The organism is Streptomyces sp. NPDC002784 (assembly GCF_053592135.1).
In genome coordinates, this window is the sequence record NZ_JBSFVD010000020.1 from 54,553 (window position 1) to 111,128 (window position 56,576).

Below are 56,576 nucleotides of genomic sequence, written 5' to 3' on the forward strand. Positions count from 1 at the left end.
GTGCTGTACGCGGACGCGAAGGCGGGCGTCCGGCAGCTCACGGAAGCGCTCGGCTTCACCGAGCTGACGATGTACGAGGGCGAGGACGGCACGGTGCTGCACGCCGAGCTGACCCAGGGCAACGGCGCGGTCATGGTCGGTTCGAAGGGCGGCGGCGGTGTCTTCGACGCGGCGATGAAGGGCGCGGGCCCGGCCGGGGTGTACGTCGTGGTGGACGACGTCGACGCCCACCACCGGCGCGCCGTGGAGCACGGCGTGGAGATCCTGATGCCCCCGACGGACCAGGACTACGGCTCCCGGGACTACATCGCCCGGGACGCCGAGGGCAACATCTGGAGCTTCGGCACGTACGCGCCGGAGATCGGGGGCTAGGTCCTGTCGTTCGGATCGGCCCGGCGAAACGCCAGGGCCTAGTTCCCGCCGGTGTGGACCTGGAAGGCGGCGCGGCGGACTGCCTTGGCCAGGGCCGGGTCGGGGTGGGCGGCCGCGAGGGCGACCAGGACCTGGACCGTGCGCGGGTGGCCGACGGCGCGTACCTCGTCCAGCAGGGCGGGGACCGTCGGCTGCAGCGCGGACTCCAGGTGGCGCACGAGCATGGGGGCCTCGCCGTGGTCGGCGACCGCGGCGGCGGTGTCGACCCAGAGCCAGGTGGCCTCCTCGCGGGTGAGGACCTCGTGGGCGTCCTCGGGGTCCACCCCGTCGTGCTCGGCCAGCCACAGCAGCGCGTACGGCCGGAGGGCCGGCTCCTCGGCCACGGACCGTACGTCGGGCTCGGCGGGGGCGCCCACCACGCGCAGCGCCTCGAAGGCGAGGCCGCGCAGCAGGGCGTCCTCGCCGCGGGCGGCGTCGATCAGCTCGGTGACCGCGCTGCCGACCGGGCGGGCCGCCAGCCAGGCGCGGTACTCGGCGCGGGCGGCGTTGGGGCGGAGCTGGGCGCAGCCGCGGAGCATGTCCTCGGCCGCCTGCTCGATGTTCCCGGCGGGGCTCTGCGCGGCGACGCAGATCTGCTCCAGCTTGACCCAGACCGCCCAGCTGCCGAGCGGGGTCAGGGTGGCCTGGCCGTCGCCGTAGGTGAGGGCGCCGACCGAGGCGAGGGCGTGCAGGGCCCAGTCCAGGAGCGGGGCGAGCGGGGTGTCCTCGGCGGGGGCGGCGCGGTCCGGCTCGGGCTGCGGGCCGTAGGGGATCTCGCAGCGCTCGGTGCGCAGTTCGGTGACGCGCTGTGCCAGCAGGTCGAGGAGTTGCGCCACCGGCACCGGGCCGGCGGACAGCTGGAGGAAGGAGAGCACCTGGGGCATGGCCGAGACGACCTCGGCGACGGCGGCGGGCTCGTGGCCGGCGGGCTCCGGGTGGGCGAGCGACCAGGCGTCGAAGAGGGCCACCCAGCCGCGCAGTACGGCGCTGTCGTCGCGGTGCCATGCGCGCAGCCGCCAGCCGGGGCGCGCGCTGTCGCCGTGCACCTCGATCAGCCCGGCGAGGCGGGCGGTGTCCCAGTCCGCGCGGACTTGAGCGACGGTCAGGTCGAGTTCGGCCGCGGCCCGTTCGGCGCTCGCGTCGGAGAGGGTGCCCTTGCTGTCGGGGTGGGCGCCGTCGCGGCCGGGGCGCAGGGCGACGTCGGCCCAGTGCGCGACCCGGGCCGCCGCGGCCAGGCCGGAGCGCGCCATTCTGGCCAGCTCCGCGGGGGCCGGGGTGCCCTCGGGAGGGCGGGGCGCGGGGCGGCGTGGGCGCCGTTGGTTCACAGCTCTGGGGGCGGCGGCCAGGGGTCGCGGGCGGACGAGTCGGAGCCTGGAGTCGCGCGGGATACGGGACGTCACGGGTGCAGTCTTCCGGTTGACGGTCCGAAAACCCAAACGGAATGTCACGAGGGGCGACGGGGATGGCCAACGCACGGGGCCCGGCGGGCGACGGAGGACCGATAACAGGCCAGTTGTACCGGGTTAAACGGAACCCGTGGGACCGGTCCGGGGGTGGCCGTCGTCCGGGGCGCTCACATGAGAGGGGTCAGGAAGCGGCGCAGGGTTTCCTCGTAGGCCCTGGGGTCCGCGTTCCACATGGCTCCGTGGGGGGCGCGCTTGACGGTGTGGAGGGTCACCAGGCCGGGGTGGGCGTCGGCCAGGCGGCGGGAGTGGGTCCAGGGGGCGACGATGTCGTCGGGGCCGTGGAAGATCAGGGTCGGCACGCTGAGCCGGTAGCTGATCTCGTCGGGGGCGGCGCGGTCGCCGTACAGGCCCGTGCGGCCCTGGGCGGCGCGGACCGCGAGGGGGAGCAGGGCGTCCGGGGTGCGGCGGGCGGCGGCGAGGGCGCGCAGGGTCGCCTCCCAGCTGAGCACCGGGGAGTCCAGGACGAGTCCCGAGATCCGGTCGCGCAGCCCGGAGCGGGCGGCGGCGCGCAGGGCCATCGTGGCGCCGGTGGACCAGCCGAGCAGGACGAACTGCCGGGCTCCGTAGCGCACGGCGTAGCGGAGTGCCGCGTCCAGGTCGCGCCACTCGGTCTCGCCGAGGTGGTTCAGGCCGTCCGGGGAGCGGGGCGCCCCCAGGTCGCCGCGGTAGCCGAGGGCGAGGACCGGGAAGTGGCGGGCGGTGAGGGACTCCATGACGTTCATGGCGAGTTCGCGGGTGGTGCCGAGGCCGTGCACCGCGATGATCCAGGTGGGGCGGGCGCCGGGCACGAACCAGGCGGGCAGCGGGCCGAGTTCGCCGGGGATGTCGACGTCGGCGTGGTCGAGGCCGAGTGCGGCGCGGGGGTCGCCGACGTGGAGGTTGGGGGTGAGCCAGACCCGGTCGCCGGGGCTGAGGGTGCCGTGGGTGACGCGTTCCAGGCGGCGGACGACCGTGTCGGCGGCGTGGGTCGCGGTGCCGAGGACGGGGCCCACGACCGCGTGCGAGCCGTCACCGCCGAGGCCGTAGACGCCGGGGCGCAGGGAGGCCAGGTCGCGGGTGAGCGAGATCTGGCCGGCCGCCGTGCCGTGCACCGTGAGCCGGGGCTCGGTGGGCAGGGGCCTGCCGGGGGGCGCCTTGAGCGCGGCGTCGCTGGCGAGTCGCCCGGCGGCCACGCTTGCCGCGCCGGCGGCCAGGGCCATGGTGACGGCAGCGGCCGTCGCGGTGACAGTGCGCACGCATCCAGTGTCCCGGCGGACCCCGCGTACGGCCAGTGGGAGGGGGAGGCGGGGGGTCGGTTAGGGGGCTGGCTAGGGGGCGGAGGCGGGGGCGTTAAGGGGTGGGCGGACGCGGGTCGCGGCCAGCGGGAGAGCAGACGCGGGCGCCGGTCAGCGGGAGAGCAGAGGCGGGCGCCGGTCAGCGGGAGAGCAGAGGCGGGCGCCGGTCAGCGGAACGGCGGACCCGCGTCACACCAACGAGGCGGCGGGCGCGCGTCACCGCCAGCGGGAGAGCCGACGCGGGCGACGCCAGCGGGACGACGGACACGCGTCACGGCCAACGGGACAGCGGGCGCAAGCTACGGTCGTCGGAACGGCAGACACGCATCGCGGCCAACGGCACAGCGGACCCGCGTCACACCAGCGAGGCGACGGACGCGCATCACCGCCAGCGGACGGAGACGCAGGCGCCAGTCAGCGGGACGGCGGACGCAGGCGCCGGTCAGCGGAACGGTCGGCAATGCCTCACGGAGGACGGAACAGCGGACGCGCGTGACGGTCAGTGGGACGGCGGGCGCGCGTCACCGGTAGCGGGACGGCGGGCCCCGTCATCGGCAGCGGGGCGGCGGGCGTGGGGCCGTAGGGTCAGGACTGTTGGCCGTAGCCCCGTAGCTTCTCCGTCACCTCCGTCAGTTGTTCGGCGGACAGCAGGGAGGGGGACAGGCCCGGTATCGAGGACGCCGTGAGCCAGACTCGGCACATCCATTCCAGCTGGGCCGTGCGGTCGTAGGCCTGGGTCAGGGTGGCGCCGTAGGCGAGCGTGCCGTGGTTCTGCAGGAGGCAGGCGGTGCGGTCGGTCAGGGCCCGGAGCATGTTCCGGGCCAACTCCTCGGTGCCGTACGTCGCATACGGGGCAACCCGGACGGGGCCGCCGAGGTCCGCGGTGATGTAGTGGATCGCCGGGACCTCCTGGACCAGGGTCGAGACGGCCGTGGCGTGCACGGCGTGCGTGTGGACGATCGCGCGGGCGCCGGTGGCGCCGTAGACGGCGAGATGCATGGGCAGCTCGCTCGTGGGCCGCAGCTTTCCGAGGACCTGGCGCCCGGACAGGTCGACGCCCGTCACGTCCTCGGGGGTGAGCCGGTCGTACGGCACCCCCGTGGGGGTGACCAGGACCGTGTCCCCGACGCATACCGAGACGTTCCCGGACGTGCCCACGACCAGACCGTCGGACACGGTCCGGCGGGCTGTCGCGACCAGTTCCTCCCAGGCGCGCGCCTCCTCGGGGCGTACGCCCTCCGGCCATGACTCCCCCGCGCCCCGCCCGTTCTCCCGCTGCTCAGCCATGCGGCGATCCTGCCAGCCGACGGGCCCGGCTTCAGGGTGACCAGGATCTCTTCCCCGGTCCCTGAGCCCGCTCCGGAAGGTCGCCCAGGGCTCCCGACCCTTGGGGCGCCTGAAGCCCGCGGAACCACGTGGAACCGACGCAAGACGGAACGCCTGGTTCAGACACCCCGTAGCTCACCCCAGTTCACCTTCCGTTCACTCAGGTTACTTACGTTCGTCCAGCCAATGACCTCGAACGATTGCCTGGGTAAATGGAAAACTTCTCGCTGATCCTCGCGATTGTGGTAATAACCGCACTCGCGTTCGATTTCACGAACGGTTTTCATGACACCGCCAATGCGATGGCCACGACCATCTCGACCGGTGCGCTCAAGCCCAAGGTCGCGGTGGCCATGTCCGCCGTACTGAACCTTGTCGGCGCGTTCCTCTCCGTGGAGGTCGCCAACACGATCTCCAAAGGTCTCGTCGACGAGACCGGCATCCGTCCCGAGGTCATCTTCGCCGCGCTGGTCGGGGCGATCCTCTGGAATCTGCTGACCTGGCTGGTCGGTCTGCCCTCCAGCTCCTCGCACGCCCTCATGGGCGGCCTGATCGGCGCGACCATCGCCTCGGCGGGCGTCGGCGCGGTCCACGGCGACGTGCTCGTCACCAAGGTCCTCATCCCGGCGATCGCCGCCCCGCTGGTCGCGGGCCTCGCGGCGATGCTCGCCACGAAGCTGATGTACTCCCTGGGCAAGAAGGCCGACGGCAGCAAGTCCTCCGAGAAGGGCTACCGCGCCGGCCAGATCGCCTCCGCCGGCCTGGTCTCCCTCGCCCACGGCACCAACGACGCGCAGAAGACGATGGGCATCATCACCCTCGCCCTCGTCGCCGGCGGCACCCTGGCGCCCGACTCGGACCCGCCGATGTGGGTCATCCTCTCCGCGGGCGTGGCCATCGCGCTCGGCACCTACCTCGGTGGCTGGCGGATCATCCGCACCATGGGCAAGGGCCTGACCGACCTCCAGCCGCAGCAGGGCTTCGCCGCCCAGACCAGCGCGGCGACGGTCATCCTGGCCTCCTCCCACCTCGGTTTCTCCCTCTCCACCACGCACTCCGTCTCCGGTGCGGTGATGGGCGCGGGCCTCGGCCGCAAGGGCGGCGTCGTCCGCTGGTCCACGGCGACGCGGATGTTCGTCGCGTGGGGCCTGACGCTGCCGGCCGCGGCGCTCGTCGGCGCGCTGGCCGAGTGGGTCACGAACTTCGGCTCCTGGGGCACGGCGGTCGTGGCGGTGTTCCTGGTCGGCTCCAGCGCGGCCATCTGGAAGCTGTCCCGGCGCGAGATCGTCGACCACACCAACGTCAACGAGACCGAGGAGCCCGCGGGTGTCGTGACCACGGCGATGGCGGCCGTCACGCCGCCGCCGCCCGCCGGCCCGGCGACCGAGGAGCTCGCGGCGACGATCCCGGCCCCGGCCGGGGAGCCGACGCCGTCGGCCCGCGTCTGACCCCCGACCGGATACTCAAGGAAGCGGCATCATGAAGATCGACTGGGCGGCTCTCGGCTCCGTCTTCGGCGTCAGCCTCGTGGTCACCGTGGCCCTGGTGGCCCTGTTCACCCTCGGCATCGCGGGTCTGACGCGGCGCGAGCGGGCCGTGGAGCAGGGGGGCTCCGCGGGACTGGCGGTCACCGGCGCGTACGCGTGTTTCGCGGCGTGCGCGGCGGCTGTGGCGTACGGGATCTATCTGATCGTGGTCTGACGCGCCTCGCGCGACGGGCTCGCGCCCTGTTCCGGTGCCCCTGACGGGGGTGTTCGGGGCAGGGCGCTTTCGCGTACGACGCGGACGGGGGCGACGCGCCCGGCCCTCCCCAACCCCGCCCCACCGGACCCGGTGTGGGCCTCAGCACACTCTCCTCTCGCAGGTCAACAGCAAGTTGACGGCTGTTCCGGGCCCGTGGTGGACTGCCGGAGCCATTTACGGCGGCAGGAGAGGAAGCCGGTGCGATTCCGGCGCGGTCCCGCCACTGTCACCGGGGTAGGAAGCCCCGGGAGCCAGGAACTCTCACCGCCGGTCTCGTCGAACCAGGGCGTGGACACCCTGAGTGAGGACATATCGCCATGCGCGGCTGCCGTTTGACACAGGCTCTGAGATGCACGGCCCCCGACGCCGGGGTTCCGGCCGACCCGTCGGCCGGCTGAGCCGATGCGGGCCGATCGCGTCTTCGCGTACGGCGCCGCCGCCGGCCTCCTCGGTGACCTGATCCTCGGCGATCCCCGCCGCGGGCATCCGGTCGCCGTGTTCGGGCGGGCCGCGAGCGCCGTGGAACGGCGGCTGTGGCGGGACGACCGCGGCCGGGGCGCGCTGCACACCGCCGTGTGCGCCGGTGGCGCCGTCGCCGTGGGTGCCCTCGCCTCCCGTGCGGTACGCCGCTCCCCCGCCGCTCGTGTCGCGCTGACCGCTGCCGCCACCTGGGCGGTGGTCGGGGGGACTTCGCTCGGGCGGGAGGCCCGGACCGTCGGGCGGGCGCTGCGGGCGGGGGACGTCGAGGCGGCGCGGGCGCGGCTGCCGCATCTGTGCGGGCGGGATCCGCACGCGCTGGACGCCGACGGGATCGCGCGGGCGGTGGTGGAGTCCGTCGCCGAGAACACCTCCGACGCCGTCGTGGGAGCACTGGTGTGGGGCGCTGTGGGCTCGGTCCCGGGCCTCCTCGGGTTCCGGGCCGTGAACACCCTCGACGCCATGGTCGGCCACAAGTCGCCCCGCTACCGGCGCTACGGCTGGGCCTCCGCGCGCCTCGACGACGTCGCCGGGTGGCCGGGGGCGCGGCTGACCGCCGTACTCGCCGCCGTCGCCGGAGGCGATCCGCGGGGTGCGGTGCGGGCCTGGCGCGCCGACGCGGCGCAGCATCCGAGCCCCAACGCGGGGCCCGTGGAGGCGTCGTTCGCGGGGGCGCTGGGGGTGCGGCTCGGGGGGACCTTGTCGTACGGCGGACGGATCGAGCACCGGCCGGTGCTGAACGGGGAAGGGCGTGCTGTGGAGGTCGGGGACATCGAGCGGGCCGTACGGCTGTCCCGGCGGGTGAGCTGGCTGGCGCTGGCGGTCAGCGCCGCCGCGCGCCGCGTCGTGGCGGGGAGGCGGTCATGAGCAGCGGAGGTCTCCTGGTCGCCGGTACCACCTCCGACGCCGGAAAGAGTGTCGTCACCGCCGGAATCTGTCGCTGGCTGGTCCGGCAGGGGGTGAAGGTCGCGCCCTTCAAGGCGCAGAACATGTCGCTGAACTCCTTCGTCACCCGCGAGGGCGCCGAGATCGGCCGGGCGCAGGCCATGCAGGCGCAGGCCTGCCGCGTCGAACCGACCGCGCTGATGAACCCGGTGCTGCTCAAGCCGGGCGGCGAGCAGAGCAGTCAGGTCGTGCTCATGGGCAAGCCTATGGGCGAGTTGAGCGCGCGCGGCTATCACGGCGGGCGGCAGCAGCAGCTCCTCGGGACCGTGCTCGACTGCCTCGCCGAGCTGCGGGACACGTACGACGCCGTGATCTGCGAGGGGGCCGGTTCGCCGGCCGAGATCAATCTGCGGCGCACCGACATCGTCAACATGGGCGTCGCGCGCCGCGCCCGGCTGCCCGTGCTGGTGGTGGGTGACATCGACCGCGGGGGCGTCTTCGCCTCCTTCTTCGGGACGGTGGCGCTCCTCTCCCGCGAGGACCAGGAACTCGTCGCCGGGTTCCTGGTCAACAAGTTCCGCGGCGACGTCTCGCTGCTGGAACCCGGCCTCGACATGCTGCACGACCTCACCGGGCGCCGCACCTACGGCGTCCTGCCCTTCCGGCACGGGCTCGGCATCGACGAGGAGGACGGACTGCGCGTCTCCCTGCGCGGGACCGTGCGGGAGTCCGTGGTTGCCCCGCCCGTCGGCGCGGACGTGCTGCGGGTGGCCGTCTGCGCGGTCCCGCTCATGTCCAACTTCACCGACGTCGACGCGCTGGCCGCCGAGCCGGGTGTCGTCGTGCGGTTCGTGGACCGGCCGGAGGAACTCACCGACGCCGACCTCGTCGTGGTGCCCGGGACCCGGGGCACGGTGAAGGCGCTGGAGTGGCTGCGCGCGCGGGGGCTCGCCGACGCCCTCGTCCGCAGGGCCGCCGAACAGCGGCCCGTGCTCGGCATCTGCGGCGGCTTCCAGGTGCTCGGCGAGCACATCGAGGACGACGTGGAGAGCCGCAGGGGCCGGGTCGACGGGCTCGGCGTCCTGCCCGTACGGGTGCGGTTCGCGCGCGAGAAGACCCTCACCCGGCCGGTGGGGGAAGCCCTCGGCGAGCGGGTCGAGGGGTACGAGATCCACCACGGGGTCGCCTCCGTGGCGGGCGGCGAGGCGTTCATCTGCGATGACGAGGGAAACAGCCTCGACGGCTGCCGGGTCGGGCAGACCTGGGGCACGCACTGGCACGGCTCGCTGGAGTCGGACGGTTTCCGCCGGGCGTTCCTGCGGGAGGTGGCGGCCGCCGCGGGCCGCCGCTTCGTACCGGCCCCCGACACCTCCTTCGCCGCCCTGCGCGAGGAACAGCTGGACCGGCTGGGCGATCTGATCGAACAGCACGCGGACACCGACGCGCTCTGGCGGCTCATCGAGTCGGGCGCGCCGCAAGGACTGCCTTTCATTCCACCGGGAGCGCCCGCATGAGCACAGTGTTGTTGTTGTCGACCGCCGACACGGATCTGCTGGCGGCCAGGGCCGCGTCCGGCGCCTCCTACCGGATCGGCAACCCGACCCGCGTGGACGTCGCCGAGGAACTGCCCGCGCTCCTCGCGGGCGCCGACATCGCCGTCGTCCGGCTGCTCGGCGGCAAGCGCGCCTGGGAGGACGGGCTCGCCGCGCTGAAGGCGTCCGGCATCCCGACGGTGCTGCTGGGCGGGGAGAGCGTCCCGGACGCCGAGTTGATGGCCGAGTCGTCGGTGCCCGCCGGGGTGGTCGCCGAGGCGCTGCGCTACCTCGTCGAGGGCGGGTCCGCCAACCTCACCGAACTCGCCCGGTTCCTCTCCGACACCGTGCTGCTGACCGGCGAGGGGTTCCTGGAACCGCAGCAGATGCCGGAGTACGGCGTCCATGGCTCCCGCGCACAGGAGAGCGGCCGCCCGACCGTCGGCGTGCTCTTCTACCGGGCCCATGAGCTCAGCGGCAACACCGCGTTCGTGGACACGCTCTGCGACGCCATCGAGGCCCGCGGCGCCAACGCCCTTCCGGTGTACTGCGGTTCACTGCGCGGCGCGGACATGGGGCTGTACGAGATCCTCGGCCGGGCCGACGCCCTCGTCGCCACGGTCCTCGCCGCCGGCGGTACGCACGCCTCCCAGGCGTCGGCCGGCGGCGACGAGGAGGCGTGGGACATCGGAGCCCTCGCCGACCTCGACATCCCCGTGCTGCAAGGGCTCTGCCTGACCTCCTCGCGCCGGGCCTGGGACGAGTCCGACGCCGCCCTCTCCCCCATGGACGCGGCCATGCAGGTCGCGATCCCGGAGTTCGACGGCCGGCTGATCACCGTGCCGTTCTCCTTCAAGGAGCAGGGCCCCGACGACGTCCCGGTGTACGCCGCCGACCCCGAGCGGGCCGCGCGCGTCGCCGGAATCGCCGTACGGCACGCGCGGTTGCGCCACAAGCCGAACGCCGAGAAGAAGCTGGCGCTCGTCTTCACCGCCTACCCGACCAAGCACTCCCGGGTCGGCAACGCGGTCGGTCTCGACACGCCCGTCTCGGCGGTGCGGGTGCTGGACGCGCTGAAGGAAGCCGGGTACGGGGTCACGGAATACCCCTCCGACGGCGACGAGTTGATCCACCGGCTCATCGAGGCCGGCGGCCACGACGTCGAGTGGCTGACCGAGGAGCAGCTGGCCTCCGCGCCCGCGCGGGTGCCGCTGGCGGACTACCAGGCGTGGTTCGACCGGCTCGACCCGCAGCTCAGGGACGCCATGCTGGAAGCCTGGGGTGAACCGCCGGGCTCGCTGTACGTCGACGGGGACGACATCGTGCTCGCCTCCCTGCAGTTCGGGAACGTCGTGGTCATGATCCAGCCGCCGCGCGGCTTCGGGGAGAACCCGATCGCGATCTACCACGACCCGGACATGCCGCCGTCCCACCACTACATGGCGGCCTACCGCTGGCTGGACAACTCCTTCGGCGCCGACGCGATCGTCCACATGGGCAAGCACGGCACGATGGAGTGGCTGCCGGGGAAGGGGCTCGGGCTGAGCGGGGGCTGCGCGCCGGACGCCGTACTCGGTGAACTCCCCCTCATCTACCCCTTCATCGTCAACGACCCCGGCGAGGGCACCCAGGCCAAGCGGCGCGGCCACGCCACGGTCGTCGACCACCTCGTACCGCCGATGGCGCGCGCGGACACCTACGGTGACCTGGCGAAGCTGGAGCAGCTGCTCGACGAGTACGCGCTCGTCTCCGACCTGGACCCGACGAAGGCGCCGGCCGTGCGCGCGCAGATCTGGACGCTGGTGAAGGCGGCCGAGCTCCATCACGACCTGCATGTCGACGAGCAGCCGGACGACACCGAGTTCGACGAGTTCGTCATGCACATCGACGGCTATCTGTGCGAGATCAAGGACGTGCAGATCCGGGACGGCCTGCACATCCTCGGCGGCGGCCCGGTCGGTGAGCCGCGGGTGAACCTGGTGCTCGCCGTGTTGCGCGCCGCGCAGGTGTGGGGCGGGAAGGCGAACGCGCTGCCCGGCCTCAGGGCGTCCATCGCGGCCCATTTCGGGCTCAGCGAGAAGGAGTTGCTGGCCGAGCCGGGCGCGCCGCTGAAGGTGCCGGTGGAGCTGTCGGACCTGGTGGAGGGGCCCGCGCGTACGGCCGCCGACGCGATCGATCTGCTGGAGCAGCTGTGCCGCCGGGTGGCGGAGGGCATGGAGGAGCGGGACTGGCAGGCCGCCGGGGTCCCCGCTCTGGTGCGGGAGGTGCTCGGCACCGAACTGCCCGACGCCGTCGCCGTGCTGGAGTTCGCCTGCGACGAGGTCGTGCCGCGGCTCGCGCGGACGACCGACGAGATCGGGCACATTCTGCGGGCCCTGGACGGCGGTTACGTCCCGGCGGGCCCGTCCGGGTCGCCGACCCGCGGTCTGGTGAACGTCCTGCCGACCGGCCGCAACTTCTACTCGGTCGACCCCAAGGCCATTCCGTCCCGGCTCAGTTGGGAGGTCGGCCAGTCCCTCGCCGACTCGCTGGTGGCCCGCTACCTCCAGGACACCGGGGAGTACCCGAAGTCCGTCGGGCTCACGGTGTGGGGCACGTCGGCGATGCGCACCCAGGGTGACGACATCGCGGAGATCCTGGCGCTGCTGGGCTGCCGCCCGGTGTGGGACGACGCCTCGCGCCGGGTGACCGGGTTCGAGGTGGTGCCGCTGCCGGAGCTGGGACGGCCGCGCATCGACGTCACCGTCCGGATCTCCGGGTTCTTCCGGGACGCGTTCCCGCATGTGGTCGCGCTGATCGACGACGCGGTACGGGCGGTGGCCGAGCTGGCGGAGCCCGCCGAGTCCAACTTCGTCCGCAAGCACGTGGAGGAGGACACCGCCGAGCACGGTGACCGGCGGCGGGCGACGGCACGCGTCTTCGGCTCCAAGCCGGGCGCGTACGGCGCCGGTCTGCTGCCGCTGATCGACGCCCGCAACTGGCGCTCCGACGCCGACCTCGCCGAGGTGTACGCCGTGTGGGGCGGCTACGCCTACGGGCGCGGGCTCGACGGGCGGGCGGCGCGCGGGGACATGGAGACGGCGTTCAGGCGGATCGCGGTCGCGGCGAAGAACGTCGACACCCGTGAGCACGATCTCGTCGACGCGGACGACTACTTCCAGTACCACGGCGGCATGGTGGCCATGGTCCGCCATCTGACGGGCGCGTCCCCCGAGGCGTACGTCGGCGACTCCGCCACCCCCGACCAGGTGAAGACCCGCACGCTGGGCGAGGAGACGCACCGGGTCTTCCGGGCCCGCGTGGTCAACCCGCGCTGGATGGCGGCGATGCGGCGGCACGGCTACAAGGGCGCCTTCGAGATGGCGGCGACCGTGGACTACCTCTTCGGCTACGACGCCACGGCGGGCGTGGTGGACGACTGGATGTACGAGAAGCTCAGCGCCGAGTACGTCTTCGACCCGGAGAACCGGGACTTCATGAAGAAGTCCAACCCCTGGGCGCTGCGCGGCATCACCGAGCGGCTGCTGGAGGCCGCGGACCGCGGGCTGTGGGCGGAGCCGGACGCGGAGACGCTGGAGCGGCTGCGGGCCACGTATCTGGAGCTGGAAGGCGACTTGGAGGGCGACCAGTGACCACCCCCTTCCCGTTCACGGCCGTGGTCGGCCAGGACGACCTGCGGCTCGCGCTGCTGCTGAACGCCGTGTCCCCGGCCGTCGGCGGTGTGCTGGTGCGCGGCGAGAAAGGCACCGCCAAGTCGACGGCGGTACGCGCGCTTTCGGCGCTGCTGCCCGAGGTGGCCGTCGTGCCCGGGTGCCGGTTCTCCTGTGATCCGGCGCGGCCCGACCCGGCCTGCCCGGACGGGCCGCACGAGGACGGGCCCGGTACCGCCCGGCCCGCCCGCATGGTCGAACTGCCCGTCGGGGCCTCCGAGGACCGGCTGGTGGGCGCCCTGGACATCGAGCGGGCGCTCGCCGAGGGCGTGAAGGCCTTCGAGCCGGGCCTGCTGGCCGACGCGCACCGCGGGATCCTCTACGTCGACGAGGTCAACCTCCTCCACGACCACCTGGTCGACCTGCTCCTCGACGCGGCGGCGATGGGCGCGTCGTACGTGGAGCGGGAGGGTGTCTCCGTACGGCACGCCTCGAAGTTCCTGCTCGTCGGCACCATGAACCCCGAGGAGGGCGAGCTGCGGCCGCAGCTCCTCGACCGGTTCGGGCTGACCGTCGAGGTCGCCGCCTCCCGGGAGCCCGACCAGCGGGTGGAGGTGGTCCGGCGGCGGCTCGCCTACGACGACGATCCGGGCGGCTTCGCGGCCCGTTGGGCGGACGAGGAGGCGTCGGTACGGCAACGGATCGTCGCCGCGCGGGAGGTGCTGCCGTCGGTGCGGCTCGGGGACGGGGCGCTCCGGCAGATCGCGGCGACCTGTGCCGCCTTCGAGGTGGACGGGATGCGCGCCGACATCGTGATGGCGCGCACCGCCACCGCGCTGGCCGCGTGGGCCGGGCGGACGGAGGTGCTGGCCGAGGACGTACGGCAGGCCGCGCTGCTCGCGCTGCCGCACCGCCGGCGGCGCAACCCCTTCGACGCGCCGGGACTCGACGAGGACAAGCTCGACCAGACGCTGGAGGAGTTCGCCGGGGAGGACGACGACCCCGATCCCGGTCCGGACGGCCCCGGCGGAGGCGGCGGTGGCGCGCCCGAGCCCGACGAGGGCCCGGAGGGCGGGGACGCGGGCGCGCCCCCCGAGGCCGGGGAGGGCGGCGAGCCGCAGCCCTCGGGCGCGGGCGAGCAGCCCGCCGTACGCGCCTGCGAACCGTTCCGCACCAAGGTGCTGAACGTGCCCGGCCTCGGCGAGGGTGCCGCCGGGCGGCGGTCGCGGGCGCGTACCGAGCAGGGGCGGACGACGGGTGCGCGGCGGCCCCGGGGCGCGCTGACCAAGCTGCACCTGGCGGCCACCGTGCAGGCCGCCGCGCCGCATCAGAGGGCGCGGGGGCGCACGGGAGCCGGGCTCGTGGTGCGGCGGGACGATCTGCGGCAGGCGGTGCGGGAGGGCCACGAGTCCAATCTCGTGCTGTTCGTGGTCGACGCGTCCGGGTCGATGGCGGCCCGGCAGCGGATGGCCGCGGTGAAGGGGGCCGTGCTGTCGCTGCTGCTGGACGCCTACCAGCGGCGGGACAAGGTGGGGCTGGTGACCTTCCGGGGCTCGGCCGCGGAGGTGGCGCTGCCGCCGACCTCGTCCGTGGACGCGGCGGCGGGCCGGCTGGAGTCGTTGCCCACGGGCGGGCGTACGCCGCTCGCCGCCGGGCTGCTGAAGGCGCATGACGTGCTGCGGGTGGAGCGGCTGCGGGATCCCGCCCGGCGGGCGCTGCTCGTGGTCGTGACCGACGGACGCGCCACCGGTGGGCCGGAGCCGGTCGCGCTGGCCGGACGGGCGGCCCGGCTGTTCGCGGCCGAGGGGATCGCGTCGGTCGTCGTGGACTGCGAGTCCGGGCCCGTACGGCTCGGTCTCGCCGGGCAGTTGGCCGGGGAGCTGGGGGGTACGGCCGTGACGCTGGACGAGTTGCGGGCCGACTCGATCGCCGGGCTGGTCAAGGACGTACAGAGGAGGGCCGCGTAATGCCTCAGGGGCAGCCGAGTGTGATTCCGGACGACGGGCTGACGACGCGTCAGCGGCGTAACCGGCCGTTGGTCGTGGTCCACACGGGCATCGGGAAGGGCAAGTCGACCGCCGCTTTCGGGCTCGCGCTGCGCGCCTGGAACCAGGGGTGGCCGATCGGGGTGTTCCAGTTCGTGAAGTCGGCCAAGTGGAAGGTCGGCGAGGAGAACGCGCTGCGGGTGCTCGGTGCCAGTGGTGAGGGCGGGTCCGTCGACTGGCACAAGATGGGCGAGGGCTGGTCGTGGGTGCAGCGCGACGCCCAGATGGACAACGAGGAGAAGGCCCGGGAGGGCTGGGAGCAGGTCAAGCGCGACCTGGCGGCCGAGACGTACCGGCTGTACGTGCTCGACGAGTTCGCCTACCCGATGCACTGGGGGTGGGTCGACACCGATGAGGTCGTCGAGGTGCTGCGCGACCGGCCCGGGACCCAGCATGTGGTGATCACCGGGCGGAACGCCCCCGAAAAGCTCGTCGACCTCGCCGATCTCGTGACCGACATGTCCAAGGTGAAGCATCCGATGGACGCCGGGCAGAAGGGGCAGAGGGGCATCGAGTGGTGATGTCCGCGGTCCCCCGTCTGGTCATCGCCGCGCCGGCCTCCGGCAGCGGCAAGACCACCGTCGCCACCGGGCTGATGGCCGCGTTCGCCGCGCGCGGGCTTGCCGTGTCCGCGCACAAGGTGGGGCCCGACTACATCGATCCCGGGTATCACGCGCTCGCGACCGGGCGGACGGGGCGCAATCTCGACGCGTATCTGTGCGGGCCCGAGCTGGTCGGGCCGCTGTTCCTGCACGGGGCGCGCGGATGCGACCTCGCCGTGGTCGAGGGCGTGATGGGGCTGTACGACGGGGCCGCGGGCGAGGGTGAACTGGCGTCCACCGCCCAGGTGGCGAAGGTGTTGCGGGCGCCGGTGGTGCTGGTGGTGGACGCGTCCTCGCAGTCGCGGTCCGTCGCGGCGCTGGTGCACGGGTTCGTGTCGTGGGATCCGGAGGTCCGGGTCGGGGGCGTGATCCTGAACAAGGTCGCGTCGGATCGGCACGAGGGGTTGCTGCGGGAGGCGCTGGAGTCGGTCGGGGTGCCCGTGCTGGGGGTGCTGCGGCGGGTCGCGCGGGTCGACACGCCTTCTCGGCATCTGGGTTTGGTGCCGGTTGCCGAGCGGCGTTCGGCGGCGGTGGAGGCCGTCGCCGCGATGGGGGCGCAGGTGGCCGCGGGGTGTGATCTGGAGGGGTTGCTGGCGCTGGCGCGGGCTGCGGGGGCGGTGCCGGGTGCCGCCTGGTCTCCGGATGAGGGGGCCGGACGGACTGAACGGGTGACCGTCGCCCTCGCCGGCGGGCCCGCGTTCACCTTCTCCTACGCCGAACACGCGGAACTGCTCACCGCCGCCGGTGCCGATGTCGTCCCCTTCGATCCGCTGCGGGACGAGGAGCTGCCCGACGGGACCCGGGGTCTGGTCATCGGGGGTGGGTTCCCGGAGGTGTACGCGGCCGAGCTGTCCGCCAACGAGCCCCTGCGCAAGGCCGTCACCGAGCTCGCCCTGAGCGGCGCTCCCGTCGCCGCCGAATGTGCCGGGCTGCTCTATCTGTGCCGGGAGCTCGACGGGCTGCCGATGTGCGGGGTCCTCGATGCCGAGGCGCGGATGTCGGAGCGGCTCACCCTCGGCTACCGGGATGCCGTGGCGGTGAGTGACAGTTCGCTCGCCGTCGCCGGGACCCGGATGCGGGGGCACGAGTTCCACCGGACCGTCGTGGAGCCGGGGGCGGGGGCGGACCCCGCGTGGGGCGTGCGCGCCCCTGAGCGTCGCGTCGAAGGTTTTGTACAGCGCGGTGTGCACGCCAGTTATCTGCACACGCACTGGGCGTCCCGGCCCGGTGTCGCCCGTCGGTTCGTGGAGAGGTGCCGGACGTCATGAGCAGCAGCAGGCTGATCGGAGTCGGGGTGGGTCCCGGCGATCCCGAGCTGGTGACCGTCAAGGGGGTCAACGCTCTGCGGGCCGCCGATGTCGTCGTGGTGCCCGTCCTGGACACCGGGGAGCGGGGGCGCGCCGAGGCGACGGTGCTGCACTACGTGCCCGAGGACAAGGTCGTACGGGTGGTGTTCGCGCTCAACGAGCGCAGTGACCGCAAGCGGCGGGAGGACGCCTGGGACGCCGCCGGGGAGCGCGTGGCGCGGCTGCTGCGCGAGCACTCCGTCGTCGCCTTCGCCACCATCGGCGATCCCAACGTGTACTCCACCTTCACGTATCTCGCCCTGACCATCGGGGAGCTGCTGCCGGACACCGCCGTGGAGACCGTGCCGGGCATCACGGCGATGCAGGATCTCGCCGCCCGCTCCGGTGCCGTGCTCACCGAGGGCACCGAGCCGCTGACCCTCGTTCCGGTCACCGCCGGTGCCGGCGTGCTCAAGGACGCCCTGGCCGGGCCCGGCACGGTCGTCGCCTACAAGTTCGGGCGGCAGGCCGCCGAGGTCGCCGAGGCGCTGCGGGAGACCGGGCGGATCGGCGACGCCGTGTGGGGTGCCGCGCTCGGGCTGCCCGAGGAGTCCATCCGGCCCGCCGCCGAACTCGACGGGGCGCCGCTGCCGTACCTCTCCACGCTCATCGCGCCCGCCCGGCGCGACGGCGGGCGGGGCGGGAAGCTGTGAGCGGTCCCGGGCCGCGGTCAGCCGGCCACGCCGACCACCAGCCAGATGAACGCCACCCCCGCGATCGTGCACAGCACCGTCGAGCCGGCCGGGTGCTCGTGGTGGGCCTCGGGCAGGATCTCCGCCGCCGCGAGGTAGAGCAGGGCGCCGCCGAACAGGCCGAGATAGGCGCCGAGCAGGCCCTCGGGGATGTCGACGAAGAGCGTGGACGCTGCGCCCGCCACGGGCGCGACCGCGTCGGCGAACAGCATCGCGAGGGCTCTGCGGCGGGCGTTGCCGTACAGGCTGGTGATCGTGTACGTGTTGAAGCCGTCCGCGAAGTCGTGGGCGATGACGGCGAGGGCGACCGCCGCGCCCATGCCGTCGCCGATCTGGAAGGCCGCGCCGATGGCCACGCCGTCCATGGCGCTGTGGCCGACCATCGCCGCGGCCGCCGTGAGGCCCACCTCGGGGGCGCGCCCGTCCTTCTCCTCGGCGCCGTGCGCGGCCTGACGGGCGGCCAGCAGCCGTTCCACCAGGTGGGCGAGGAGGAAGCCGGCCACGAAGAGGAGCAGGGCGGCCGGTACGCCGTGGATCTCCTGGCCGGCCGCGTCCAGTGCCTCCGGGAGCAGGTCCAGGCCGACCACGCCCAGCATCAGGCCGCCGGCCAGGCCCAGCACGAGGTGGCGGCGGTCGGTGACGCGTTGCGCCGTCCAGCCGCCGGCCAGCGTCATCAGGAACGCGCCGAGCGCTACGAAGACCGCCATAGGGCCTTGCTATCCGATCGGCACGCCTCCGTGCGGGTCCGACGCCCGCTTGCCCGCTGACTTTTCCGTCCCACCCCGTAAACCGCCCCACCCGTGAACCGCTCCACCCCGTGAACCGCTCCACCCCGTGAACCGCTCCACCCGAGAGGACCGATCCCCATGGCCGATGCCCCCGCCGGCAAGGTGACCTTCGTCGGTGCCGGCCCCGGCGCCGCCGATCTGCTGACGTTCCGTGCCGCGCGTGCCATCGCCGAGGCCGACGTGGTGATCTGGGCCGCCAGCCTGGTCCAGGCGGAGGTCCTGCAGCACGCGCGTGCGGACGCGGAGATCCTCGACTCGGCGGCCATGTCCCTGGAGGACGTCGTCGCGGTGTACGAGCGGGCCCGGGACGAGGGGCTGCGGGTCGCCCGGATCCACTCCGGGGACCCGGCCCTGTGGGGCGGTACGCAGGAGCAGCTCGACCGGTGTGCCCGGATCGGGATCGCGACCGAGGTGATTCCCGGTGTCTCCGCGTTCTCCGCGGTCGCCGCGCTCGCCCAGCGCGAGCTGACCATCCCGGAGGTGGCGCAGTCCGTCGTGCTGACCCGGCTCGGCGGCGGCAAGACGCCGATGCCGCCCGGTGAGGAGGTGCGGGAGTTCGCCAAGCACGGCACCACCATGGCGATCTTCCTGTCCGCGGCCCGCAGCGGGCAGCTGGTGCGGGAGCTGCTGGAGGGCGGCTATCCGACCGAGACCCCGGTCGTGGTCGCCTACCAGGTCACCTGGCCGGAGGAGCTGATCGTGCGGTGCACGGTGGGCACGCTGGAGGAGACCGTGAAGGAGCACAAGCTCTGGAAGCACACCCTCTTCCTGGTCGGCCCGGCACTCTCCGCGCACGGCACCCGCTCGCACCTCTACCACCCCGGTCACTTCCACGGCTTCCGCAAGGCGGACCCGGAGGCGCGTCGTGCGCTGCGCGAGCGGGGGGCCAGTACGTGATCACGGTCGTCGGTACGGGGACGGGGGCGCCGGTTCCCGCCGGGGTGCTGGCCGGGGCGCGGCTCGTCGTCGGCGGGCGGCGGCACCTCGATGCCGCCGCCGTCCCGGCCGATGCCGAGCGGGTCGTCCTCGGTCCGCTGGCACCGGCGCTGGACGTCATCGAGCGGCATCTGGAGAAGTCGGACCGGGTGGTCGTGCTGGCCTCCGGCGACCCGGGGTTCTTCGGGATCGTGCGGGTGCTGGCCGAGCGGTTCGGGTCCGGTGCGCTGGAGGTGCGGCCCGGGGTCTCGTCCGTGGCCGCGGCGTTCGCGCGGGCCGGGGTGCCGTGGGACGACGCCGTCGTGGTCAGCGCGCACGGGCGGGAGCTGCGGACGGCCGTCAACGTGTGCCGGGCGCGGCCGAAGGTGGCCGTGCTGACCGGTCCCGGGTCCGGCCCCGCCGAACTGGGCGCGGCCCTCAGGTGCGAGGCGCGGGTCCTGCTCGTCGCCTGCGCGCTGGGCACCGCCGAGGAGCGCGTCGAGCGGGTCACGCCGGCCGAGGCCGCGGCCCGCGACTGGGGTACGGCGGTGAGTGTCGTCCTGTGCCTGGACGAGACGCGGCTGCTGGGGCCGGTGCGGACGGTCGCCGGGCCGCCGGTCGGGCCCGCCGGATGGGCGCTGGACGAGACGGAGTTCGCCCACCGGGACTCCATGATCACCAAGTTCGAGGTGCGGGCGCTGGCGCTGGCCAGGCTCGGGCCCCGGCTCGGCGATCTGGTCTGGGACATCGGCGCGGGCTCGGGTTCGGTGGCCGTGGAGTGCGCACGGCTCGGCGCCGCCGTCACCGCGGTGGAGAAGACCCGGGACGGCATCGAGCGGATCCGCGCCAACGCGGCCGCGCACGGGGTCGACGTACGGGCCGTGCACGGGGCCGCGCCGACGGTGCTGTCCGATCTCGACGATCCGGACGCCGTGTTCATCGGGGGCGGGGGGCGGGAGCTGCCCGCCATCGTGACCGCCTGTGCGCGGCGGGCCCGGCGGGCCGTGGTCGTCGCCATGGCGGCGCTGGACCGGGTGCCGGCCGCGCGGGCGGCGCTGGCCGGGGCGGGGTTCGACTGCGACGGGGTGCTGCTGCAGTCCTCGCGGCTCGCGCCGCTGCCGGGGGATGTGTCCCGGCTGGCGGCGACCAATCCCGTATTTCTGCTCTGGGGTGTGCGAACGCCCCTTTCTCGTGAAGGAGTTGCTCAGTGATCGGCCTGATTTCCGCCACCGCGGCGGGGGCGGCTGCGCGGGACCGGCTGGCCGCGGCCTGGCCGGACCGGACGCGCGTGTACGAGGGTTCCGTGGCGGACGCCGTACGGGCCGCGTTCGCGGAGTGCGAGCAGCTCGTGTGCTTCCTGGCCACGGGGGCGGTGGTGCGTCTGGTCGCGCCGCTGCTCGGTGACAAGCGGACCGACCCGGGCGTGGTCTGCGTCGACGAGGGCGGGCGGTTCGCCGTGTCGCTGGTCGGCGGCCACGGGGGCGGCGCCAACGACCTCGCCGGCGAGGTCGCCGAGGTGCTGGGGGCGCGGCCGGTGGTGACGACGGCGACCGATGCCGTCGGTCTGCCCGGTCTCGACACGCTCGGCTTCCCGGTGGAGGGCGATGTCGCCGCGGTCTCGCGGGCCCTGCTGGACGGTGAACCGGTGGCTCTGAAGGCGGAGCTGGCGTGGCCGCTGCCCGCGCTGAGGGTCTCCGGCGAGGGCGCGTACACGGTCCGGGTGACCGACCGTGCCGTCGACCCCGCCGAGCGCGAGGCCGTCCTGCGCCCGCCGTCCCTCGTCGTCGGCGTCGGCGCCTCGAAGGGGGCACCGGTGGAGGAGATCCTGGAGCTGATCCACGGCTCCCTGGAGGGCCTGTCGGTCCGTTCGGTCGCCCGGCTCGCCACCGTGGACGCCAAGGCCGGGGAGCCCGGCATCGTCGCGGCGGCCGAGCGGCTCGGCGTGCCGCTGGTCACCTACCCGGCGGCGGAACTGGCGGCCGTCGAGGTGCCCAACCCCTCGGCCGCGCCCTTGGCCGCCGTGGGCACGCCGTCCGTCGCCGAGGCCGCGGCGCTGCGGGAGGGCGGTGAACTCCTCGTCCCCAAGCGGAAGTCGGCGATGGCCACCTGCGCGGTCGTACGGCGTCCCGCGCGCGGCCGGCTCGCGGTCGTCGGGCTCGGACCCGGCGCCCGGGACCTGCTCACCCCGCGCGCGACGGCCGAACTGCGGCGCGCCGCGGTGCTCGTCGGGCTCGACCAGTACGTCGACCAGATCCGCGATCTGCTGCGCCCCGGCACCCGGGTGCTGGAGTCGGGGCTCGGGGCCGAGGAGGAGCGGGCCCGCACGGCGGTGGCCGAGGCCCGGCAGGGGCATGCCGTGGCGCTGATCGGCAGCGGGGACGCCGGGGTGTACGCGATGGCCTCGCCCGCGCTGGCGGAGGCGAGCGACGACATCGAGGTGGTCGGCGTGCCCGGGGTCACCGCCGCGCTGGCGGCCGGGGCGATCCTCGGGGCTCCGCTCGGCCACGACCATGTCTCGATCAGCCTGTCCGACCTGCACACACCGTGGGAGATCATCGAGCGGCGGGTGCGGGCGGCGGCCGAGTCGGACCTCGTGGTCACCTTCTACAACCCCCGCTCGCGCGGCCGGGACTGGCAGCTGCCGAAGGCGCTGGCGATCCTCGCCGGGCACCGGGAGCCGACGACGCCCGTCGGTGTCGTACGCAACGCCTCCCGCCCCGACGAGGCGGCCCGGGTGACCACGCTCGGGGAACTGGACCCGGCGACGGTCGACATGATGACGGTGGTGACCGTGGGCAACACCGCGACCCGGACCATCGCCGGGCGCATGGTGACGCCGCGCGGCTACCGCTGGCAGGCCGCGCAGGAGGACCCGAAGTGAACCGAGTCGTCCATCCGATCGAGGAGGAGTCCTACCGGCGGCTGCGCGCCCGGCTGGACACCTCACACTTCCCGCCGCTGACCCGGGCGGTCGTGGAGCGGGTCATCCACTCCGCGGCCGACCTGGAGTACGCGACCGACCTCGTCATGGACGAGGGCCACCTCGCGCGGGCCCACGCCGCGCTGCACGCGGGTGCGCCCGTGGTCGTGGACGTGGAGATGGTCGGGGCCGGGATCACCCGGCGCGAGACCGTCTGCCGGCTGCGGGACGGGGTGGCCGGGCCGGGTCTGACCCGTTCGGCCCACGGCATCCGGCTGGCGTACGAGCAGGTCGGGCCCGGCGCCCTCTGGGTGATCGGCAACGCGCCGACCGCCCTGGAGGAGCTGCTGACCCAGGACGCCGCCCCCGCACTCGTCATCGGCCTGCCCGTCGGTTTCGTCGGCGCGGTCGAGTCCAAGGCCGCGTTGCGCGCCAGCGGGCTGCCCGCGGTCAGCAACGTGTCCGAGAAGGGCGGTTCGGCGGTCGCGTCCGCGGCGCTGAACGCCCTGCTGTACCACCCCACTTCACCCGAGGAGAAACCGTGACCACCCCCCCGCCCGCGCTGCTCATCGCCGGCCATGGCACCCGGGACGATGCCGGGGCCGAGGCGTTCCGCGACTTCGTACGGGAGCTGGGCCGCCGCCACCCCGAACTGCCCGTCGCGGGCGGTTTCATCGAGCTGTCCCCGCCGCCGCTGGGCGACGCCGTCGCCGAGCTGGTGGAGCGGGGCGTGCGCCGGTTCGCCGCGGTGCCGCTGATGCTGGTGTCCGCCGGACACGCCAAGGGCGACATCCCGGCGGCGCTGGCCCGCGAGAAGGAGCGTCACCCCGGCATCTCCTACACCTACGGCCGCCCGCTGGGCCCGCACCCCGCGCTGCTGAACGTGCTGGAGCGGCGGCTCGACGAGGCGCTCGGCGGGCGCGATCCGCAGGGCCGGGAGGACGTCACGGTGCTGCTGGTGGGGCGCGGTTCGACGGACCCGGACGCCAACGCCGAGGTGCACAAGGCGGCCCGGCTGCTGTGGGAGGGGCGCGGGTACGCGGGCGTGGAGACGGCGTTCGTGTCGCTGGCGGCGCCGGACGTGCCGAGCGGCCTGGACCGGTGCGCGAAGCTCGGCGCGCGGCGGATCGTGGTGCTGCCGTACTTCCTGTTCACCGGGATCCTGCCGGACCGGGTGAAGCAGCAGACCGAGGGGTGGGCGGCGGCGCACCCGGAGGTCGAGGTGCGCTCGGCCGAGGTGATCGGCCCGGAGCCGGAGCTGCTGGATCTGGTCATGGAGCGGTACGCCGAGGCCGTCAAGGGTGATCTGCGGATGAACTGCGACTCCTGCGTGTACCGGATCGCGCTGCCCGGGTTCGAGGACAAGGTGGGGCTGCCGCAGCAGCCGCACTTCCACCCGGACGACGACGGCCACCATCACCACCACGGCCACCACCACGGGGCCCACTCCCATGCGCACTGAGGGCCACGATCTGCGGCACCACGGGGACGCCGAGGTCCGGGACGACGGCTCGGCGCTGGTCGACCTGGCGGTGAACGTCCGCGCCGACACCCCGCCGCCCTGGCTGCGGGAGCGGATCGCCGGCTCGCTCGCCTCGCTGGCGGCCTACCCGGACGGGCGGGCCGCGCGGGCGGCGGTGGCGGCGCGGCACGGGCTGCCGGTGGAGCGGGTGCTGCTGACGGCGGGCGCCGCCGAGGCGTTCGTGCTGCTGGCGCGCGCCCTGAAGGTCCGCCGGCCGGTGGTGGTGCATCCGCAGTTCACCGAGCCGGAGGCGGCGCTGCGGGACGCCGGGCACACCGTGGACCGGGTGCTGCTGCGGGCGGAGGACGGTTTCCGGCTCGACCCGGCGGCCGTCCCCGGGGACGCCGATCTGGTGGTCGTCGGCAACCCGACGAACCCGACGTCGGTGCTGCACCCGGCCGCGTCCCTCGCCGAACTGGCCCGCCCCGGGCGGACGTTGGTCGTGGACGAGGCGTTCATGGACGCGGTCCCGGGCGAGCGGGAGGCCCTCGCCGGACGCACGGACGTGCCGGGTCTGGTCGTCCTGCGCAGCCTGACCAAGACCTGGGGCCTGGCCGGGCTGCGCATCGGCTACGTCCTCGCCGCCCCGGAGACGATCGCGGAACTGGAGCGGGCGCAGCCGCTGTGGCCGGTGTCCACCCCGGCGCTGGCCGCGGCGGAGGCGTGCATGGAGCCGCGCGCCCTGGCCGAGGCCGCCCACGCCGCCCACCGCATCACCGCCGACCGCGCCCATCTCGTCGCCGGCCTGCGGGAGTTCACCGCCGCGGGCCTGCGCGTGGCGGAACCGGCGGAGGGCCCCTTCGTCCTCGTACGGCTGCCCGGGGCGGCGGCCGTACGGGGACGGCTGCGCGAGCTGGGCTTCGCGGTGCGCCGCGGGGACACCTTCCCGGGCCTGGACGAGGAGTGGCTGCGCCTGGCGGTGCGCGACCGGGCGACGGTGAACTCCTTCCTCCGGGCGCTGGAGCGGGCGCTGGTGCCAAACCAGCGGTAAAGGCGCGGTTCAGCCCTTGCCGCGGCGGGACAGGGCCACCGCTCCCCCGCCCGCGGTGAGCAGGACGAGCGCGCCGCCCGCGAGGTACGGGGTCATGGAGTTGCCGCCGGTCTCGGCGAGGCCCGCCTCCTCGGCCGGGGCGCCCTGCGGTTCGATCCCGGGTTCCTCGCTGCGGACCGGGGGTGTCTCACAGGTGGCCTTCGCCAGGGTGACCGTGCCGGTCACCTCGGCCACGTTCAGCTTCAACGGGTTGACGGACACGGTGAGTTCGAGGGCGGTGGCGGCGGCCGTGCGGGAGGTCGTCTGCGTCCTGGACAGGTCCAGGCGGACCTCGCCGACGCCGGGCACCTGGACGTCGGTGGTGCCGCCGGTGGTCACGGTGACCTTCTTGCCGAGGACGGTCACCGCGCCGAGCAGGTTGGAGGTCGCGGCCGGGGCCTTCCCGGCCTCGCAGGTCGCCTCGGAGGTGACGCCCTCCAGCTCGATCAGGGAGAGCAGGGGCAGCCCCGGGACGTGGATCCCGGCCTGCGCGAGGTGGGTGCGGCCCTCGGCCTTCGTGTCGGTGACCGTGGCCTTCGCCGAGGCCACGTCGGCGCGCAGCACGCTGAACGGCTGTCCGCCGTTCACGCCGTCCAACCGGGCGGTGAGCGTGGTCCGTTCGTCGCTGTGCGGTGCCTGGACCTCGTTGAGGGAGACCGCGAGCGGGACGTTCACGGTCTTGTTGAGCAGGGACACGTCGAGCCCGGTGCGCAGCACGACGGCGCTCGCCCGGCCCTGGTCCTCGGTCGCGTGCGCGGAGCCCGCGCCGGCCAGTGCCGCTGGTCCGGCGGCGAGGGCCGTGGCCGCCGCGACGGTCGCGAAACGGCGTGCGGGCATGCGGAAATTGTTGCCGTTCAAGGTGGTGGGACCCCCAGAGAGACATGCTTGGGACCCCGTAAGGATTACGCGCGCACGGGTGGCCGTCAGCGAGCTGACGAGGGTTCACTCCAACGTGAGTGTCCCGCGCACATCTTCGAATCCCTGGGCACGCACGTTCTCCACCGTCACCCGGTCATCCCACGACCCGGCCGTTCAGCACGATCCGCCGCGGCGCGGCCAGCACCCGTACATCGGCCCTCGGGTCCGTCTCGTACACCACCAGGTCCGCCGGCGCTCCTTCGTCGAGTCCGGGGCGCCCGAGCCAGCGCCGTGCGCCCCATGTGGTCGCCGAGAGCGCCTGGAGGGGCGGGATGCCGGCGGTGACCAGTTCCTCGACCTCGGCGGCGACCAGGCCGTGCGGCAGGGTGCCCCCGGCGTCGGTGCCGACGAAGACCGGAATGCCGGCGTCGTAGGCGCCGCGGACGGTGTCGTAGCGGCGTTCGTGGAGCCGGCGCATATGGGCCGACCAGCGGGGGAACTTGCTCTCGCCGCCCTTGGCGAGCTTGGGGAAGGTCGCGATGTTGACCAGGGTCGGCACGATGGCGACACCGCGCTCGGCGAACAGCGGGATCAGCTCGTCGGTCAGCCCGGTGGCGTGCTCGATGCAGTCGATGCCCGCCTCCACCAGGTCCCGCAGGGAGTTCTCGGCGAAGCAGTGCGCGGTGACGCGGGCGCCGAGGCGGTGGGCCTCGGCGATGGCCGCCTCGGCCGCCTCGCGCGGCCAGCTGGGGGCGAGGTCGCCGAGGTCGCGGTCGATCCAGTCGCCGACCAGCTTCACCCAGCCGTCGCCGCGGCGGGCCTCCTGGGCCACGTGGGCGACCAGGTCGTGCGGCTCGATCTCGTGGGCGTAGCCGCGGATGTAGCGGCGGGTGCGGGCGATGTGCCGGCCCGCCCGGATGATCTTCGGGAGGTCCGCGCGGTCGTCGGTCCAGCGGGTGTCGGAGGGGGAGCCCGCGTCCCGGATCAGCAGGGTGCCGGTCCCGCGGTCGGTCAGCGCCTGCTGCTCGGCGGTGTCCCGGTCCACGGGGCCGTGCGCGCCGAGCCCGACATGGCAGTGCGCGTCGACGAGGCCGGGCAGGGCCCAGCCGTCGACGGTACGGATGTCCTGGGCGGCCGTGGGGCGGTCGTAGGAGATCCGGCCGTCGATGACCCACAGCTCGTCCCGGACGTCGTCGGGCCCGGCCAGGACCCGGCCTCGCACGTGCAGCACCGCGTGATCGCTCATGCACCGCACACTAGTCAGCCGCTACTCGGACTTCCCCACCTGGTCCGAGGTCTCCTCCTCCACCTCGGCCATCGCCGGGTCCAGCAGACGGGACAGGAAGTGGCGGGTGCGTTCGTGGCGGGGGCTGCCGATGACCTGGTCCGGGGTGCCGTCCTCGACGATCACTCCGCCGTCCATGAAGACGACCCGGTCGGCGACCTCGCGGGCGAAGGTCATCTCGTGGGTGACGACCATCATCGTCATGCCCTCGTCGGCCAGCATGCGCATGACCGCGAGGACATCGCCGACCAGCTCCGGGTCGAGCGCCGAGGTCGGCTCGTCGAAGAGCATCACCTCGGGGCCCATGGCCAGCGAACGGGCGATGGCCACCCGCTGCTGCTGGCCGCCGGAGAGGGAGGACGGGTAGGCGTCCGCCTTCTCCGCGAGGCCGACCCGCGCCAGGTTCTCGGCGGCGACCTCGGCGGCCTGCGCCTTGCCGCGCCGGAGCACCCGGCGCTGCGGCAGCGTGAGGTTCTCGGTCACCGTCAGATGCGGGAAGAGGTTGAACTGCTGGAAGACCATGCCGATACGGCGGCGGACGGCGTCGATGTCGACGTCCGGGTCGGTGAGTTCGGTACCGCCGACGAAGACCTGGCCCCGGGTCGGCTCCTCCAGCAGGTTGACGCACCGCAGCAGCGTCGACTTGCCGGAGCCGGACGGGCCGATGACACAGACGACCTCGCCCTGCCGGATCTCCAGGTCGATGCCGCGCAGCACCTCGTTGTCGCCGAAGGACTTGTGCAGGCCCTTGACGCGGATCTCGGGACGACTCACTTCACGGCCTCCTGGGCCTTGGCCTCCATGCGGCGCACGACGAAGCCGAGCGGGATCGTGACCAGCAGGTAGCACAGGCCCGCGACCAGGATCGGCGTGGAGTTGGCGGTGGTGCTGGCCAGGTCACGGCCGTACTTGGACAGCTCGCGCTCCTCCAGGGTGACACCGAGGAACAGCACCAGCGAGGAGTCCTTGAAGAGCAGGACCAGCTCGTTGGTCAGCGGCGGCAGGATGATCCGGAACGCCTGCGGGAGGACGATCGAGACCATCGCGCGGGCGGGCGAGAAGCCCAGCGAGCGGGCCGCCTCCAGCTGTCCCTTGGGCACCGCCTGGATGCCCGCGCGGATCGTCTCGGCCATGTACGCGGCCGCCACCAGGCCGAGCGCGAGCGCGACCTTGCCGTAGGTGCCGCCGGGGATCTCCGTGCCCGGGAAGGCCAGCGGCACGGCCACCCCGATGAAGATGAAGATCAGCAGGGCGGGCAGGCCCCGGAAGATCTCGATGTACACCCCGGCGAACCAGCGGTACGGGCCCACGGACGACAGCCGCATCAGCGCGATCACCATGCCGAGGACCAGTCCGAAGGCGAACCCGGACAGGGTGTACAGCACGGTGTTCTTCAGCGCCAGCGTGATGATCTCCGGGAACATCTGCTCGGCGATGTCCGCCTGCGCGAACTGGTTCCGCAGACGGTCCCAGTCGGCCGCGAGCGCGAAGGCGATCACGGCCGCGACGAAGACGAGGTACTGGATGCCCTGGGACAGCTTGCGCTTCTGACGCCGGGTCAGTCCCTTTTTCTTGGGCTGCAGTTGTACGTCCGAATCGGCCATGGGGGTCAGGACGCCGACGCGGACGGCGAGGCGGCGGACTCGTCGTACGGGCCGATCCACTTCTCGTAGATCTCCTTGTACGTGCCGTCGGCCTTGGCGTCGGCGAGCGCCTTGTTGATCGCGGCGAGGAGCTTGGCGTTGCCCTTCTTCACCGTGAAGCCGTACTGCTCACCAGTGTTGATCTGCTCGGCGACCTCGAAGGCGTCGGCGTTGGCCTTGTCCTTCAGCCAGCCCCGCACGACCGGGTAGTCGATGACGACGGCGTCGACCTGGCCGGTGCGCAGGCCGTTGAGGACGGCGTCGGAGGACTCGAAGGAGACCGGGTCCAGGCCCTGGCTCTTGGCGTAGTCCTCACCCGTGGTCTGCGCCTGGGCGCCGACCTTCTTGCCCTTGAGGTCCGCGAAGGACGCGACGCCGCTGTCCTTGTCGGCGAGGACGGCCTGGGTGGCCTCGAAGTACGGGTCCGAGAAGTCGACGTTCTTCTTGCGCTCCTCGGTGATGGTCATGCCGGCGGCGGCGAGGTCGCACTGGCCGGCGTTGAGGGATCCACCGGTCTTGAAGTTCTCGAAGGGCTGGTCGACGATGTCCTGCTGCACGCCCAGGTCCTCGGCGACGAGGTCGATGAGCGAGACGTCGAAGCCCTGCACCTTGCCGTCGATCTCCGACTGGAAGGGCGGGTACGGCAGGTGGGTGCAGGTGGTGAGCCGGCCCGCCTTGACGAGCTCGACGCCGCCGGCGGCGGTCTTGCTGCCGCTGCCGCCGTCGTCGTCCGAGGAGCAGCCGGCCACGAGCACCAGCCCGGCCGTCGCGGTGGTGGCGGCCAGAATGCGGGTCCGGCGCCCGAAGGTCGTCTTCACGGGGGAGCCTCCTGTACGGGAACTGTGCGTTCCGATTATAAGGAGAAGTTTGAGTCTCTCAAAACAAACCCATGGCTGTCGGGGCGTTCGGCCTAAGAAGTCGGGAGCGGAGCCCCCTCGGGGCGGGCACTACGCTCGACTCCATCCAGCCCCATGACCGAGAAGAGAGCACCGCCGTGACCCACCCCTTCCTGGATCTCGCCCCGCTGAGCGCAGCGCAGTTCGCCTCGATCGAGGACCGGGTGGCGCGGCTGCTGGACACCCGGCAGGACGTCGTGATCATGCAGGGCGAGGCGCTGCTCCCGCTGGAGGGCGCGATCCGCGGCGCCGCGGGCCCCGGCACGACCGCCCTCAACGTGATCACCGGCCCCTACGGGCAGACCTTCGGCGACTGGCTGCGGGACTGCGGCGCCACGGTCATCGATCTGGCGGTGCCCTTCCACACGGCGGTCACGGCCGCGCAGATCTCCGAGGCCCTCACCGAGCACCCGGAGATCGACTTCGTCTCCCTGGTCCACGCGGAGGCGGCGACGGGCAACACCAACCCGGTGGCGGAGATCGGGGAGGTCGTCCGCGCGCACGGCGCCCTGTTCTACCTGGACGCGGTGGCCTCGATCGGCGCGGAGCCGGTCCTGCCGGACGCGTGGGGCGTCGACCTGTGCGTGATCGGGGCACAGAAGGCGATGGGCGGCCCGGCGGGAGTGTCGGCGGTGTCGGTGAGCGAGCGGGCGTGGACGCGGATGGCTGCGAACCCCCAGGCCCCTCGCCGCTCGTACCTCTCCTTGCTGGACTGGAAGGAGAGGTGGATCGACGGCGGCCGTCGCGCCCTGCTGCACGCCCCGGCCCAACTGGAGATGCTGGCGCTGGACGCGTGCGTGGAGCGCATCGAGGCGGAGGGCCTGGACACGGTGATGGCCCGGCACGCGGCGGCCGCGGCGGCGACCCGCGCGGGTGCGGTCGCCCTGGGCGGCGGGCTGGAGCCGTACGTGCACCAGGCGGCGGAGGCGGCGCCGGTCGCGACGACCCTGCGGACCCCGTCCGGGGTGGACGCCTCGGCGGTGGTGGCCAGGGCCCTGAGCCTGGACCCCACGCTGCCGCTCGCCGCGGGCGGGGGCGCGCTGGCCAAGGAGATGATCCGGGTGAACCACTACGGCACGGACGCGACCCCGGAAACGGTACGGCGGTGCCTGGCGGCACTGGGGGCCGCACTGGAGGTTACCGAATGCTGAATTCAAGGTAATTATGAATTGTTTTTGACGGGCAGCTTCCCGTTCTCTTCTTCCCCGTTTTTTTCGAGCTAAACGCAAAGATTTCGCGAACGCCAAGCGGAGTAATTCGGGCAGGCTTCGTGGGGATTACATGGCTGTGACGCGTTACACATCGCGTCCGTTTCGCGGCCTTTCTCACGGGCAAACCGGGTGTTTCCCTCCTCGCGCGGATAACATATCCAGCCACGCCACGGAACCCCGCACGGCCATGCATTTTTCAATTGCCATCGGTAAGTTCAATTCGCATGACTGCCGCACAAGCAGACCTGCAAATCGACCGGCCGACGGTGGCCGACGGCGCCGCGCTGTGGCGGATCGCCCGGGACTCCAAAGCCCTCGACCTGAACTCGTCCTACAGCTATCTGCTGTGGTGCCGCGACTTCGCCGGCACCTCGGCGGTCGCCCGCGACGAGCACGGGCAGCCGGTCGGCTTCGTCACCGGCTACGTGCGGCCGGACCGTCCGCACACCCTGCTCGTCTGGCAGGTGGCGGTGGACGACGCGTACCGCGGACGCGGTCTCGCCGCCGCGCTGCTCGACGGTCTGGCCGCCCGGGTCGGCGGCGAGTACGGCGTCACCCGCGTCGAGACCACCATCACACCCGGCAACACCGCCTCCGAGCGGCTGTTCACCTCGTTCGCCGAACGGCACGGCGCCGCGCTGGAGCGCGAGGTGCTGTTCGAGACGGGCCTGTTCCCCGACGGGCCGCACGACCCGGAAGTCCTGTACCGCATCGGTCCCCTCACCCACTGAACTCCCCACGCATCGAGGAGCGATTCGTCGTGACCATCACCCAGCCCGACCTCAGCGTCTTCCAGACCCTGGAGTCCGAGGTGCGCAGCTACTGCCGAGGCTGGCCCACCGTCTTCGACCGTGCGCGTGGCAGCCGTATGTACGACGAGGACGGCCACGAGTACCTGGACTTCTTCGCCGGCGCCGGATCACTGAACTACGGGCACAACAACCCGGTCCTGAAACGGGCGCTGCTCGACTACCTGGAGCGGGACGGCGTCACGCACGGGCTCGACATGTCGACCACCGCCAAGCGGGCCTTCCTGCAGACCTTCCAGGACCTGGTGCTGCGGCCGCGTGACCTGCCGTACAAGGTCATGTTCCCGGGGCCGACGGGCACCAACGCCGTGGAGTCCGCGCTGAAGCTGGCGCGGAAGGTGAAGGGGCGCGAGGCCATCGTCTCGTTCACCAACGCCTTCCACGGCATGTCGCTGGGCTCGCTCGCCGTCACCGGCAACGCCTTCAAGCGGGCCGGCGCCGGCATCCCGCTGGTGCACGGCACGCCCATGCCGTTCGACAACTACTTCGACGGCCAGGTCCCCGACTTCCTGTGGTTCGAGCGGCTCCTGGAGGACCAGGGCTCCGGGCTCAACAAGCCGGCCGCGGTGATCGTGGAGACCGTGCAGGGCGAGGGCGGCATCAACGTCGCCCGCGCGGAGTGGCTGCGCGCGCTCGCCGGGCTGTGCGAGCGCCAGGACATGCTGCTGATCGTGGACGACATCCAGATGGGGTGCGGCCGTACCGGTGCCTTCTTCTCCTTCGAGGAGGCGGGCATCACCCCGGACATCGTCACCGTGTCCAAGTCCATCAGCGGCTACGGACTGCCCATGTCGCTCTGCCTGTTCAAGCCCGAGCTGGACATCTGGGAGCCGGGCGAGCACAACGGCACCTTCCGCGGCAACAACCCCGCCTTCGTCACCGCCACCGCCGCCCTGGAGACCTACTGGGCCGACGGCTCGGCGATGGAGAAGCAGACCCGGACCCGCGGTGAGCAGGTCGAGCAGGCGCTGATCTCCATCACCGAGGAGAACCTCGCCGATGTGAAGGAGTACCGGGGCCGCGGCCTGGTGTGGGGTCTGGAGTTCCACGAGAAGGCCCGTGCCGAGCGTGTCGCGCGGCGCGCCTTCGAACTCGGGCTGCTCATCGAGACGTCCGGCCCCGAGAGCGAGGTCGTCAAGCTGCTGCCCGCCCTCACCATCACCCCCGAGGAGCTGGACGAGGGCCTGAGCGTCCTCGCCCGGTCCGTCCGAGAAACCATCTGATCAGGAGGCGTCCAGAACCGTGATCGTCCGTTCGTTCAAGGACATCGAAGGCACCGACCGGCATGTGAAGGCCGCGTCCGGCACATGGGAGAGCAAACGCATCGTCCTCGCCAAGGAGCGGGTCGGCTTCTCGCTGCACGAGACGATCCTCTACGCGGGGACGGAGACGTCGATGTGGTACGCGAACCACATCGAGGCGGTCGTCTGCGTCGAGGGCGAGGCCGAACTGACCGATCACGAGTCCGGGCTGACCCACTCGATCACGCCCGGGACCATGTACCTCCTGGACGGCCACGAGAGGCACACGCTGCGGGTCAAGCAGGACTTCCGCTGCATCTGCGTCTTCAACCCGCCGGTGACCGGCCGGGAGGACCACGACGAGAACGGCGTGTATCCGCTGCTCACCGAGGACGAGGAGGTGTGACGCATCATGACGATGACTGAGATGACCGAGATGACCGATCTGTACCCGAGCCGGGGCGCCACCGAGGTGACGACCCCCCGCCGCGACCCGGTCGTCTGGTCCCCGCCCGGCACGCCGGGCCCGATCTCGGACCCGGACCTCCAGGCGTACGAGCGCGACGGCTTCCTCGCCGTCGACCAGCTCATCACCGACGACGAGGTCGCCGTCTACCGGCGGGAGCTGGAGCGGCTGGTCACCGACCCGGAGATCCGCGCCGACGAACGCTCGATCATCGAGCCGCAGTCCAAGGAGATCCGGTCGGTCTTCGAGGTGCACAGGATCAGCGAGGTGTTCGCCCGGCTGGTGCGCGACGAGCGGGTCGTCGGGCGGGCCCGGCAGCTGCTCGGCTCGGACGTGTACGTCCACCAGTCCCGGATCAACGTCAAGCCCGGGTTCGGCGCCAGCGGCTTCTACTGGCACTCGGACTTCGAGACCTGGCACGCCGAGGACGGCCTGCCGAACATGCGTACCGTGTCCGTCTCGGTCGCGCTGACCGAGAACTACGACACCAACGGCGGACTCATGATCATGCCGGGGTCGCACAAGACGTTCCTCGGCTGCGCGGGGGCCACGCCGAAGGACAACTACAAGAAGTCCCTGCAGATGCAGGACGCGGGCACGCCCTCGGACGAGGCGCTGACCTCGCTGGCCGCCCAGCACGGCATCCGGCTGTTCACCGGCCGGGCCGGTTCGGCGACCTGGTTCGACTGCAACTGCATGCACGGTTCGGGTGACAACATCACGCCGTTCCCGCGCAGCAACGTCTTCATCGTGTTCAACAGCGTGGAGAACAAGGCGGTCGAGCCGTTCGCGGCTCCGGTACGGCGGCCGGAGTTCATCGGCGCCCGGGACTTCACGCCGGTGAAGTAGCCCCGCCCCGCATCAGAGTTACGCCGTCGACGCGGCCGTCTCCCGTACGTTCCGGAGCCGGCCGCGTCGCCCGTGACACCCGTCAGGACGAGAGAGCCGTCAGCAGGCGGTCCACGTCGGTGGGGGTGTTGTAGAGGTGGAAGGCGGCGCGCAGGTTGCCCGCGCGGTTGGAGACCTCGATGCCCGCCTCGCTCAACTCCGTCTGGCGGTGGCCGAGTCGCGGGACCGAGACGATCGCCGAGCCCGGGGACGGGAGCGGGGTGTGGCCGAGGTCGGCGAGGCCGGAGCGGAAGCGGTCGGCGAGTGCGACGTCGTGGGTGTGCACGGCGTCGACGCCCAGCTCCTCGATGAGGGAGAGGGACGCGGCCAGGCCGGCGTAGGTCAGGAGCGAGGGGCTGACGTCGAACCGGCGTGCGGAGTGGGCGAGTTCCTGGACCGGGCCGTAGCAGCTCTCCCAGGGCAGCTCGCCCGCGACCCAGCCCGCGAGCAGCGGGGTCAGACCGCCGAAGTCCTCGGGGGTGACGAAGAAGGCGTTCCCGTGCGGGCCCATCAGCCACTTGAAGCCGACAGCGGCGAGGAAGTCGTACGAGCCGGCCTCCATGGGCAGCCAGCCCGCCGACTGGGAGGCGTCGACGTAGGTCCGGGCGCCGTGCGCACCGGCCGCCTCGCGCACCGCGGTCAGATCGGCGAGGCGCCCGTCGGCGGACTGGACGGCGCTGACCGCGACCAGCGCGGTGCCCGGCCGGACCGACTCGGCGATCCGCTCCAGCGGCACGGCCCGCACCTTGAGGTCGCCGCGCATGTGGAAGGGGTTCACCAGGGAGGCGAAGTCGGCCTCGGCGGTGAGGACTTCGGCTCCCGCGGGCAGCGAGGCCGCGACCAGCCCGCCGTACTCGGCGACCGAGGCCCCCATCGCGACCCGCTCCACCGGCACCCCGGCCAGCCGGGCGAACGCGGCCCGGACACGCTCCGCGTCCTCGTAGAGGGAGCCGATCGGCCGCCCTTCGGCCCGCATCCGCAGGGCCTCCTGTACGGCGGTGACGGTGCGGGCCGGCAGGAGGCCGTTGCTGGCGGTGTTGAGGAAGGTGTGCTCCGGGGCGAACTCGGCACGGACGAGGCTCTCGAAGGTCTCCATGGGACCACTCTGCGGCCCCTGGAACTCCCCGTCCATTGCGAATATGTACGTGGTTTCGCTAAGCGGTCCTTATAGGTCCGCGCCGACCTGCGCTTTCAGCTCTGCGGCACCGCGCAGCCGTCGGGACCGCATGCCTCGGCCTCGCCCTGGTCGATCAGGGTCAGCGGGGAGCGCTCGCCCCACGCCTGGGTGAGGGCCTGGGCGAAGACCTCGGCGGGCTGGGCGCCGGAGATGCCGTATGTGCGGTCGATGACGAAGAAGGGGACACCCGTCGCGCCGAGCCGGGCGGCCTCGCGCTCGTCGGCGCGGACGTCGTCGGCGTGGGCGGCGGGGTCGGCGAGCACCGTGCGGGCGCCGTCCGCGTCGAGACCGGCGGCGACGGCGAGCCGCACGAGCCGCTCGTCGTCGCCGAAGACGGAGTCCTCCTCGGCGAAGTTCGCCTCGTACAGGGCCTGGAGCAGCTCGTCCTGACGGCCGTGTTCCCTGGCGAAGTGCAGCAGGCGGTGCATGTCGAAGGTGCTGCCGTGGTCGCGGCCACGGGTGCGGTAGGCGAGGCCCTCGGCGGCGGCCTGGGTGCCGAGGTTGTCCTCCGCGGCCTGGGCCTGCGCCTCGCTGATGCCGTACTTCTTCGCGAGCATCGGGACCACCGGGCCGGTGTCGTCCTTGGCTCGGTCCGGGTCCAGCTCGAAGGAGCGGTGGACGACCTCGACCCGGTCGTGGTGCGGGAAGGCCGCGAGCGCCTTCTCGAAGCGGGCCTTGCCCACGTAGCACCAGGGGCAGGCGATGTCGCTCCAGATCTCGACGCGCATGGTTCTCGGCTCTCTCCGGGTCGGGCGGGCGCGGAGACGCCCTCCGCGAAGATATGTGAACGTTCAAGCGGCCGGGTTCATTCCCTGGGCCGTCCCGAGGCGGCTGAACTGGGCCCGGTAGGCGCTCGGGGTCAGTCCGGTGCGGCGGACCAGGTGGGCGCGGAGCGAGTCGGCGGTGCCCAGGCCGCAGGCGCGGGCCACCTGGTCCATCGCCAGCGTGGTGGTCTCCAGCAGTTCCCGGGCCCGCTCGACGCGCTGGTGGAGCAGCCACTGCAGCGGGCTCACCCCGCTCTCGGCGTGGAACCGGCGGCTGAGGGTGCGCACGCTCACCCCCGCGTGCCGGGCCAGGTCGGTGAGGGTGAGCGGCTTGTCGAGGTTGCGCATGGCCCAGGCCCGGGTGTCGGCGCAGGCGGTGCCGCGCTCGGGCGGCAGCGGGGTCTGGGTGAACTGGGTCTGCCCGCCGGGCCGGACCGGCGCGACCAGGGCGAGGCGGGCCACCTCGTTGGCGACGGCGGCGCCGTAGTCGGTGCGGATGATGTGCAGGCACATGTCGATGCCGGCCGCGTAGCCGGACGCGGTGAGGATCTGGCCGTCCTGGACGTACAGGACGTCGCCCTGCACATCGAGCGCCGGGTAGCGCTCGCGCAGTTCCCGGGTCAGCTGCCAGTAGGTGGTGGCGCTGCGGCCGTCGAGCAGTCCGGCCTCGGCGAGCACGAAGGCGCCGCTGCAGATGGAGGCGACGCGCTTGCCGGCGGCCGCGGCCCGGCGGACGGCGGCGACGGTGCGCGGCTCGGGCGCGAACCGCTCTCCGGTGCCGGCGACGAGCACGGTGTCGGCGTCGTCGAGGACCTCCAGGCCCCGGCCGACGTGCAGGTCCAGGCCGCCGGTCGTGACGATCGTCCCCGGTTCCGGGGTGCAGACGGTCACCTCGTACCCGGGCGCGCCGTCGACGAGGGTCCGCTCGAAGAACAGCTCGGGGATGGCGAGGTTGAACATCGACACCCGGAAGGGAGCGATGACGGCGACACGGTGCATGGCCAGAACCTCCGGACGTATGGCATTCGGGCCACTACTGTACGGCGCCCAAGATCCGCAGGATGGGGGCATGTCAACGAAGCAGACCGCCGCACCGACGGGCACCGGCACCCCGTCGCACCCCCAGCGGCCCTCTCCCGCGCTCACCCTCACCGCGGCGCTCCTCGGCTTCGGGCTGATCTGCCTCGACGCCTCCGTGGTGAACGTGGCCCTGCCCGCGATCGGCGACTCCTTCGGCAGTGGCATGTCGGGACTCCAGTGGGTGGTGGACGCCTACACGCTGCCCTTCGCGGCGCTGATGCTCTCCACCGGCGCCTTCTCCGACCGGGTGGGCGCGAGCCGGGCGTACGCGCTCGGCACCGCGGTGTTCACCCTGGCCTCGATCGCCTGCGGCCTGGCCCCGAACCTCCCGGTGCTGCTCGGCGCGCGGGTGGCGCAGGGCGTGGCGGCGGCGGTCGTGCTCCCGGCCTCGCTGGCGCTGGTGCGGCAGGCGTACCCCGACACGGCGGGGCGGGCCCGGGCGGTGGCCGCGTGGGCGGCGGGCGGTTCGGTGGCGGTGGCGCTCGGTCCGGTGGCGGGCGGGGCGCTGACGACGGCCCTCGACTGGCGGTGGATCTTCTTCGTGAACCTGCCGGTGGGCCTGCTGATCGTGGTCCTGCTCCGCCGGGCCCCCCGCTCCGCCCGCCGTCCGGCGCCGCTGGACGTCCCGGGCCAGGTGACGGCGGTGCTGGCGCTGACCTCGCTGGCGTTCGCGGTGATCGAGGGCGGGACGGTGGGCTGGGCCGCGCTGGGGGTGGCCGTGGTGTCGGCGGCGGCGTTCCTGCGCATCGAGGCGCGCCATCCGCATCCGCTCGTGCCGCTCGCCCTGTTCCGCAACCGGACGGTGACCTCGGCGGTCGCGACGGGAGCGGCGATCAGCGTCGCCTTCTACAGCATGGTCTTCGTCTTCTCGCTCTTCTTCCAGCAGGTCCAAGGGCTGAGCGCGCTCCACACGGGCCTGCTGTTCCTGCCGATGACCGGCCTGATCGCGGTGACGAACGTGATCGCGGGCAAGCTCGCGAGCCGCCACGGCACCCGCCTGCCCATGCTGCTGGGCCAGGGCCTGGCCGTCGCGGGACTGCTCCTCCTGCTGTACGTCGACGCCGGCACGCCGCCGGGCCTGCTGGCGGTGCTGCTGGTCCCCATGGCGCTGGGCTGCGCGCTCACGGTGCCGTCGCTGACCGCGGCGATGATGGACGCCGTGCCGGCGGAGCGGGCGGGTCTGACGGCCGGTGTCCTGAACGCGGCGCGTCAGGTGTCCGGAGCCCTCGGGATCGCGGTCTTCGGGGCGCTGCTCTCCGACGGTTTCGTGACCGGGATGCGGGTGTCGGTCGGCATCAGCGCGGCGCTGCTGGCGGTGACCTTCGTGGTCAGCTTCCGTCTCGCAGATCGCGCGGCCAGGTAGACCGGAAGGCGATGTGGTCGTACGTCACGACGCAGCCCTCGCCGAGCGGCGACTGGGTCATGAAGCCGACGAGGGCCGCGTCGGTCTCCTGCTCGTCGGCGAGCGTGAACAGCCGGACGAAGGTCCACCGTTCGCCGTCGCGGGAGGCGTGGAAGGCGAAGGCACGTCCGGTGCGGCTGACCCGCAGCCACACCGAACTTCCCTCCACGGTGAAGGAGTTGGCGTCGTCGGAGTGTCCCCGGGTGACCACCGTGCAGACGGTGGGCACGTCCGGGGAGTTCTCCAGGCAGAGCTTCGCCCAGGCCCGCTCGCCGACGTGGACGTACAGCACCCCGGCGTCGAAGGCACCGGCGAACCCGACGGTCACCCGGGCGATGAGCTGGAACTCCCCCTCGGGCGCCCCGAGCAGGCGGGGCGCGTCGGTGGCCGGGTCCAGTGCGTCACCGGTGGGCGGCACGAACCGGTCCTGCCGGGCGCCGGCCCAGCCGGTGAGGATCCCGTCCTCGTAGGACCAGTGGCCGTCGGGGCCGTAGGTGCGCAGCGGGAAGGGCAGTTCGGGGAGTTTCAGTTCCATCGTCCTAGCGTTCCAGACGGCCGTTGAACCTACGCGGCAGTCCCAGCGGATTGTCGTCCCTCAGTTCCGGCGGCAGCAGGGCCTCGGGCGCGCCCTGGTAGGCGACCGGGCGCAGCCACCGCTCGATGGCCGTGCCGCCCACGGAGGTCGACGTGGAGGTCGTGGCCGGGTAGGGGCCGCCGTGATGCTGGGCGGGGGCCACGGCGACGCCCGTCGGCCAGCCGTTGACCAGCACGCGCCCCGCCAACGGCGTGAGTTCCGCGAGCAGTTCGGGGCCGCGGCCCTGACCGGCGGCCTCCTCCGAGGACAGATGGACGGTCGCGGTCAGGTTGCCGGGCAGCCGCGACAGCACCGCCTTGGCCTCGGACTCGTCCGTGTAGCGCACGACGACCGTGACGGGCCCGAAGCACTCCTCCAGCAGCAGGTCGTGCTCGCCTTCCCGGGCGAGCTTGGCCGCCGGGACGGTCAGGAAGCCCGGGCTCACCGTGTGCTCGCCGCCCGCTCCCGGGGTCACCGGGGAGGTCACCTCGGGCAGTTCGGCGCGCTCGGCGACCCCGGCGACGAAGTTGTCCCGCATCCGGTGGTCGAGCAGGACCCCGGCGTCGACGCCGCTCACGGCGTCCGTGAGGGACTTGACCAGCTGGTCCCCCGCGTCACCGGCCGGCGCGAGCACCAGCCCCGGCTTCACGCAGAACTGGCCGACGCCCATGGTCATCGAGCCCGCGAGCCCGGTGCCGATGGCGTCGGGCCGCTCGGCCGCGGCGGCCTCCGTGATGAGCACGGGGTTCAGCGAGCCCAGCTCGCCGTGGAACGGGATCGGCACCGGCCGCGCCGCCGCCGCGTCGAAGAGGGCCCGCCCGCCGCGTACCGAACCGGTGAACCCGGCCGCGGAGACCAGCGGGTGCTTGATCAGCTCGACGCCCGCCTCGAAGCCGTGGACCAGGCCGAGGACTCCCTCGGGGATGCCGTGCTCGGCGGCGGCGTCCCGCAGGACCTGGGCGACCAGCTCGGACAGCGCCGGGTGGTCGGGGTGGGCCTTGACGACCACCGGGCAGCCGGCGGCGAGCGCGCTCGCCGTGTCGCCGCCCGCGACCGAGAAGGCGAAGGGGAAGTTGGAGGCGGAGTAGACGGCGACGACCCCGAGCGGCACCTTGTAGCGGCGCAGGTCCGGGACCGGCGGGGTCGCGGTGTCGTCGGGGTGGTCGATGACGATGTCCAGGAAGGCGCCCTCGTCCACGATGTCCGCGAAGGCGCGCAGCTGGTAGCAGGTGCGGGCGAGTTCGCCGGTCAGCCGGACCGGGCCGAGCGCGGTCTCGGCGTCGGCGGCCTCGACGAGCCGGTCCTTGGCGTCCTGGAGCCGGTCCGCGGCGGTGCGCAGGAAGGCCGCGCGGACCGTCCGGTCGGCGAGGGCGCCCCGCGCCTCCTGCGCGGCGCGGACGGCCGCGTCCACCTCCTGGGCTGTGGCCTCCACCGCAACCTGCTCGCGCTGCTTCCCGGTTCGGGGGTCGACACTCCAGACTGGTGCTGCTGCCACCGCGGGTCCCTCCACATGTATTGCCGCAGTACGGGGGTCATCCACCTGGGTTGTTCGATATACTGAACGCTGTCCCGCATGGTGAATATGCTTGCGAGACTATTTCCCGCCGAACGAAGGGGTCAAGCGCGATGTCGGCAGGCGAGACGGGGGGCGGGGCGCAGGTCAAGTCCGCCGTGCGGACGGTTGAACTGCTCGAGTACTTCGCCGGACGCCCCGGCATGCACTCCCTCGCCGCGGTCCAGGAGGCCGTCGGCTACCCCAAGTCCAGCCTGTACATGCTGCTGCGGACCCTGGTGGAACTGGGCTGGGTGGAGACCGACGCGACGGGCACGCGGTACGGCATCGGGGTGCGGGCGCTGCTGGTCGGCACCTCGTACATCGACGGCGACGAGGTGGTCGCGGCGGCGCGTCCGACGCTGGACCGGCTGTCGGACGACACCACCGAGACCATCCACCTGGCGCGCCTGGACGGCACGAACGTGGTCTACCTGGCCACCCGCCAGTCCCAGCACTACCTGCGCCCCTTCACCCGCGTGGGCCGCCGGCTGCCCGCCCACTCGACCTCCCTCGGCAAGGCGCTGCTCAGCACCTTCACCGACGAGCAGGTCCGCAAGATGCTCCCCGAGACGCTTCCGGCGCTGACCGAGAACACGATCACGGACCGCGAGCGGCTCATCGAGGAGCTGCACCAGGTCCGCGAGCAGGGCTTCGCCGTGGACCGCGAGGAGAACACCCTGGGCCTGCGCTGCTTCGGCGTGGCGATCCCCTACCGCACCCCGGCCCGCGACGCGATCAGCTGCTCGGTCCCGGTGGCCCGGCTGACCCCGGCCCACGAACAGCTGGTCAAGGACGCCCTGTTCGACGCCCGCGACCGGCTGACCCTGGCCACCCGCCGACTCTAGGCCGACTTCCTTCTCCCCCGTCAGGCGGAGCGGGATCGTCGTCGGGCAGGACGTGCCGGCGGCGGGTTCCGCGAGAGCGTGTACGCATGACGCAGTCACTCCTCGCCCGGCCCGCCGGCGCCCTCGATCCCTCCGGGCGGCGTGCGCTGCTGCGCGCCGTCGCGATCGTGTCCTGTCTGCCGTACCTCGGGCTGAAGGCCGCGTGGCTCGCCGGGAGCGAGGCGGGGATCCCCGAGGGCAGCTCCCTGCTGGAGCACCGGGCCGCGGTGGCCGTCGCCAACGGCGTCACGCTGCTGATGGACGCCTGTGTCATCGTGCTCGCGCTGGTGCTGACCCGGCCCTGGGGGCTGCGGGTACCGGCCTGGCTGCTGGCGGTGCCCGTATGGGTAGCCACCGGGCTGCTCGCGCCGATCATGACCGGGTTCCCGCTCCAGCTCCTGGTGAAGCTGGGCGGCGGCACCGTGAACACCGCGGCGGACACCGGAGGCGAACCCTTCCTCCACGACTGGGTGTTCGCGGTGGTGTACGGCGGATTCATCGTGCAGGGGCTGGCGCTCGGGACCCTGTTCGCGCTGTACGCCCGCGACCGCTGGGGCCACCTGTGGCGGGGCCGGGTGTGGGAGCTGCCCCGCGCCCGCGTCGGCACCGTCCAGCGCGTCGGCGCGGTGACGGCCGCCGCGGTCGCCCTGGTCCCGCTCACCCTGCACCTGCTGTGGGCCTGCGGGATCGGCGCCGGACCGGACAAGCCCCGCACCACCGACTTCCACGTCCTTCAGGCACTGGACGCCCTCTTCCTCCTCGCGGCCGTGGGCGGCGCCCTGCTGCTCGCCTTCCGGCGCGTCCCGGTGCTGCCCGTCCGCGTCCCGCTCGCCCTGGCCTGGGTCGGCTCCGCCGCCGCGGCCTGCTGGGGAGCGTGGCTCACCCTGGCCTCCCTGATCGACCCCGGGTCCGTGACCGGGCCGATGCACCTCGCCTACGCCGGCCGGATGCTCACCGGCGTCCTGGTGGCCGTCGTCGGGGCCCACTTCCTCGCGCGGCGGTCCGCCGTCCTCCCCCGGCGCCGCACGTGAGGGAGTCCGCCCGGTTCCTGCTCGGGCGGCGGACGCGCCGGCGGTGGATCCATCTGATCCTCGGCGGCGCGCTCGCCATGCCGTACGTCTTCGTCGGCCAGATCGTCGTCGGACCGGCCGTGCACGCCCGCTACGTCTTCGCCGATCTCCTCGCGCAGCTGCTGTCGTTCGCCGTCGCGCTGCCGCTGGCCGCGCTCACCGCGGCGCTGTTCCCGCTCACCCGTCCGCTGGAGGCGGGGGCGGTGCGCTCGCTGTGCGGGGTCGGCGCGGAGCGGCTCTCCTCCTCCCCCGCCCGGAGCCGGACCGCCAGGGGGCGCACGGCGGCCTGGTTCACGCTGCATCTGGGCCTCGGCGGGATCATCTCGGGGATGTCGCTGGCGCTGCCGCCGTTCGCGGCCACATTGATCGCCCTGCCGGTCGTCGCCGTGTTCCGCGACGACCTGCTCGGCCTGCCCGAGGCCCTGGACCGGGGCTGGGTGCTGGCGCTCATGCCGGTCGCGGGGGCGGCCTGCCTGGTGGCGCTCGCGGCGTGCGCGGCCGGTGCGGGCGGTCTGCTCGCCCGGTGGGCTCCGGCGCTGCTCGGGCCCACTCCCGAGGACCGGCTCGCGGCGGCCGAGGCGCGCGCCGCCGATCTCGCCGTACGCAACCGGCTCGCGCGCGAGCTGCACGATTCCGTGGGTCACGCCCTGAGCGCGGTCACCCTCCAGGCGAGCGCGGCCCGCCGACTGCTCGACCGCGACCCGGAGTTCGTCCGTGCGGCGCTCGCCGCGATCGAGGAGACCACCCGGCGCACGGTCGGTGAACTCGACGCCGTCCTCGGGATGTTGCGGGAGGGCGACGCGCCCGGCACGGCACCCGCGCCCACCCTCGCCGCCGATCTGGACGGACTGCTGCACCGCACGAGGGCGGCCGGGCTGCGGGTGACCGCGACGCTCGACGCCGACCCGGAGAGCCTGCCGCCCGTCCTGTCCCGCGAGGCCTACCGCATCGTGCAGGAGGGCCTGAGCAACGCCCTCAAGCACGCGGGCAGGCCGGTGCTGCTGCGGATCGCGGTGACCGGGGGACGCCTGGAGATCACCCTGGAGAATCCCGTCACAGCCACCTCCGCCTCCGCCTGCCGCCCCGGCGGCGGGCACGGTCTGCGCGGCATCGCCGACCGTGCCCGGCTGCTCGGCGGGACGGCGGAGGCGGGCGCCGCGCACGGGGTGTGGCGACTGCACGTAGGACTGCCCCTGAAGGGACCCGCATGACGATCCGTATCGTCCTCGCCGACGACGAGTTCATGGTCCGCACCGCCCTGCGCGCCATCCTCTCCGCCGAGCCCGACCTGGAGGTCGTCGGCGAGGCGGCGACCGGCGCCGAGGCGGTGTCCGTCGTCCGGGAGCTGACCCCGGACGTCGTGCTGATGGACGTCCGGATGCCGCAGACCGACGGCATCCGCGCCACCGAGCAGATCCTCACCACCCTCGCCGAGCCGCCGAGGATCGTCGTGGTCACCACCTTCGAGAACGACTCCTACGTCTACGACGCCCTGCGCGCCGGAGCCGCCGGGTTCCTGCTCAAGCGGTCCGACGCCGACACGCTGGTGCAGACGGTACGGCTGGTCGCGCGCAGCGACACCCTGCTGTTCCCGGCGGCCGTACGCACCCTCGCGGCCGAGCACGCGCGCGCGTACCCGGCGCCGCCGCCCTGGGTGGCGCGGCTCACCGGCCGGGAGAGCGAGGTGCTGCGGCTGATGGCGGGCGGGCTGACCAACGCGGAGATCGCCGAGCGCATGGCGGTCGGTCCGGCCACCGTGAAGTCGCATGTGGCGGCCGTGCTGGCGAAGACCGGCACCCGGGACCGCACCCAGGCGGTGATCGCGGCGTACGAGGCCGGTCTCATGAAGTCCCGGTTCTCATGAGCTCCCGGTTTTCATGCACTCCCGGTTTTCATGAACTCCCGATGAGAAATGTGCCGCCGGGGAACGATGTGCCCCCTTTCGCTCGTCCTGACGGGTGCAATGAACAAGACGATCAGGCGCGCATCGGTCTTCACCCTGCTCATGGTGCTGGCCCTGCTGGTCAGGGCCACCTGGGTGCAGTTCTACGAGGGCCAGGCACTCGCGGACGACAAGGACAACCGGCGGAACGCGATCGAGACGTACGCGGCACCGCTCGGGAACATCATCGTGGCCGGGGAGGCGATCACCGGCTCGGCGCGGACGAAGGGCAGCGACCTCGCGTACAAGCGCACGTACACCGACGGCGAGCTGTACGCCGCGGTGACGGGCTATGCCTCGCAGGCGTATGCGCCGACCCAGCTGGAGGGCATCTACCAGGACGTCCTCAACGGCACGGACAGCCGGCTGCGGACCGTGCTGGACACGGTCACCGACCAGCGGGCCGAGCCGGGCAACGTCGTCACCACGATCGACCCCGAGGTGCAGCGGGCGGCCTACGACGCGCTCGGCGACAAGAAGGGGGCCGCGGTCGCGATCGACCCGGCCACCGGCAGGATCCTGGCGGTCGCGTCGACCCCGTCCTACGACCCCGCGTCGCTGACGGACGCCAACACCGCCGGGGCGGCGTGGAAGAAGCTCACCAAGGACGCCGACAAGCCGCTGACCAACCGCGCGCTGCGGCAGCCGGTGGCGCCGGGTTCGACGTTCAAGCTGGTGGTGGCGGCGGCAGCGCTGGAGGACGGGCTGTACTCCTCGGTCGACGAGGAGACGGACAGCCCGGACCCGTACACGCTGCCCGGCACGGTCACCGTGCTGGAGAACGAGAACAAGTCGGCGCCCTGCGAGAACGCCTCGATCCGGGTGGCGCTCCAGTACTCCTGCAACAACGTCTTCGCGAAGATGGCCTACGACCTGGGCCAGGACAAGGTGCGGGCGACGGCCCAAAAGTTCGGCTTCAACGACGACGAGCAGGACGTGCCGGTGCGGGCGTACGCCAGCGTGTACCCCTCCGGCATGGACGAGGCGCAGACCGCGCTGACGGGGATCGGCCAGTTCGACGTCACGGCCACCCCGCTGCAGATGGCCATGGTGTCGGCGGCCCTCGCCAACGGCGGCAAGCTGGTCTCGCCGCACATGGTGGCGCAGGTGACCGACGGCGGCGGGGACGTCCTGCGGGACTACGACTCCGACGCGGACACCGAGCGGATCGTGAGCGCCTCGACGGCCGAGCAACTGCGGTCGGCGATGGAGACGGTGGTCTCCGAGGGCACGGGCACCAACGCGCGGATCTCCGGCGCGACGGTGGGCGGCAAGACGGGTACGGCCCAGCACGGCGAGAACAACAGCGAGACGCCGTACGCCTGGTTCACCTCGTACGCGACCGCCGGTGACCAGCAGGTCGCGGTGGCGGTGCTGGTGGAGCAGTCCGACGCCGCCCGCTCCGAGGTCAGTGGCAACGGGCTGGCGGCGCCGGTGGCGAGGGCCATGATGCAGGCCGCGCTCGAAGGCTGAGGCGGGCCCCGCTACTTGACGCCGAGGATCTGCTCGATGGGGTCGATGGCGAAGTAGACGAGGAACAGCGCCGAGGTGCCCCACAGCAGCCAGTGCACCTCCTTCGCCCGGCCCAGTACCGCCTTGATGACGACGTAGGCGACGAAGCCGGCCCCGATGCCGTTGGTGATGGAGTAGGTGAACGGCATCACGGCGATGGTCAGGAAGGCCGGGATCGCGATCTCGTACTTGTCCCAGTCGATGTGCTTGACCTGCGTCATCATCAGGAACCCGACCGCGACCAGGGCGGGTGCCGCGGCCTGGAGCGGGACGATGGTGAGCAGCGGGGTCAGGAAGAGGGCGAGGGCGAACAGGCCGCCGGTGACCAGGTTCGAGAAGCCCGTGCGCGAGCCCTCGCCGACGCCGGCCGCCGACTCGATGTAGGAGGTCGCGGAGGACGCGGACGCCGCGCCGCCCGCGACCGCCGCCGCGCCGTCGATGAGCAGGACCCGGCCGGGGCCGGGGACCTTGCCCTCCTCGTCCAGCAGGTTCGCCTCGGCGCTGATGCCGACGACCGTGCCCATGGTGTCGAAGAAGTCGGACAGCACCAGTGTGAAGACGAGCAGCACGACGGTGATGACGGTGGTCTCGCCGAACGCGCCGAACAGGCTGAACCGGCCGAGCAGCCCGAAGTCGGGGGTGTCGACCAGCTTCTCGGGCCACTCGGGCGTGGTCAGGCCCCAGCTCTTGACGTCGGCCAGGGAGTTGATGACGAGCGCGACGAGCGTCATGACCACGATGCTGATCAGGATCGCGCCCTTGACCTTGCGGGCGAGCAGTCCGATCGTCAGCAGCACGCCGAGGCAGAAGACCAGGATCGGCCAGCCGGTGAGGCTGCCGGTGCCCCCGAGCTGCACCGGGACCGTGGTGTTCGCCGCGTCCGGGATCCGGCTGACGAACCCGGCGTCGACGAAGCCGATGAAGGCGATGAACAGGCCGATGCCGACGCTGATCGCCTGCTTGAGCGGTTGCGGGATGGCGTGCATGACCGCCTCGCGCAACCCGGTGACCACCAGGACGCAGATCAGCAGGCCCTCCAGGACGACCAGGCCCATCGCGTCGTCCCAGCTCATCAACGGGGCGATCTGGAAGGCGACGACGGCGTTCAGGCCGAGGCCCGCGGCGAGCGCGAGGGGGAGATTGCCGCCGACGCCCATGATGATCGTCATGACGGCGGCCACCAGGGCGGTGGCGGTGGTGAGCTGGACCGGGTCGAGGGTCTCGCCGAACTTGTCCTTCGCGCTGCCCAGGATGATCGGATTCAGGACAAGGATGTAGGCCATCGTGAAGAACGTGGCGAATCCGCCACGTATCTCCCGGCTGAGCGTGGACCCTCGTTCGGAGATCTTGAAGAAGCGGTCCACGCTGCTCACGGGGGGAGGCGGGCCCTCCGGCCGGTCGACGGCCTGCTGGGTCTCGGACATGACTGCGGCTCCTCGGTGCCTGAATGATCGGTGTGCGGACGCTGGCTGGATTGTTCCCGTGTTGAACCCGGTACAGGTTTTCCCCGTGTTACGGAATCGGCCTGCTCATGTGCGGCATGCCATACAGTGTTCGAAGTCCCGTACGAATACCGAGACACCGTCAGGAGAGGTCGCCGTGGGCACAGTCGTCGACGACGCCGCCTCCGTGGAGTTCCATGCCTTCTTCGAACGCCACTACGCCGAACTGTCGCGCCTGGCCCATCTGTTGACGGGCGAGGCGGACGCCGCCGACGATCTCGCGGCGGACGCCCTGCTGGCGCTGTGGCACCGCTGGGACCGGGTCCGCGCCGCCGACCACCCCGTCGCCTACGCCCGGGGCGTGGTCGCCAACCTGGCCCGGACCCGGATCCGCAGCGCGGTGCGCGAGCGGCGCCGGGTCGCCCTGTTCTGGTCGCAGCGCGAGGAGCGGGCCGAGAATCCCGACGTGGCCGGCGTGGTCGATGTGCAGGAGGCGCTGCGCAGACTGCCGTTCCGCAAACGCGCCTGCGTGGTGCTGCGGCACGCCTTCGACCTCTCGGAGAAGGACACCGCCCTGGCCCTCGGTGTCTCGGTGGGTACGGTGAAGAGCCAGACCTCGAAGGGGATGGCGGAACTCCAGCGGCTGCTGGGCCCCCAGGCGGCACCGCTCAGGATGCACGCGGCGATGGCGCGGACCGGTGACACCGCGGGAAGGGACCGATGACGATGCGGCGGGACGTGCACGACGAGCTGCGCGCCCGGCTGCACGAGGCGGCCGAGGCGCACGAGCCGGACCGGGAGCGCATCCTCGCCCGGATCGAACGCGGCATGGCCGAGGAGGCCCGTCCCGAACACCGGGCGCCCCGTCCGCCGGTGTTCGGCTGGGTGCGGGTGGCCGGTGCCACGGCCGCGGTCGCGGGTGTGCTGGCCGTCGGCGGCTACGCGGTGGCGTCGGCCGTGAAGGAGGACACCGCACAGCAGACGGTGGCCACTTCGCCCACGCCCACGCCGTCACCGGACGCGACGAGCCGCGCCCCCCTCCCCCCGGCTCCGCCCGCGGATCCGACGGAGGAGGACGGGCCGCTCTGGTCGGACGGCTCGGTCGACCCGCACAGCAACGAGTTCTGGGCACAGAGCAATGTGACCCTGAAGACCGGCCGCCAACTGACCGCGCTGACCGTGGAGTTGACGGTCGCGCAGACCAGCGGGGTCACCTCCACCGGCGCCTGGCGGTCGCTGCCCGAGGACGACTTCGCGCTGACGGTGGCCGAGCGGGACGGCTTCCTCGTCTACACCTGGCGGCTCAAGGACGGCCGTACCGTCCCGCCGGGCGAGTGGGTGTTCGCGGGGCAGTACGACCATGAGCGCGGCGGCCGGGACGCGAAGGACGACGGCTACTCGGCGACGGCCCGCGCGGGAGACCAGGAGTTCGCCGTGGCGGGCGACTTCGCGCCGCGCTCATAAATATTTCCGGAAGCGCGGCAACCCTTTCCCGGCCGGTGGCGACCAGGTAGCGCAAGGCACCTCTCCCCACGCAAGGAATGGGCATGACTGCACCAGCTGAACAGCGCGTCCGCCACCGCCGCAAGGTCACCAAGCGGCGGGCGGTGATCGCCGGAGCCTCCGCCCTCGGCATCACCGGCGCGGCGATCGTCACCACGACGATGCTGTCCACCGCGGGCGCCGCGTCCACTTGGCCGACGGCCAAGGGCAGCCAGGCCGTGACCGGCACCATCAAGGTCTCGGGCACCTACGACGGCGGCTACAAGAAGTTCTACGGCAGCGGCGCGCTCGGCGGCGACAGCCAGGACGAGGGCCAGGACCCGGTGTTCCAGCTCGCCGACGGCGCGGTCCTGAAGAACGTGATCATCGGGACCCCGGCCGCGGACGGCGTGCACTGCCTGGGCTCCTGCACGCTGCAGAACGTGTGGTGGCTGGACGTCGGCGAGGACGCGGCGACCTTCAAGGGCAAGTCCGCCTCCGCCGTGTACACGGTGTACGGCGGAGGCGCGAAGAACGCCTCGGACAAGGTCCTCCAGTTCAACGGCGCCGGCAAGCTGGTCGTGAGCAAGTTCCAGGTGGCGAACTCCGGCAAGCTGGTGCGCAGTTGCGGCAACTGCTCCACGCAGTACAAGCGCACGGTCATCATCAACGACGTGGATGTCACCGCGCCGATGAACTCCATCGTGGGCATCAACACCAACTACGGGGACACGGCGGCGCTGCGCAAGGTCCGCATCCACGGCGACAGCTCCAAGAAGATCAAGACGTGTGTCCGCTTCAAGGGCAACAACACCGGTGCCGAGCCGACCCAGCTCGGCGTGGGCCCGGACGCAACGTCGTGCCGCTTCACGGCGTCTGACATCACGTACAAGTAAACCCCGAGACCTGCTGACCTGAGCCCCCCTCGGTCAGCAGCGGAACGCCCCCGCCGGTGACGACCGGCGGGGGCGTTCCTTGTGCCGGCGGGTCAGTCCGTGCGCCACGGCCGCCAGTCCCCGAGGTAGGCCGCCCGGGTCGCCGAAGCGGCCTGTTCGGGGGAGAGCTGGGGGCGGTTGGCGGGCACGGTGATCTCCGCCCCCGGACCGGTGTTGCGGTACTCGGCGAACCGCTGGTCCTGCCACGGGTAGGCGTCCGACATGTTCGCGTAGGGCGCCGCCGCGTCGATGCCGGGGCCGAGCCAGGTCTCCCGGACGGTCAGCATGGGACGGGCGGTACGGTCGGAGCTGGGCACCCAGGGGCGGGCCAGCTTGTAGAAGGCGTCCGGGGCCTCGCTGGTGATCCGGCCCCGGGTGACCAGGTAGCCGCGCGGGTTGGCACCCGCCGTGGAGGGCGCGAAGACGAAGCCGTACGGTGCGGAGGCCAGATCGGTGCGGGTCAGCGTGCGGAAGTGGCAGTGCTCGAAGACGGCCGTCGCCCGGCCGAAGACGAAGTCGACGTCGCCCTCGGCGTAGCAGTGCGCGAAGTACTGCCGGGCGAAGACGGTCAGCGCGTTGGTGTCGGCGTACAGGGTGTCCTGGTGGCCGAGGAAACGGCAGTGGTGGAAGGCGGAGCGGTCGCCGGTCACCTTGATGGCGACGGCCTGGGTGCCGCTGATCCCGGGGTGGTCGGCGCGCAGCCAGTCGTTGGCGAAGGTGATCCGGCGGGCGGTGAATCCGTCGGCGCGCACGGTGGTGGTGGCCGATCCCGTGGTGCCGTAGGTGCCGGAGCCGTCGGGCCTCGGGGTGCCGGCGGCGTTGTCGTAGACGATGACGACGTCCCGGGGGTCGTCGCCCGCGCCGAGCCAGGTCATCTCGGTGCGGGTGGGGTCGACGCTCACGGTCTCCCGGTAGGTGCCGGGCGCGAGGACGAGGGTCCAGCCGCTGCCGGTGGCGGCGTGCACGGCGGCCTGGACGGTGGCGAAGTCACCGCGGCCGCGCGGGTCGACGTAGAGCGTGCTCGGGGTGAGGCGGGCGGCCGGTGAGCCGTACCGGCCGAACGGGCGGCCTGGGGCGGTGGCCCGCGCGGGGGCCGCGGTGAGCCCGAGGGCGGCGCTCGCTCCGGCGCTCGCCAGGAGGAATCCCCTGCGGGAGAAGGGCGGTTGGGGTTGGGGCGAGGGCATGCGGGTGCTCCTTCACAGGCGGACGGGGGCCGGGGCCGGGCTCCGGCCCCCGCGGCGGGTCAGCAGATGCGGCCGGCACCCGCGCGGTGGTCGACGATGCCCGGGACCGCCCGGGGGTGGTCGACCCGGGTCCGCAGCGTGGGCGTCCATCCCGCCCCGGACTGGAGGGTCTCGCCGGGGATCTCCGCGTTGTGGACGGCGATCAGGTCGGTGAGCTTGCCGTTGACGTAGTTGTGCGCGGCGGTGAGCGGGGCCTCGCTCCACTTCTTCAGCACCTTGCCGGTGCTCACCCCGGGCGCCAGCGAGAAGGCGTTGTGGGTGGCGTACAGCTGGGAGGAGGCGCCGATGCCGAAGACGTAGCCGAACTTCTGGCCGGCGGTCACCACGAAGTGGTTGTTGTACGCGTCGACCTGCCCGAACCGGACGCGCGGCGCCCGCTCCACGATGCCCTCGAAGCGGTTGTGGTGGAGGGTGACCTTGAGCTTGCCGGAGTCGGTCGGGCCCGCGCTGTCGCTGTTGCCGATCAGCATGGTCTTGTCGTGGTCCTCGAACGAGTTCCAGGACACCGTCACGTGGTTGGCGCCGCGCACCACGTCCACCAGGCCGTCGTGCTGCTGGTAGACCTTGCCGAAGTACTCCGGCAGGGAACTGTCGGGATAGCGGCCGTCGGTGAGCGTGTTGTGGTCGATCCACACATGGGTGGAGCCGTAGACGACGACACCGTCGTACTCGGAGTTCCAGGCGCCGGTCTTGTTGTCGTCCGTGGGGTCCCACTGCGGGAAGCAGTCGAGCGGGGCCTCGATGGTGAGGTTCCGGACGATCACATTGTCGACGCCCCGGATCTGCAGGCTGCCGCCCCGGATCCCGGAGTTGCGGCCGACGCCCACGATCGTGGTGTCGGACGGCACGCTCGCCTTGATCATCCTGTCCTGGTTGGCGGCGGAGGCGGCCCGCAGGTCCTCCTGCTCGCCGCTGACCGGGGTGTCGTGGCCCCACACCGCGGGGTCGTAGTCGGCGAGGTACTCCTGGAAGTCGTACCCCTCGGCGGCGAGGGCGTCGCAGCCCTCCGAGACGGCGTCGAGCATGCCCTTGACCTTGATGATCCGGGGCGCGGTACCGCCGTCCGCGAGGGCGGCCTTGAACTCCGCCCAGGTGCTCACGGTGTAGACGTGCGCGGCGTCGGCGGCCGACCCGCCGGTGGTCCCCGCGCCCTCGGACGCCCAGCCGTCCCCGGCGGGGAGCACCTCCCGCGCGAGGTCACGGGCTGGCCCCGCCTGAGCGGTCCCGGCGCCGGTGACCCCGAGGACGAGCGAGGCACAGCCGGCCAGCACGGCGGCTCTCTTCATGGCATGCCCATGCCACTTGTATGCGTTCATGATGCGGCTCTCTTCTCTGAGCGTGGAGGTACGGAGCGTGGAGGTACGGTGCGTGGGGGGTACGGAGCGTGGAGGTACGGTCAGGCAGCGGCGTCCGGCCAGGTGATCCAGGTCTGCGGGATCACCTCGTCCAGCCGCCGCAGGTCCTGCGGACGCAACACCCGCGTCCGCAGCGACTCCCGCGCCACGAGCCGCGCCACCTCGATGGCCCCGGGCGGGTTGAAGTGGGTGTTGTCCTGCTCGGTGGCGGTCCAGTTGAAGTACTTCTTGGTCTCCTCGGCCCCCAGCGACTGCCACAACTCCAGCGACCGCGCCTGGATGTCGAGCAGGGGAACCCGCTCCTCCTCGGCGAGCGCGCGCATGGCGGCCGGGTACTCGCCGTGGCTGGGCCGGGCGTTGCCCTGAGCGTCGAACCGCCGCCGCTCCACCGCGGTGGCGAGCACGGGCCGGGCACCCCGGGAACGGGCCCCCTCGATGTACAGCCGCAGATAGTCCTGGTACGTCGTCCAGGGCTCGGTGTAGCGCGCCGGGTCCGTGGCCTTCTCGTCGTTGTGCGCGAACTGGATCACGAGCAGGTCCCCGGGCCGGATCGCCCCGAGAATGACATCGAGTCGGCCTTCGTCGACGAAACTCTTCGAACTGCGCCCGTTCACCGCGTGATTGGCGACGACGAGCCCCTTGTGAAGAAAGAAGGGAAGAGCCATTCCCCACCCGGTCTCGGGCGCGGCGTCCGCGTATTTCTGGGCGGCGGTGGAATCCCCGGCGACGAAGAGCGTACGGCCCGGCCGCTCCCCGGCGTGCGCGGTACCGAAGGTGAGAGGAACGGCGGCGACGACAGCACCGGCGACCTGTCTACGGGAAAGTGACACACCATCTCCTTACAGCCAAGGGAAGTGGGACTCCCCAGGGGCGCGGGGAACTGCGCGACCAGCCACAACCGACCGGCAGCCCCCCACGCACAACGGCCCCCGGGTCCTCAGGACTTCTGCTCGTTCCACTCGGCCTGAGCCTCATTCAGCTGCTCGGCGAGCGTGTCCAGGAAATCCTTCGCGCTCATCTTCCCGAGCAGCACCTTCTGGAAGTTCGGCTCGTTCTCGGCCTTGGAAATGGTGTTCCAGTCCGGCAGGTAGTAAGGAAGCTGAACGATGGTCGTGGACCCGTCGTTCAACGAGGCGGCGGCCAGCTTCGTGGGCTCCGCCTCACTGATCCACGCGTCCTTCGCCGCCTCCGTGTTCGACGGAATCGCACCCGCCGACTCGTTCCACTTCGAGTTCGCCTCGTGCGACGCCGCGAACTCGATGAACTTCCAGGCCGCGTCCTTGTTCTTGGAGCTCTTGAACAGGCCCAGTCCGTCCACGGGGTTGGACACCTGGACCCGCTTGCCGGTGGAGCCGACCGGCTGCGGGATGCCGCGGAACTTGTCGACCCCGAGCGCCTTCACATGGTCCTGGTAGGAGCCCAGGTTGTGGTGGAGCATGCCGATGGTGCCGGAGTCCCACTGGGCGACCATCTTGGTGAAGTCGTTGTTGAGGTCGGCGGCCGGAGTGACCTTCTTGTAGAGGCCCGCGTACTTCTCCAGCGCCTCCACGTTCTTCGGGTCGTTGACGGTGGTCTTGTCGCCCTCCCAGAACGTGGTGATCCCGCTCTGTCCGTACATCACGTCCAGCGCCTGCGCGATCGACCCGGCGCCACCGCGGATGGTGTACCCGAACTCGTTCTTGCCCGAGTTCGTGAGCTTCTCGGCGGCCTCGTAGAACGTGTCCCAGCTCGTCGGCTCCTCCAGGCCCGCCTTCTTGAACAGGTCGGTCCGGTAGTACAGGACGCCGTTGTTGGCGGAGGTGGGGATGGAGTACATGTGCTCCTCGGAGCCGCCGGCCACCTTCACCGACTCGACCATGTCCTCGTTGAGCTTGCCGTTCAGGGCGGACTCGGCGAGCCGGGTCTCCACCGGCTCCAGCGCGTCCTGCGCGGCGATCCCGGCGAGCATCGCCGCGCCGACCCCGCCGACGTCGGGCAGTCCGCCGCCCTGGATGGCGGTGTCGTACTTGGACTGCACCTCGGTGGCGGCGATCGGGACGTACTCGACCTCGATGTCGGGGTTCGCCTTCTCGAAGTCGGCGATGATCTCCTTCCAGATGTCGGTGCGCACACCGCCGTTGTTGTCCCAGAAGACGATCTCGCCCTTGCCGGAGCCCTCGGAACCCTTGTCCCCGCCGCTGCCACTGCCGTCGTCGCCGCAGGCGGTGGCGGTCAGGGCGAGCACGGAGCCCAGGGCGACGGCTATGGCGGCGCGCCTGCTTCTACGGATGCTGATCTTCATTGGTCGGCTCTCTTCTTCTGGATCCTGCGGGAAATGCAGTGGTGGGGTCAGTGGGTGGGGTCAATGGGTGGGGTCAGTGGGCGGGGCGGGCCCGGCCGATGTGCTCCTGCGGCCCCGAGAAGCGCTGCACCAGCGCGGGCACGGCGGCGGCCGGGTCGAGCCGGTAGTCGTAGAACTCCCGCGGCTCGAAGGCGGCGCCCCAGGTGTCGTGGCGTCCGGTGGTGTTCCTCAGGATCGATCCGCGCTGCACCAGCTCGGCCGTGGCGTCGGCCTGGTAGGGGTGCTGGACGTCCTGGTAGTAGCTGTTCTCGATGACCATCCGGGTCCGGCCGCGGGACCAGTTGCCGTAGGTCCACACCGGGTCGCCCGGATCCGCCTGCGCGGTCAGGTAGTTGTTGTACAGATGCGCGTAGGCGGCGTTGTCCACGGACGGGTTGCGCTGCTTGGTGTGGGCGAACCAGTTGTGGTCGATGGTGATCTGCGTCCTGAGGCTGGTGGTCCAGCCGAGGCCGAAGGTCTTGTTGTTGTTCTCGAACCGGTTGTAGGAGACGGTCACGTACTCGCTGTCCTTGCGGATGTCGAGCTGTCCGTCGCAGATGTTCGAGAAGCGGTTGTGGTCGACCCAGACGTGGTGGACGGTGTCCATCTGGATGCCGTCGAAGTCGGTGTTCTTGCAGTCCCAGTCGCCCTCGACCGCCGAGTCACGGATCGTCAGATTGCGGATGATCACGTTGTGGGTGCCGGGAGCGAGGTGCAGCTCGCCCTGGACCAGCTCGCCGCTGCGGCCGGCCCCGACGATGGTCTTGTCGGAGGCGACCTCGATGACCGCCCCGAACGGCTCGGCGGTGATCGTGCCCCGGACGCGGATGACGTACGGCTCGGCCGCCGCCGCGTACCTGGCCAGCGACGCCTGGTCGGTGACCGTGACGACCTTGCCACCGGCCCCGCCGGAGATGCCCCCCGCCAGGGAGGCGAACCCGTGCGGGCGGTCGGCGAAGCGGTCGGCCGCCGCGCCGGAAGCGGACCCGGCGTCCGCCTCGCCGACCGCCCCGAGCCCGAGGGCGGCGACCAGTCCCAGGACGGCGGCCATGGTGCGGCCCGTCCCTGGCAAGCGCTTGCCACGGAGGTGCGTCATTGCGGCTCCCAACAGGCGTACGGAGAAGGTGGGTTACGAGGCGGTGACCGTGAAGTGCGTGAAGGTCGCCGCGCCGGCGTGTCCCTGGCCGGTGGGCGCGAGGGCGAACAGGCCGAGCAGGGCGCCGACCCAGCGCCAGGGCGTGGCGGCGAAGACGGGACCGGACGGCGTCCAGCCGTCCCCGACGTCGTACAGGAAGCGGCAGCGGGCGCCGGAGGTGATCTCGATCCGCAGCCGGGCGCGGGCCTCGGGGGCCGGGCGGGGGTGGCCCGCGTCGCGTTCGCGTTCGGCGACGGCCTCGGCGAAGCGGTGGACGAGGTGGACGCTGCCGTCGGTGCCGCGCTGCAGGCCGATCCAGCCGAACGCGTCCCCGAGCACCGCGAGCCCGGCCCGGGCCCCCGGCTCGTCGCTGTCCAGGCGCAGGCCGACCTCGACGGTGGCCGGCCTGCCGGGCAGCCGCTGGGTGAGGACGTTCGGCAGTTTGCGCAGGTCGTGCGCGTCGGCCGAGCGGACGCAGGTGAGCCGGAGCCCGTCCGCGGAGTGCTGGGTGGACCAGCCCTCGCGGGGATTGGCCGTCCACTGCCACTGCCGGCCGTGCCGGCCGCCGGGGAAGTCGTCGTCGGTGGCGGGCGCGGCGGGCGGCTGCGGCGGCAGGTCGGGCCTGCGGTGCACGGCGACGGGGGCGCCGTCGGCACCGAGCACCGGCCAGCCGTCGGCACCCCAGCGCATCGGCTGGAGGTGCACGACCCGGCCGTAGGCGCCGCGCTGCTGGAAGTGGACGAACCAGTCCTCGCCGGACCGGGTGCGCACCCAGCCGCCCT

At 72.5% G+C, this 56,576-nt stretch carries 51 protein-coding genes and 1 riboswitch (2 of these 52 only partly in view); of the genes, 30 read left to right on the forward strand and 21 right to left on the reverse strand.

The features are described from left to right. Positions 1-372 carry the 3' portion of a VOC family protein gene (locus ACWD1Z_RS28300; RefSeq protein WP_451122411.1) on the forward strand. 42 nt of this gene lie to the left of the window's left edge, so the window shows 372 of its 414 coding nt (coding positions 43-414); its start codon lies beyond the left edge, outside the window; the stop codon is at positions 370-372. 38 nt (positions 373-410) lie between these two features. On the opposite strand, the gene ACWD1Z_RS28305 is transcribed toward ACWD1Z_RS28300, so the two are convergent. The 3 genes from ACWD1Z_RS28305 to ACWD1Z_RS28315 form a co-directional block, all read right to left on the reverse strand. After that, the gene (locus ACWD1Z_RS28305) at positions 411-1,811 is read right to left on the reverse strand and encodes a hypothetical protein (RefSeq protein ID WP_451122412.1); all 1,401 of its coding nucleotides are present in this window, start codon (positions 1,809-1,811) and stop codon (positions 411-413) included. A 173-nt stretch (positions 1,812-1,984) separates the two neighbouring features. Further along, positions 1,985-3,112, reverse strand: coding sequence for an alpha/beta hydrolase family protein (locus tag ACWD1Z_RS28310; RefSeq protein WP_451122413.1), 1,128 nt, complete (start codon positions 3,110-3,112; stop codon positions 1,985-1,987). A 624-nt stretch (positions 3,113-3,736) separates the two neighbouring features. Next, positions 3,737-4,438 carry a class II aldolase/adducin family protein gene (locus ACWD1Z_RS28315; protein WP_451122414.1) on the reverse strand — a complete coding sequence of 234 codons (702 nt, stop codon included), beginning with the start codon at positions 4,436-4,438 and terminating at the stop codon, positions 3,737-3,739. Between the two features lie 251 nt (positions 4,439-4,689). Here ACWD1Z_RS28315 and ACWD1Z_RS28320 point away from each other — a divergent pair, with 251 nt between their 5' ends. The 9 genes from ACWD1Z_RS28320 to cobI all read left to right on the forward strand — a co-directional run bounded on the left by ACWD1Z_RS28320 (position 4,690) and on the right by cobI (position 17,410). Continuing rightward, complete coding sequence (locus ACWD1Z_RS28320; RefSeq protein ID WP_451122415.1) at positions 4,690-5,925, forward strand: anion permease; 1,236 nt, start codon at positions 4,690-4,692, stop codon at positions 5,923-5,925. Positions 5,926-5,956: 31 nt separating this feature from the next. Next, positions 5,957-6,178 (forward strand): hypothetical protein, encoded by a 222-nt coding sequence (locus tag ACWD1Z_RS28325; RefSeq protein WP_451122416.1) that lies wholly within the window; start codon positions 5,957-5,959, stop codon positions 6,176-6,178. 182 nt (positions 6,179-6,360) lie between these two features. Then, positions 6,361-6,500, forward strand: a riboswitch (cobalamin riboswitch). 122 nt (positions 6,501-6,622) lie between these two features. Continuing rightward, positions 6,623-7,564, forward strand: coding sequence for a cobalamin biosynthesis protein (locus ACWD1Z_RS28330; RefSeq protein WP_451122417.1), 942 nt, complete (start codon positions 6,623-6,625; stop codon positions 7,562-7,564). Next, positions 7,561-9,096, forward strand: coding sequence for a cobyric acid synthase (locus tag ACWD1Z_RS28335; protein ID WP_451122418.1), 1,536 nt, complete (start codon positions 7,561-7,563; stop codon positions 9,094-9,096). The genes ACWD1Z_RS28330 and ACWD1Z_RS28335 overlap by 4 nt, the downstream gene beginning before the upstream one ends. Then, entirely contained in the window at positions 9,093-12,746 is a 3,654-nt protein-coding gene (cobN, locus tag ACWD1Z_RS28340; protein ID WP_451122419.1) for a cobaltochelatase subunit CobN, read from the forward strand. Before ACWD1Z_RS28335 ends, cobN begins: the two co-directional genes overlap by 4 nt. Then, positions 12,743-14,731, forward strand: coding sequence for a putative cobaltochelatase (locus ACWD1Z_RS28345; protein WP_451122420.1), 1,989 nt, complete (start codon positions 12,743-12,745; stop codon positions 14,729-14,731). The genes cobN and ACWD1Z_RS28345 overlap by 4 nt, the downstream gene beginning before the upstream one ends. Next, positions 14,731-15,330 carry a cob(I)yrinic acid a,c-diamide adenosyltransferase gene (cobO, locus tag ACWD1Z_RS28350; RefSeq protein ID WP_451122421.1) on the forward strand — a complete coding sequence of 200 codons (600 nt, stop codon included), beginning with the start codon at positions 14,731-14,733 and terminating at the stop codon, positions 15,328-15,330. Before ACWD1Z_RS28345 ends, cobO begins: the two co-directional genes overlap by 1 nt. Then, positions 15,330-16,679 carry a cobyrinate a,c-diamide synthase gene (locus tag ACWD1Z_RS28355; protein ID WP_451122422.1) on the forward strand — a complete coding sequence of 450 codons (1,350 nt, stop codon included), beginning with the start codon at positions 15,330-15,332 and terminating at the stop codon, positions 16,677-16,679. Before cobO ends, ACWD1Z_RS28355 begins: the two co-directional genes overlap by 1 nt. Then, positions 16,664-17,410 (forward strand): precorrin-2 C(20)-methyltransferase, encoded by a 747-nt coding sequence (cobI, locus tag ACWD1Z_RS28360; protein ID WP_451122423.1) that lies wholly within the window; start codon positions 16,664-16,666, stop codon positions 17,408-17,410. The genes ACWD1Z_RS28355 and cobI overlap by 16 nt, the downstream gene beginning before the upstream one ends. A 17-nt stretch (positions 17,411-17,427) precedes the next feature. Here cobI and ACWD1Z_RS28365 read toward each other — a convergent pair whose 3' ends face one another. Next, positions 17,428-18,156 (reverse strand): ZIP family metal transporter, encoded by a 729-nt coding sequence (locus ACWD1Z_RS28365; protein WP_451122424.1) that lies wholly within the window; start codon positions 18,154-18,156, stop codon positions 17,428-17,430. A gap of 159 nt (positions 18,157-18,315) precedes the next feature. Here ACWD1Z_RS28365 and cobM point away from each other — a divergent pair, with 159 nt between their 5' ends. Genes cobM through cobC form a run of 6 tightly spaced genes read left to right on the forward strand, consistent with a single transcriptional unit; the run spans position 18,316 to position 24,585 of the window. Further along, complete coding sequence (cobM, locus tag ACWD1Z_RS28370) at positions 18,316-19,134, forward strand: precorrin-4 C(11)-methyltransferase (RefSeq protein ID WP_451122425.1); 819 nt, start codon at positions 18,316-18,318, stop codon at positions 19,132-19,134. Further along, positions 19,131-20,363 carry a precorrin-6y C5,15-methyltransferase (decarboxylating) subunit CbiE gene (cbiE, locus tag ACWD1Z_RS28375; protein WP_451122426.1) on the forward strand — a complete coding sequence of 411 codons (1,233 nt, stop codon included), beginning with the start codon at positions 19,131-19,133 and terminating at the stop codon, positions 20,361-20,363. Before cobM ends, cbiE begins: the two co-directional genes overlap by 4 nt. Next, complete coding sequence (gene cobJ / locus ACWD1Z_RS28380) at positions 20,360-22,033, forward strand: precorrin-3B C(17)-methyltransferase (protein WP_451122427.1); 1,674 nt, start codon at positions 20,360-20,362, stop codon at positions 22,031-22,033. The genes cbiE and cobJ overlap by 4 nt, the downstream gene beginning before the upstream one ends. Then, entirely contained in the window at positions 22,030-22,617 is a 588-nt protein-coding gene (locus ACWD1Z_RS28385; RefSeq protein WP_451122428.1) for a precorrin-8X methylmutase, read from the forward strand. Before cobJ ends, ACWD1Z_RS28385 begins: the two co-directional genes overlap by 4 nt. Beyond that, the gene (locus ACWD1Z_RS28390) at positions 22,614-23,534 is read left to right on the forward strand and encodes a sirohydrochlorin chelatase (RefSeq protein ID WP_451122429.1); all 921 of its coding nucleotides are present in this window, start codon (positions 22,614-22,616) and stop codon (positions 23,532-23,534) included. The genes ACWD1Z_RS28385 and ACWD1Z_RS28390 overlap by 4 nt, the downstream gene beginning before the upstream one ends. Continuing rightward, positions 23,524-24,585: an Rv2231c family pyridoxal phosphate-dependent protein CobC gene (gene cobC, locus ACWD1Z_RS28395; protein WP_451122430.1), complete on the forward strand. Its 1,062-nt coding sequence runs from the start codon at positions 23,524-23,526 to the stop codon at positions 24,583-24,585. Before ACWD1Z_RS28390 ends, cobC begins: the two co-directional genes overlap by 11 nt. 9 nt (positions 24,586-24,594) lie before the next feature. On the opposite strand, the gene ACWD1Z_RS28400 is transcribed toward cobC, so the two are convergent. The 5 genes from ACWD1Z_RS28400 to ACWD1Z_RS28420 form a co-directional block, all read right to left on the reverse strand. Beyond that, positions 24,595-25,482 (reverse strand): SCO1860 family LAETG-anchored protein, encoded by an 888-nt coding sequence (locus ACWD1Z_RS28400; protein WP_451122431.1) that lies wholly within the window; start codon positions 25,480-25,482, stop codon positions 24,595-24,597. Between the two features lie 154 nt (positions 25,483-25,636). Then, a complete protein-coding gene (locus ACWD1Z_RS28405; RefSeq protein WP_451122432.1) occupies positions 25,637-26,728 on the reverse strand; it encodes an amidohydrolase family protein in 1,092 nt (363 codons plus the stop codon). Positions 26,729-26,749: 21 nt separating this feature from the next. Continuing rightward, the gene (locus ACWD1Z_RS28410) at positions 26,750-27,541 is read right to left on the reverse strand and encodes an amino acid ABC transporter ATP-binding protein (RefSeq protein WP_451122433.1); all 792 of its coding nucleotides are present in this window, start codon (positions 27,539-27,541) and stop codon (positions 26,750-26,752) included. Continuing rightward, positions 27,538-28,371: an amino acid ABC transporter permease gene (locus tag ACWD1Z_RS28415; RefSeq protein ID WP_451122494.1), complete on the reverse strand. Its 834-nt coding sequence runs from the start codon at positions 28,369-28,371 to the stop codon at positions 27,538-27,540. The genes ACWD1Z_RS28410 and ACWD1Z_RS28415 overlap by 4 nt, the downstream gene beginning before the upstream one ends. A gap of 5 nt (positions 28,372-28,376) precedes the next feature. Next, on the reverse strand, positions 28,377-29,228 hold the full coding sequence (locus tag ACWD1Z_RS28420; RefSeq protein WP_451122434.1) for a basic amino acid ABC transporter substrate-binding protein: 852 nt from the start codon (positions 29,226-29,228) through the stop codon (positions 28,377-28,379). Between the two features lie 176 nt (positions 29,229-29,404). On the opposite strand from ACWD1Z_RS28420, the gene ACWD1Z_RS28425 reads away from it, so the two are divergent. The 5 genes from ACWD1Z_RS28425 (at position 29,405) to thpD (ending at position 33,882) form a co-directional block, all read left to right on the forward strand. Further along, positions 29,405-30,457 carry a pyridoxal-phosphate-dependent aminotransferase family protein gene (locus ACWD1Z_RS28425; RefSeq protein ID WP_451122435.1) on the forward strand — a complete coding sequence of 351 codons (1,053 nt, stop codon included), beginning with the start codon at positions 29,405-29,407 and terminating at the stop codon, positions 30,455-30,457. 284 nt (positions 30,458-30,741) lie between these two features. Then, on the forward strand, positions 30,742-31,248 hold the full coding sequence (gene ectA / locus ACWD1Z_RS28430) for a diaminobutyrate acetyltransferase (RefSeq protein WP_451122436.1): 507 nt from the start codon (positions 30,742-30,744) through the stop codon (positions 31,246-31,248). Between the two features lie 29 nt (positions 31,249-31,277). Next, a complete protein-coding gene (gene ectB / locus ACWD1Z_RS28435) occupies positions 31,278-32,549 on the forward strand; it encodes a diaminobutyrate--2-oxoglutarate transaminase (protein WP_451122437.1) in 1,272 nt (423 codons plus the stop codon). A gap of 19 nt (positions 32,550-32,568) precedes the next feature. Then, positions 32,569-32,973, forward strand: a complete 405-nt coding sequence (locus ACWD1Z_RS28440) for an ectoine synthase (protein WP_389418781.1) — start codon at positions 32,569-32,571, stop codon at positions 32,971-32,973. 12 nt (positions 32,974-32,985) lie between these two features. Continuing rightward, positions 32,986-33,882 carry an ectoine hydroxylase gene (gene thpD, locus ACWD1Z_RS28445; RefSeq protein WP_451122495.1) on the forward strand — a complete coding sequence of 299 codons (897 nt, stop codon included), beginning with the start codon at positions 32,986-32,988 and terminating at the stop codon, positions 33,880-33,882. A gap of 82 nt (positions 33,883-33,964) precedes the next feature. Here the strand turns inward: thpD and ACWD1Z_RS28450 are convergent, their stop codons facing one another. From ACWD1Z_RS28450 to ACWD1Z_RS28460, 3 genes are all read right to left on the reverse strand, one after another. Then, positions 33,965-35,017, reverse strand: a complete 1,053-nt coding sequence (locus tag ACWD1Z_RS28450; RefSeq protein ID WP_451122438.1) for an aminotransferase class V-fold PLP-dependent enzyme — start codon at positions 35,015-35,017, stop codon at positions 33,965-33,967. A 95-nt stretch (positions 35,018-35,112) separates the two neighbouring features. Next, positions 35,113-35,826 carry a DsbA family oxidoreductase gene (locus ACWD1Z_RS28455; RefSeq protein ID WP_451122439.1) on the reverse strand — a complete coding sequence of 238 codons (714 nt, stop codon included), beginning with the start codon at positions 35,824-35,826 and terminating at the stop codon, positions 35,113-35,115. Between the two features lie 63 nt (positions 35,827-35,889). Next, positions 35,890-36,861, reverse strand: a complete 972-nt coding sequence (locus ACWD1Z_RS28460; RefSeq protein WP_451122440.1) for a GlxA family transcriptional regulator — start codon at positions 36,859-36,861, stop codon at positions 35,890-35,892. A 70-nt stretch (positions 36,862-36,931) separates the two neighbouring features. Here ACWD1Z_RS28460 and ACWD1Z_RS28465 point away from each other — a divergent pair, with 70 nt between their 5' ends. Continuing rightward, positions 36,932-38,305 carry an MFS transporter gene (locus ACWD1Z_RS28465; protein ID WP_451122441.1) on the forward strand — a complete coding sequence of 458 codons (1,374 nt, stop codon included), beginning with the start codon at positions 36,932-36,934 and terminating at the stop codon, positions 38,303-38,305. On the opposite strand, the gene ACWD1Z_RS28470 is transcribed toward ACWD1Z_RS28465, so the two are convergent. Further along, the gene (locus tag ACWD1Z_RS28470; protein ID WP_451122442.1) at positions 38,271-38,879 is read right to left on the reverse strand and encodes a DUF1349 domain-containing protein; all 609 of its coding nucleotides are present in this window, start codon (positions 38,877-38,879) and stop codon (positions 38,271-38,273) included. The two genes, ACWD1Z_RS28465 and ACWD1Z_RS28470, sit on opposite strands and share 35 nt — an antisense overlap. A gap of 4 nt (positions 38,880-38,883) precedes the next feature. Beyond that, positions 38,884-40,413, reverse strand: coding sequence for an aldehyde dehydrogenase (NADP(+)) (locus tag ACWD1Z_RS28475; protein ID WP_451122443.1), 1,530 nt, complete (start codon positions 40,411-40,413; stop codon positions 38,884-38,886). Between the two features lie 131 nt (positions 40,414-40,544). Here ACWD1Z_RS28475 and ACWD1Z_RS28480 point away from each other — a divergent pair, with 131 nt between their 5' ends. The 5 genes from ACWD1Z_RS28480 (at position 40,545) to ACWD1Z_RS28500 (ending at position 45,842) form a co-directional block, all read left to right on the forward strand. Further along, positions 40,545-41,318: an IclR family transcriptional regulator gene (locus tag ACWD1Z_RS28480; RefSeq protein WP_451122444.1), complete on the forward strand. Its 774-nt coding sequence runs from the start codon at positions 40,545-40,547 to the stop codon at positions 41,316-41,318. Between the two features lie 86 nt (positions 41,319-41,404). Beyond that, positions 41,405-42,388, forward strand: a complete 984-nt coding sequence (locus ACWD1Z_RS28485) for a hypothetical protein (protein WP_451122445.1) — start codon at positions 41,405-41,407, stop codon at positions 42,386-42,388. Continuing rightward, a complete protein-coding gene (locus ACWD1Z_RS28490; RefSeq protein WP_451122446.1) occupies positions 42,385-43,638 on the forward strand; it encodes a sensor histidine kinase in 1,254 nt (417 codons plus the stop codon). Before ACWD1Z_RS28485 ends, ACWD1Z_RS28490 begins: the two co-directional genes overlap by 4 nt. Then, a complete protein-coding gene (locus ACWD1Z_RS28495; RefSeq protein WP_451122447.1) occupies positions 43,635-44,291 on the forward strand; it encodes a response regulator transcription factor in 657 nt (218 codons plus the stop codon). The genes ACWD1Z_RS28490 and ACWD1Z_RS28495 overlap by 4 nt, the downstream gene beginning before the upstream one ends. 99 nt (positions 44,292-44,390) lie before the next feature. Further along, the gene (locus ACWD1Z_RS28500; protein WP_451122448.1) at positions 44,391-45,842 is read left to right on the forward strand and encodes a peptidoglycan D,D-transpeptidase FtsI family protein; all 1,452 of its coding nucleotides are present in this window, start codon (positions 44,391-44,393) and stop codon (positions 45,840-45,842) included. An 11-nt stretch (positions 45,843-45,853) separates the two neighbouring features. Here ACWD1Z_RS28500 and ACWD1Z_RS28505 read toward each other — a convergent pair whose 3' ends face one another. Continuing rightward, positions 45,854-47,305, reverse strand: coding sequence for an NCS2 family permease (locus ACWD1Z_RS28505; RefSeq protein ID WP_451122449.1), 1,452 nt, complete (start codon positions 47,303-47,305; stop codon positions 45,854-45,856). Positions 47,306-47,480: 175 nt separating this feature from the next. Between ACWD1Z_RS28505 and ACWD1Z_RS28510 the strand changes: the two genes are divergently transcribed. The 3 genes from ACWD1Z_RS28510 to ACWD1Z_RS28520 all read left to right on the forward strand — a co-directional run bounded on the left by ACWD1Z_RS28510 (position 47,481) and on the right by ACWD1Z_RS28520 (position 49,701). Next, complete coding sequence (locus ACWD1Z_RS28510) at positions 47,481-48,047, forward strand: SigE family RNA polymerase sigma factor (RefSeq protein ID WP_451122450.1); 567 nt, start codon at positions 47,481-47,483, stop codon at positions 48,045-48,047. Beyond that, positions 48,044-48,787, forward strand: a complete 744-nt coding sequence (locus ACWD1Z_RS28515; RefSeq protein WP_451122451.1) for a hypothetical protein — start codon at positions 48,044-48,046, stop codon at positions 48,785-48,787. Before ACWD1Z_RS28510 ends, ACWD1Z_RS28515 begins: the two co-directional genes overlap by 4 nt. Positions 48,788-48,870: 83 nt before the next feature. Further along, on the forward strand, positions 48,871-49,701 hold the full coding sequence (locus ACWD1Z_RS28520; RefSeq protein ID WP_451122452.1) for a pectate lyase: 831 nt from the start codon (positions 48,871-48,873) through the stop codon (positions 49,699-49,701). A 92-nt stretch (positions 49,702-49,793) separates the two neighbouring features. On the opposite strand, the gene ACWD1Z_RS28525 is transcribed toward ACWD1Z_RS28520, so the two are convergent. The 6 genes from ACWD1Z_RS28525 to ACWD1Z_RS28550 form a co-directional block, all read right to left on the reverse strand. Further along, positions 49,794-50,924 (reverse strand): pectinesterase family protein, encoded by a 1,131-nt coding sequence (locus ACWD1Z_RS28525; protein ID WP_451122453.1) that lies wholly within the window; start codon positions 50,922-50,924, stop codon positions 49,794-49,796. A gap of 59 nt (positions 50,925-50,983) precedes the next feature. Beyond that, on the reverse strand, positions 50,984-52,300 hold the full coding sequence (locus ACWD1Z_RS28530) for a pectate lyase family protein (RefSeq protein ID WP_451122454.1): 1,317 nt from the start codon (positions 52,298-52,300) through the stop codon (positions 50,984-50,986). 80 nt (positions 52,301-52,380) lie between these two features. Continuing rightward, positions 52,381-53,169 (reverse strand): rhamnogalacturonan acetylesterase, encoded by a 789-nt coding sequence (locus tag ACWD1Z_RS28535; RefSeq protein WP_451122455.1) that lies wholly within the window; start codon positions 53,167-53,169, stop codon positions 52,381-52,383. Positions 53,170-53,276: 107 nt separating this feature from the next. Continuing rightward, on the reverse strand, positions 53,277-54,620 hold the full coding sequence (locus ACWD1Z_RS28540) for an ABC transporter substrate-binding protein (protein WP_451122456.1): 1,344 nt from the start codon (positions 54,618-54,620) through the stop codon (positions 53,277-53,279). A gap of 73 nt (positions 54,621-54,693) precedes the next feature. Beyond that, positions 54,694-55,710 (reverse strand): pectate lyase family protein, encoded by a 1,017-nt coding sequence (locus ACWD1Z_RS28545; protein WP_451122457.1) that lies wholly within the window; start codon positions 55,708-55,710, stop codon positions 54,694-54,696. Between the two features lie 78 nt (positions 55,711-55,788). Beyond that, positions 55,789-56,576, reverse strand: partial view of a family 43 glycosylhydrolase gene (locus ACWD1Z_RS28550; RefSeq protein WP_451122458.1) — the 3' portion only. 715 nt of this gene lie beyond the right edge of the window; the window shows 788 of its 1,503 coding nt (coding positions 716-1,503); its start codon lies off the right edge, out of view — the gene reads right to left on this strand; it ends in the stop codon at positions 55,789-55,791.

Coding starts and splice junctions, on each gene's coding strand:
- ACWD1Z_RS28335 (WP_451122418.1), top strand. CDS start 7,561: ATGAGCAGCGGAGGTCTCCTGGTCGCCGGTACCACCTCCGACGCCGGA.
- cobC (WP_451122430.1), top strand. CDS start 23,524: ATGCGCACTGAGGGCCACGATCTGCGGCACCACGGGGACGCCGAGGTC.
- ACWD1Z_RS28540 (WP_451122456.1), bottom strand. CDS start 54,620: ATGAAGATCAGCATCCGTAGAAGCAGGCGCGCCGCCATAGCCGTCGCC.
- ACWD1Z_RS28315 (WP_451122414.1), bottom strand. CDS start 4,438: ATGGCTGAGCAGCGGGAGAACGGGCGGGGCGCGGGGGAGTCATGGCCG.
- ACWD1Z_RS28470 (WP_451122442.1), bottom strand. CDS start 38,879: ATGGAACTGAAACTCCCCGAACTGCCCTTCCCGCTGCGCACCTACGGC.
- ACWD1Z_RS28415 (WP_451122494.1), bottom strand. CDS start 28,371: ATGGCCGATTCGGACGTACAACTGCAGCCCAAGAAAAAGGGACTGACC.
- ACWD1Z_RS28405 (WP_451122432.1), bottom strand. CDS start 26,728: ATGAGCGATCACGCGGTGCTGCACGTGCGAGGCCGGGTCCTGGCCGGG.
- ACWD1Z_RS28485 (WP_451122445.1), top strand. CDS start 41,405: ATGACGCAGTCACTCCTCGCCCGGCCCGCCGGCGCCCTCGATCCCTCC.
- ACWD1Z_RS28545 (WP_451122457.1), bottom strand. CDS start 55,710: ATGGCCGCCGTCCTGGGACTGGTCGCCGCCCTCGGGCTCGGGGCGGTC.
- ACWD1Z_RS28325 (WP_451122416.1), top strand. CDS start 5,957: ATGAAGATCGACTGGGCGGCTCTCGGCTCCGTCTTCGGCGTCAGCCTC.
- cobN (WP_451122419.1), top strand. CDS start 9,093: ATGAGCACAGTGTTGTTGTTGTCGACCGCCGACACGGATCTGCTGGCG.
- cobO (WP_451122421.1), top strand. CDS start 14,731: ATGCCTCAGGGGCAGCCGAGTGTGATTCCGGACGACGGGCTGACGACG.
- cobM (WP_451122425.1), top strand. CDS start 18,316: ATGGCCGATGCCCCCGCCGGCAAGGTGACCTTCGTCGGTGCCGGCCCC.
- ACWD1Z_RS28505 (WP_451122449.1), bottom strand. CDS start 47,305: ATGTCCGAGACCCAGCAGGCCGTCGACCGGCCGGAGGGCCCGCCTCCC.
- ectA (WP_451122436.1), top strand. CDS start 30,742: ATGACTGCCGCACAAGCAGACCTGCAAATCGACCGGCCGACGGTGGCC.
- ACWD1Z_RS28465 (WP_451122441.1), top strand. CDS start 36,932: ATGTCAACGAAGCAGACCGCCGCACCGACGGGCACCGGCACCCCGTCG.
- ACWD1Z_RS28520 (WP_451122452.1), top strand. CDS start 48,871: ATGACTGCACCAGCTGAACAGCGCGTCCGCCACCGCCGCAAGGTCACC.
- ACWD1Z_RS28530 (WP_451122454.1), bottom strand. CDS start 52,300: ATGAACGCATACAAGTGGCATGGGCATGCCATGAAGAGAGCCGCCGTG.
- ACWD1Z_RS28525 (WP_451122453.1), bottom strand. CDS start 50,924: ATGCCCTCGCCCCAACCCCAACCGCCCTTCTCCCGCAGGGGATTCCTC.
- ACWD1Z_RS28480 (WP_451122444.1), top strand. CDS start 40,545: ATGTCGGCAGGCGAGACGGGGGGCGGGGCGCAGGTCAAGTCCGCCGTG.
- ACWD1Z_RS28365 (WP_451122424.1), bottom strand. CDS start 18,156: ATGGCGGTCTTCGTAGCGCTCGGCGCGTTCCTGATGACGCTGGCCGGC.
- ACWD1Z_RS28500 (WP_451122448.1), top strand. CDS start 44,391: ATGAACAAGACGATCAGGCGCGCATCGGTCTTCACCCTGCTCATGGTG.
- ACWD1Z_RS28455 (WP_451122439.1), bottom strand. CDS start 35,826: ATGCGCGTCGAGATCTGGAGCGACATCGCCTGCCCCTGGTGCTACGTG.
- ACWD1Z_RS28320 (WP_451122415.1), top strand. CDS start 4,690: ATGGAAAACTTCTCGCTGATCCTCGCGATTGTGGTAATAACCGCACTC.
- ACWD1Z_RS28495 (WP_451122447.1), top strand. CDS start 43,635: ATGACGATCCGTATCGTCCTCGCCGACGACGAGTTCATGGTCCGCACC.
- ACWD1Z_RS28355 (WP_451122422.1), top strand. CDS start 15,330: ATGTCCGCGGTCCCCCGTCTGGTCATCGCCGCGCCGGCCTCCGGCAGC.
- thpD (WP_451122495.1), top strand. CDS start 32,986: ATGACTGAGATGACCGAGATGACCGATCTGTACCCGAGCCGGGGCGCC.
- ACWD1Z_RS28515 (WP_451122451.1), top strand. CDS start 48,044: ATGACGATGCGGCGGGACGTGCACGACGAGCTGCGCGCCCGGCTGCAC.
- ACWD1Z_RS28330 (WP_451122417.1), top strand. CDS start 6,623: ATGCGGGCCGATCGCGTCTTCGCGTACGGCGCCGCCGCCGGCCTCCTC.
- ACWD1Z_RS28460 (WP_451122440.1), bottom strand. CDS start 36,861: ATGCACCGTGTCGCCGTCATCGCTCCCTTCCGGGTGTCGATGTTCAAC.
- ACWD1Z_RS28450 (WP_451122438.1), bottom strand. CDS start 35,017: ATGGAGACCTTCGAGAGCCTCGTCCGTGCCGAGTTCGCCCCGGAGCAC.